Origin of the sequence: Acinetobacter sp. WU_MDCI_Abxb74 (assembly GCF_025513915.1) — a bacterium.
In the GTDB taxonomy this organism is placed as follows: domain Bacteria; phylum Pseudomonadota; class Gammaproteobacteria; order Pseudomonadales; family Moraxellaceae; genus Acinetobacter; species Acinetobacter calcoaceticus_C.
This window is the reverse complement of sequence record NZ_JAHPRP010000001.1, coordinates 57,672-115,342: the sequence shown is the minus strand read 5'-3', so window position 1 is coordinate 115,342 and position 57,671 is coordinate 57,672. Positions and strand designations below refer to the sequence as shown.

Annotated in this window: 44 protein-coding genes and 2 pseudogenes (2 of these 46 cut by a window edge); 10 read left to right on the top strand and 36 right to left on the bottom strand. The window is 36.3% G+C overall.

The annotated features are described in order from the left end of the window. Nucleotides 1–122 carry the final stretch of a DUF1330 domain-containing protein gene (locus KTH84_RS00525; protein WP_133974218.1) on the top strand. It extends 163 nt beyond the left edge of the window, so the window shows 122 of its 285 coding nt (coding positions 164–285); the start codon falls outside the window, past its left edge; it ends in the stop codon at nt 120–122. A gap of 75 nt (nt 123–197) precedes the next feature. Here KTH84_RS00525 and KTH84_RS00520 read toward each other — a convergent pair whose 3' ends face one another. Continuing rightward, nucleotides 198–752 (bottom strand): TetR/AcrR family transcriptional regulator, encoded by a 555-nt coding sequence (locus KTH84_RS00520; RefSeq protein WP_262471603.1) that lies wholly within the window; start codon nt 750–752, stop codon nt 198–200. Between the two features lie 397 nt (nt 753–1,149). Here KTH84_RS00520 and KTH84_RS19035 point away from each other — a divergent pair, with 397 nt between their 5' ends. From KTH84_RS19035 to KTH84_RS00510, 3 genes are all read left to right on the top strand, one after another. Beyond that, nucleotides 1,150–1,659 (top strand): transposase, encoded by a 510-nt coding sequence (locus KTH84_RS19035; RefSeq protein ID WP_324654553.1) that lies wholly within the window; start codon nt 1,150–1,152, stop codon nt 1,657–1,659. A gap of 5 nt (nt 1,660–1,664) precedes the next feature. Then, nucleotides 1,665–2,534, top strand: coding sequence for an IS3 family transposase (locus KTH84_RS19030; protein WP_410374396.1), 870 nt, complete (start codon nt 1,665–1,667; stop codon nt 2,532–2,534). Between the two features lie 376 nt (nt 2,535–2,910). Next, nucleotides 2,911–6,210: an NERD domain-containing protein gene (locus KTH84_RS00510; protein WP_262471601.1), complete on the top strand. Its 3,300-nt coding sequence runs from the start codon at nt 2,911–2,913 to the stop codon at nt 6,208–6,210. On the opposite strand, the pseudogene KTH84_RS00505 reads toward KTH84_RS00510, so the two are convergent. The 5 genes and pseudogenes from KTH84_RS00505 to KTH84_RS00485 all read right to left on the bottom strand — a co-directional run. Continuing rightward, nucleotides 6,204–6,299: pseudogene (locus tag KTH84_RS00505) on the bottom strand (phenylacetic acid degradation protein); the annotation flags it as partial. The gene KTH84_RS00510 and the pseudogene KTH84_RS00505 overlap by 7 nt on opposite strands. Nucleotides 6,300–6,426: 127 nt before the next feature. Continuing rightward, on the bottom strand, nt 6,427–7,806 hold the full coding sequence (locus KTH84_RS00500; protein WP_262471600.1) for an L-serine ammonia-lyase: 1,380 nt from the start codon (nt 7,804–7,806) through the stop codon (nt 6,427–6,429). Between the two features lie 603 nt (nt 7,807–8,409). Then, complete coding sequence (locus KTH84_RS00495) at nt 8,410–8,844, bottom strand: I78 family peptidase inhibitor (protein WP_262471599.1); 435 nt, start codon at nt 8,842–8,844, stop codon at nt 8,410–8,412. A 157-nt stretch (nt 8,845–9,001) separates the two neighbouring features. Beyond that, nucleotides 9,002–9,469 (bottom strand): redox-sensitive transcriptional activator SoxR, encoded by a 468-nt coding sequence (gene soxR / locus KTH84_RS00490; RefSeq protein ID WP_262471598.1) that lies wholly within the window; start codon nt 9,467–9,469, stop codon nt 9,002–9,004. Nucleotides 9,470–9,667: 198 nt separating this feature from the next. Continuing rightward, nucleotides 9,668–9,961: a hypothetical protein gene (locus KTH84_RS00485; protein WP_075431354.1), complete on the bottom strand. Its 294-nt coding sequence runs from the start codon at nt 9,959–9,961 to the stop codon at nt 9,668–9,670. A 451-nt stretch (nt 9,962–10,412) separates the two neighbouring features. Between KTH84_RS00485 and KTH84_RS00480 the strand changes: the two genes are divergently transcribed. Beyond that, a complete protein-coding gene (locus KTH84_RS00480; protein WP_003651086.1) occupies nt 10,413–11,072 on the top strand; it encodes an epoxyqueuosine reductase QueH in 660 nt (219 codons plus the stop codon). Nucleotides 11,073–11,348: 276 nt separating this feature from the next. Here the strand turns inward: KTH84_RS00480 and KTH84_RS00475 are convergent, their stop codons facing one another. Next, nucleotides 11,349–12,827, bottom strand: a complete 1,479-nt coding sequence (locus tag KTH84_RS00475; RefSeq protein ID WP_262471597.1) for a PLP-dependent aminotransferase family protein — start codon at nt 12,825–12,827, stop codon at nt 11,349–11,351. Nucleotides 12,828–12,938: 111 nt separating this feature from the next. On the opposite strand from KTH84_RS00475, the gene KTH84_RS00470 reads away from it, so the two are divergent. Then, the gene (locus tag KTH84_RS00470; RefSeq protein WP_262471596.1) at nt 12,939–13,394 is read left to right on the top strand and encodes a GNAT family N-acetyltransferase; all 456 of its coding nucleotides are present in this window, start codon (nt 12,939–12,941) and stop codon (nt 13,392–13,394) included. A gap of 89 nt (nt 13,395–13,483) precedes the next feature. Here the strand turns inward: KTH84_RS00470 and KTH84_RS00465 are convergent, their stop codons facing one another. From KTH84_RS00465 to KTH84_RS00370, 19 genes are all read right to left on the bottom strand, one after another. After that, nucleotides 13,484–14,632, bottom strand: a complete 1,149-nt coding sequence (locus KTH84_RS00465) for a winged helix-turn-helix domain-containing protein (protein WP_262471595.1) — start codon at nt 14,630–14,632, stop codon at nt 13,484–13,486. Between the two features lie 77 nt (nt 14,633–14,709). After that, nucleotides 14,710–15,663: a M15 family metallopeptidase gene (locus KTH84_RS00460; RefSeq protein WP_197730909.1), complete on the bottom strand. Its 954-nt coding sequence runs from the start codon at nt 15,661–15,663 to the stop codon at nt 14,710–14,712. A gap of 7 nt (nt 15,664–15,670) precedes the next feature. Next, entirely contained in the window at nt 15,671–16,297 is a 627-nt protein-coding gene (locus tag KTH84_RS00455; RefSeq protein WP_262471594.1) for a hypothetical protein, read from the bottom strand. Nucleotides 16,298–16,309: 12 nt separating this feature from the next. Beyond that, on the bottom strand, nt 16,310–17,116 hold the full coding sequence (icmH, locus tag KTH84_RS00450; protein WP_262471593.1) for a type IVB secretion system protein IcmH/DotU: 807 nt from the start codon (nt 17,114–17,116) through the stop codon (nt 16,310–16,312). 17 nt (nt 17,117–17,133) lie between these two features. After that, the gene (tssK, locus tag KTH84_RS00445) at nt 17,134–18,498 is read right to left on the bottom strand and encodes a type VI secretion system baseplate subunit TssK (protein WP_262471592.1); all 1,365 of its coding nucleotides are present in this window, start codon (nt 18,496–18,498) and stop codon (nt 17,134–17,136) included. A gap of 16 nt (nt 18,499–18,514) precedes the next feature. Further along, nucleotides 18,515–19,609, bottom strand: coding sequence for a type VI secretion system protein TssA (gene tssA / locus KTH84_RS00440; RefSeq protein WP_262471591.1), 1,095 nt, complete (start codon nt 19,607–19,609; stop codon nt 18,515–18,517). A gap of 22 nt (nt 19,610–19,631) precedes the next feature. After that, nucleotides 19,632–22,313, bottom strand: coding sequence for a type VI secretion system ATPase TssH (gene tssH / locus KTH84_RS00435; protein ID WP_262471590.1), 2,682 nt, complete (start codon nt 22,311–22,313; stop codon nt 19,632–19,634). A gap of 141 nt (nt 22,314–22,454) precedes the next feature. Then, nucleotides 22,455–22,718: a PAAR domain-containing protein gene (locus KTH84_RS00430; protein ID WP_042897393.1), complete on the bottom strand. Its 264-nt coding sequence runs from the start codon at nt 22,716–22,718 to the stop codon at nt 22,455–22,457. Between the two features lie 16 nt (nt 22,719–22,734). Beyond that, nucleotides 22,735–23,502: an OmpA family protein gene (locus KTH84_RS00420; RefSeq protein ID WP_262471589.1), complete on the bottom strand. Its 768-nt coding sequence runs from the start codon at nt 23,500–23,502 to the stop codon at nt 22,735–22,737. Between the two features lie 2 nt (nt 23,503–23,504). Continuing rightward, nucleotides 23,505–24,464 (bottom strand): type VI secretion system-associated protein TagF, encoded by a 960-nt coding sequence (gene tagF, locus KTH84_RS00415; RefSeq protein ID WP_005047747.1) that lies wholly within the window; start codon nt 24,462–24,464, stop codon nt 23,505–23,507. Between the two features lie 37 nt (nt 24,465–24,501). Beyond that, the gene (gene tssM, locus KTH84_RS00410; RefSeq protein ID WP_262471588.1) at nt 24,502–28,323 is read right to left on the bottom strand and encodes a type VI secretion system membrane subunit TssM; all 3,822 of its coding nucleotides are present in this window, start codon (nt 28,321–28,323) and stop codon (nt 24,502–24,504) included. A 30-nt stretch (nt 28,324–28,353) separates the two neighbouring features. Continuing rightward, nucleotides 28,354–29,763, bottom strand: coding sequence for a hypothetical protein (locus KTH84_RS00405; protein ID WP_262471587.1), 1,410 nt, complete (start codon nt 29,761–29,763; stop codon nt 28,354–28,356). Continuing rightward, nucleotides 29,760–30,758 carry a type VI secretion system baseplate subunit TssG gene (gene tssG / locus KTH84_RS00400; protein WP_262471586.1) on the bottom strand — a complete coding sequence of 333 codons (999 nt, stop codon included), beginning with the start codon at nt 30,756–30,758 and terminating at the stop codon, nt 29,760–29,762. The genes KTH84_RS00405 and tssG overlap by 4 nt, the downstream gene beginning before the upstream one ends. Continuing rightward, on the bottom strand, nt 30,722–32,533 hold the full coding sequence (gene tssF, locus KTH84_RS00395) for a type VI secretion system baseplate subunit TssF (protein ID WP_262471585.1): 1,812 nt from the start codon (nt 32,531–32,533) through the stop codon (nt 30,722–30,724). The genes tssG and tssF overlap by 37 nt, the downstream gene beginning before the upstream one ends. A gap of 16 nt (nt 32,534–32,549) precedes the next feature. Continuing rightward, the gene (tssE, locus tag KTH84_RS00390) at nt 32,550–33,026 is read right to left on the bottom strand and encodes a type VI secretion system baseplate subunit TssE (protein ID WP_002048404.1); all 477 of its coding nucleotides are present in this window, start codon (nt 33,024–33,026) and stop codon (nt 32,550–32,552) included. Nucleotides 33,027–33,104: 78 nt separating this feature from the next. After that, complete coding sequence (locus KTH84_RS00385) at nt 33,105–33,608, bottom strand: Hcp family type VI secretion system effector (RefSeq protein WP_003651052.1); 504 nt, start codon at nt 33,606–33,608, stop codon at nt 33,105–33,107. A gap of 49 nt (nt 33,609–33,657) precedes the next feature. After that, the gene (tssC, locus tag KTH84_RS00380) at nt 33,658–35,139 is read right to left on the bottom strand and encodes a type VI secretion system contractile sheath large subunit (protein WP_133974264.1); all 1,482 of its coding nucleotides are present in this window, start codon (nt 35,137–35,139) and stop codon (nt 33,658–33,660) included. After that, a complete protein-coding gene (gene tssB / locus KTH84_RS00375; protein WP_003651049.1) occupies nt 35,132–35,635 on the bottom strand; it encodes a type VI secretion system contractile sheath small subunit in 504 nt (167 codons plus the stop codon). The genes tssC and tssB overlap by 8 nt, the downstream gene beginning before the upstream one ends. Before the next feature lie 16 nt (nt 35,636–35,651). Then, on the bottom strand, nt 35,652–36,341 hold the full coding sequence (locus KTH84_RS00370) for a hypothetical protein (protein ID WP_262471584.1): 690 nt from the start codon (nt 36,339–36,341) through the stop codon (nt 35,652–35,654). Between the two features lie 823 nt (nt 36,342–37,164). Here KTH84_RS00370 and KTH84_RS00365 point away from each other — a divergent pair. Further along, entirely contained in the window at nt 37,165–38,169 is a 1,005-nt protein-coding gene (locus KTH84_RS00365; RefSeq protein ID WP_262471583.1) for an SUMF1/EgtB/PvdO family nonheme iron enzyme, read from the top strand. A 2-nt stretch (nt 38,170–38,171) separates the two neighbouring features. Here KTH84_RS00365 and KTH84_RS00360 read toward each other — a convergent pair whose 3' ends face one another. The 10 genes and pseudogenes from KTH84_RS00360 to KTH84_RS00320 all read right to left on the bottom strand — a co-directional run bounded on the left by KTH84_RS00360 (nt 38,172) and on the right by KTH84_RS00320 (nt 55,359). Next, nucleotides 38,172–41,138 carry an ATPase gene (locus KTH84_RS00360; protein ID WP_262471582.1) on the bottom strand — a complete coding sequence of 989 codons (2,967 nt, stop codon included), beginning with the start codon at nt 41,136–41,138 and terminating at the stop codon, nt 38,172–38,174. Beyond that, nucleotides 41,139–43,925 carry a DUF2345 domain-containing protein gene (locus KTH84_RS00355; protein WP_262471581.1) on the bottom strand — a complete coding sequence of 929 codons (2,787 nt, stop codon included), beginning with the start codon at nt 43,923–43,925 and terminating at the stop codon, nt 41,139–41,141. 319 nt (nt 43,926–44,244) lie between these two features. Next, complete coding sequence (locus tag KTH84_RS00350) at nt 44,245–44,529, bottom strand: RHS repeat-associated core domain-containing protein (RefSeq protein ID WP_262472462.1); 285 nt, start codon at nt 44,527–44,529, stop codon at nt 44,245–44,247. Between the two features lie 354 nt (nt 44,530–44,883). Continuing rightward, entirely contained in the window at nt 44,884–45,135 is a 252-nt protein-coding gene (locus tag KTH84_RS00345; protein ID WP_262471580.1) for a hypothetical protein, read from the bottom strand. Further along, nucleotides 45,135–45,449: a hypothetical protein gene (locus KTH84_RS00340; RefSeq protein ID WP_262471579.1), complete on the bottom strand. Its 315-nt coding sequence runs from the start codon at nt 45,447–45,449 to the stop codon at nt 45,135–45,137. The genes KTH84_RS00345 and KTH84_RS00340 overlap by 1 nt, the downstream gene beginning before the upstream one ends. A 70-nt stretch (nt 45,450–45,519) precedes the next feature. Beyond that, nucleotides 45,520–45,679: pseudogene (locus tag KTH84_RS19025) on the bottom strand (RHS repeat-associated core domain-containing protein); the annotation flags it as partial. A gap of 259 nt (nt 45,680–45,938) precedes the next feature. Next, entirely contained in the window at nt 45,939–46,328 is a 390-nt protein-coding gene (locus tag KTH84_RS00335; RefSeq protein ID WP_262471578.1) for a hypothetical protein, read from the bottom strand. A gap of 3 nt (nt 46,329–46,331) precedes the next feature. Then, nucleotides 46,332–51,152 carry an RHS repeat-associated core domain-containing protein gene (locus KTH84_RS00330; RefSeq protein WP_262471577.1) on the bottom strand — a complete coding sequence of 1,607 codons (4,821 nt, stop codon included), beginning with the start codon at nt 51,150–51,152 and terminating at the stop codon, nt 46,332–46,334. Between the two features lie 9 nt (nt 51,153–51,161). Beyond that, nucleotides 51,162–54,359 (bottom strand): type VI secretion system Vgr family protein, encoded by a 3,198-nt coding sequence (locus KTH84_RS00325; protein WP_262471576.1) that lies wholly within the window; start codon nt 54,357–54,359, stop codon nt 51,162–51,164. Between the two features lie 103 nt (nt 54,360–54,462). Beyond that, entirely contained in the window at nt 54,463–55,359 is an 897-nt protein-coding gene (locus KTH84_RS00320; RefSeq protein ID WP_035360871.1) for a LysR family transcriptional regulator, read from the bottom strand. A 98-nt stretch (nt 55,360–55,457) separates the two neighbouring features. Here KTH84_RS00320 and KTH84_RS00315 point away from each other — a divergent pair, with 98 nt between their 5' ends. From KTH84_RS00315 to KTH84_RS00305, 3 genes are all read left to right on the top strand, one after another. Further along, the gene (locus KTH84_RS00315; protein WP_262471575.1) at nt 55,458–56,798 is read left to right on the top strand and encodes an MFS transporter; all 1,341 of its coding nucleotides are present in this window, start codon (nt 55,458–55,460) and stop codon (nt 56,796–56,798) included. After that, nucleotides 56,791–57,192 carry a hypothetical protein gene (locus KTH84_RS00310; protein ID WP_262471574.1) on the top strand — a complete coding sequence of 134 codons (402 nt, stop codon included), beginning with the start codon at nt 56,791–56,793 and terminating at the stop codon, nt 57,190–57,192. The genes KTH84_RS00315 and KTH84_RS00310 overlap by 8 nt, the downstream gene beginning before the upstream one ends. 102 nt (nt 57,193–57,294) lie before the next feature. Continuing rightward, on the top strand, nt 57,295–57,671 hold the start of the coding sequence (locus KTH84_RS00305; RefSeq protein WP_262471573.1) for an ABC transporter permease. 568 nt of this gene lie beyond the right edge of the window; only the first 377 of its 945 coding nucleotides appear in the window; the start codon lies at nt 57,295–57,297; its stop codon lies beyond the right edge, outside the window.

Here is a 57,671-nt window from a genome sequence, read left to right as displayed (position 1 = left end):
TGATTGAGTTTCCAGATATGGAAACTGCACGAGAATGCTATTTTTCACCTGAATATCAGCTTGCCAAAAGTAAACGCGAAGGCTGTTGCGATGTGATGGTTAGCTTTGTTGAAGGTATCTAAATTACTGAATGGATTTCTTAACAGAGAAATCCATTTTATTTTAAGTCGTTATATCAGCTAGCTCATTTATATGTCTTAAATGAACCCCACCAAAAAACACTCCAGCACCTTTTCCCTCTCATCCACTTGATTCGAGTCTAAAAGCTGAATGATTCCACCTTCAATCATATATAAAAATAGTTTTGCATCCTGAAAAGTCGCATCAGTTTTAAGTGCTCTAAGCTGGCTATAGATTTCATTGATTAGCCATGTTCTATATTTAATCGCAACTTGATAGGCTTTTGGATAGGTCAGTTTCGTTTCAAAAATGGCTTTAAATAGCAAATAGTAGAGTCCTTCTAAATCGGTGTGTAAAAGATAAATCGCCTTGAGTTTATCCTTCACGCTTGTGCCTTGGTCGTACTCAACAATTGAAACTACTTTTTCTTTTAAACGTTCTTTTTGTACGATCAAACAGATTTCAACAAACCGCTCTTTAGAGTGAAAGTAGTTATAAAAAGTCGCTTTTGGAATTCCGCACTCTTTCACGATTCTGTCGACCCCAACAGTATGAAACCCGTAATGGTGAAATAGATTAATTGACTTATTTATGACTTGTATGGCACGAGTTGGGAGAACTAACTTTGGCATGGTTTTACCGTTATAAATTCTTGTTGTTTCTAAACGAGATACTTTTGGGGAGAAAAAAAGGCATAGCAAAGCCGTAAAGACTGTGCGTGGCACATCTCAAGTTTGTTATTGCTAAGTTTTAAATAAAAAAGACTTAAAGCCTGAGAACCTTAGGGCGTTCAAGCTGCTTTATTTTTTAAGCTGTGTCGTTATAGCTTTTGGCATCGAGAGCCAAGAAATAATGGATGTGCAAAGCCAACTCCTTTTTATTGGGAGTTCTGCCGACATTAAAATTATGGTGGCAGAACGAAGGGGGTTCGCGGACTGGCCTTAAGACTCCAGCACACCCAAGGGTGTCCCCCTCCGTTCTGAACTGCACCCCATAAGTTAGACTCTTTAAACTTATAAGGTGTGTCCTATGCCAGTTCCAAAGCATTCAAAAGAGTTAAAACTAAAAGTAATTCAGGCTTATTTAGATGGGAGTAAAGGCTATAAAATTCTTTCCAAAGAGTTTAATGTAGATCTCCAAACCATCCGTTTATGGATTGAAAACTATAAAGCACATGGTACTGATGGGCTTAATGTTAAAATTAAAAAGACTTATTATTCTCCAGAATTTAAAATCAATGCGATACAAATGCTTCTTGATAAGATACCCGTAAGAGAAGTAAGAAGACGATTAAATCTGAGCGGGACGTCAATTTTAAGAAGATGGTTAGCTCAGTATCATAAAGAAGGGATTGCTGGTTTTAATACTAAACGGACTTATACCAATATGACTAAGCAAGATAAAATCAAAGTAGTTAAGCCAATCAGAGATGATAAAGACAAGTCTCAACAAGAACTCATTGATGAGGTTACAGCTTTGCGCGCAGAGGTCGCTTTCTTAAAAAAGCTAAAAGCCTTAAAACTGAAGCAGCGTACTTAAGTTCAATTTCTACTGCAGACAGTGTTCAAGTTGTTTCAGAATTAAGGCACATCTATCCATTGAAACTATTACTCGGTATCGCGAAGATAGCCCGTAGTACTTATTTCTATCACATGAAAGCTGTACGCTCTAATGATAAATATACTGAGCTAAAACAAAATATTAAGTCGATATATCACAAGCACAAAGGATGTTACGGCTATCGTAGAATTACTCTTGCTTTGAAAAGTGCAGGAATAATGATTAACCATAAATGCGTATATCGCCTCATGAAAACTATGGGACTCAAATCAAGGATCAGAGCACTAAAATATCGCTCATATAAAAGTGGTTGTGTCGGGATGGTGGCTGATAACATTTTACAACGGCAATTTAAAGCAAATCGGCCAAATCAGAAATGGGCAACTGATGTAACGGAATTTAATGTGAATGGTGAAAAACTTTACCTATCCCCAATTATAGATTTATTTAATGGGGAAATTATTACGTTCCGAATCCAACGCAAACTCAATTATGAGTTAGTAAAAGAGATGCTCATTCATGCTTTGGCTAAACTTAAACAACATGAAAAACCAATTCTCCATTCCGATCAAGGATGGCAATATCAAATGGCCCATTACCAGCAGCAATTAAAGCAACATGGTTTAATTCAGAGTATGTCTCGTAAGGGAAATTGTTTGGATAATGCTGTAATAGAAAGCTTCTTTGGAATATTAAAATCGGAATGCTTTCATGGTGAAAAATTTCAATCAATTGATGAATTAGAGAAAACTGTAAAAGAGTACATTCATTATTATAATCATGAGAGAATCAAGGTGAAGCTACAAGGTTTATCCCCTGTACAATATAGAAATCAGTTTTTAAAAACTGCTTAATTAACTGTCCAACTTTATGGGGTCAGATCATTCCCGCCGCAGAGGGGGCACGAGGGTGCACACACTAAAAGTAAAAACCTTTAATGCTCCTAAGGGACGGTCCGCGACGACCGACTGGCAATGTAGGCCAGCAGGCAAAGGATAGTGTCCTGTCCTATTGCAGTCAAGCACACAAAATGCCATTTGCTTTAAATTAAATCATTAGAAAAGTAAGGCTAAATAATGAGTTGGTTATTGTTAAGTGGGGGTTGTAGAGGAATAGTTTTTAGATCTCTATTTCTAATTTTATTTCTTTTCTATATTGCATAGACAGAAGCAATTTTTTATTTATCATATGCTAAATGTAAATTAATTTTATAAAATTATGACTAAAAATATGGATGATCCATTTTCACCTTGTATATATATCGGGGAACCCATTCAGCATAAATCAGAATATGATTGCTTAACAGCTATCTATACAGTATTAAAAAGTTTAAATAGCTGGTCTTATATCTTTGCAAATTTTCATATAGAAGGTCGTCAAATTGACTTTGCTATCTTCACTAGAAACAATATTCTTCTTATTGAAGCAAAAGGCTATACATTACCAGTAAGTGGAGAGATCAATGGTCAATGGATTCAACATGGATCTTATGGTACAACAAAAATTGGAAATGCATATAACCAAGCTTTAAACGCTAAAAATGCTTTACGTGATGGTATCCAAAAAAAAATTCATATTAATGGTTATCCTAATGCTGCCGTAATCATTTCGCCCATTATTCCTCTTGGTTCAAAACTAACCAAAGGAGATTTTAAAGTTAAAATTTCTGAGTTAAATGCACTTTCAGATATAATTTCCCAATCCTCTAGTGCGACTATCAGTCAAATAGAATGCCAATTACTAGCAAACATATTTAATCTTGAAGCTGTATCATCGCTTGAAGCAGCTACAGACCCTAATATCTTTTCTATTGAAAAAAAATATATAACATATATAAATGCTTTTTCAGAATTATACTCTCTAAATATAAAAGAATACATTTCTGATAATTATGAATTCAATAAAAATAATTATAATTTCTCAGATATATTCTTAAAAACCATAAATAATAGTAATAGCATCCTTATTAAAGGCCCTTCAGGATGTGGAAAAACTCTAATCACAACAAAGTATGCATTATCATGTATTGAGCATAACTTTATTCCTATTTTTATCTCAGCTAAAGATTTTATAGGAAAATTTAAAAACATATTGGACAATGAAGTAAATCTTTTATGCAATCTCACTATAGTTGAATTAATTAAAACATCAAAAATTCTTGGAAAAGTTATAATTATATTTTTAGATGGTTATAATGAATGTCCCATCAGCCTCCAGCCTCAGTTAACACGAAGCCTAAAAGCATTCTCATTGCGCTATAATGCAAAAATTATTATTAGTAGTCAAAACCATCTTGCTTATCATGACTTATTAAAAGTAGACGAAATTTATGTAAAATCTCCTACACAAGAATTTAAAATTATTTTATCTAAAACTAATAAAAATACAGATCATTCAACCCACATTTTAAATTTACTCGAAACTGCTAACTCAGGGCTTGAAGCCTCACTTATTGGGAAAATAGGTAATTCTTTACCATTAAATGCTAGTAAATTTATAATTTTTGAAACTTATGCTAGAAAAAAGCTAGATAAGTTTTATCAAAATGGAATTGAAATTCTAAGTTCATTAGCAAACTATTTAGTACAAAGGGCTCGTTTTACTATCTCAATACGGGAATTTGATAGATTATGCAAGATGAACAATATAGATATTGATACGCGCAAAATAGTACTTGAATCCAATTTAATAAAAGAACGTGGAGATATTGTTAGTTTTTCACATGAGCTTTTTTTTCTTACATTTACTGCTGAATCAGTAATAAGAGAGAACTATAATAATATTGAAAAAATAATTTCATTATTAAGCTCGCCCAGATTTAATTCTGCAAAGATATTTATTCTCGGTGCAATTGAAGATGACTTTATGCTAAAAGAAGTACTTGAGTACTGTACTGACCCCCAAATAATTATAGCTTGTGCTGAAGGTGAATGTGGAACCATAGCTCAAAAGATTATTAATGAAAAAATTCAGTCTCAACTAATAAATATGTGTACTGAGGCACAAAATATTCACTTTAAATTAGATGAAACAGGATGGTTAAATATTTCTATAGATAAAAATTCTTGCAATCCTCAGCTTAAAAATTTTGGATCTTATTTAGGAATTATTACAAAGGAGATATTATCTGGAAATTACTTTAAAGAAATACTAAAAGCTTGCGAAAATATGGATCATTCGATTCAGTTTTTCTTAGATAAAAATCTTATTCAAACAAAATCTAAAAAAAAGTCTTTATCTGATGGGGTTTTTGCAAATGCATACCTACATCAGAAAGAAATTTCTTTAACAAAATTAACAAATCATATTCAATTAGGATTTTTATCAAAATACTCAAAAAATAAAGATACATTTAACTCTTCTCTTGAATCTGCTTGGTTATCTGCAAAAACTTTAGGACAATATTATTTTTTAATTAAAATATCAAAATCTATTAAATCTAAAAAAATTATTTCAACAGTTACTAGACTGCTTGATGACTTAATCAATTATCCCTATCACTTCCAACTAGAATTAATAGATTTATGTACTCACTTAAATAATATTGAAGATAAATATCGTTTACAAATTATTAATACATTAGACTCTGCTCTCAATAAGGTTAATTTAATGCTCGATAGTTGCATTATTGAAGCATTAAATTCATTAGGAGCTTTAGAGCAAGATAAAGACAACCATTTGCACATGATACATAGTGAGATTAACTCTATACTTCAGAATGATGATATCCTATCAGATGAATTAGCATGGGGAATTTACTCCAATCAATATGATCATCCTTTTAGTGAATCATATTGGGAAGAAATTCATAATTTAGATATAACTAGTCTGAAGACTCTATTGATAAAAGCTTGTAGAGGCGCAAATAAATTTAATTCTTTTTTCATAGGAAATTTAATAGAAGACTTAGCAGACATTAATGATCAATCTGTTGTTTCGGTCTTAATCCCCTATACCTCACTTCCTCCTAAAGATCATTGTATGCCCCAAGGTGCAATTGAAGCTTTTGTAAATGCTCATGAAGCTCTTGGTAAATTAGAAGCAGATCTTCCCCAACAAAGAGGTGTTATACAAACTGAAGCCGATATCACTCTACTTGCATGGGCAGAATTATTGTATTGGATACAAAGAAAAATTAGTGCTCCACAAAACTCATCATATACTTTAGATGCTAGGAATATACTTTTAAAATATACTAAAAGTGCAAGTGCAGCAGCTTTATACACTATAACTAATCAAAATTTCTCTTCTGAAGAAGTATCTAGAAAGTTATTTTCTGAATATCCTGATCTTATTCTAGAAATATGTAGGCAAGGACTTCTTTTACATGATAAGCAAAAATATTATTTTAATAATATTTTTAGGGAAGATTCATTTAATATTGCGCTTTTTTGTATTCAAACTCTAGGAGCATTAGGATCTAGGGATGATCTATTATTACTAAAAGAGTTTTGTGACCATAAAGTACTAGGTATTTCTGCAATAGAAGCAATAAAAAATATAGAGTTAAAACTATATAATATTCAATAACAAGTAGATGTAAATAAAGCGACTCTATTATTCAAACCGTCTGTTACCACCACCTTATAATGTGCAAATTTTTTACTACTTCCGACCTTGATAATTTGAAGAACTGAAGTCCTTATAAGTAAGGCGATCTTCTGAAATTGCTGTGCAAGTTTAATTCAGGCTCGCCCTACTTAATATTTAAAATGAGATGGGCCATCTCGACCCCATCTCACTTTTTTAGCACTCAATTGCGTTAACGGCGAGTCCACCTTTTGAGGTTTCTTTGTATTTATATGACATGTCCTTGCCTGTTTCTTTCATGGTCTGAATCACTTTGTCTAAAGACACAAAATGTTCATCGTCGTCATGAAGTGCCATTTGTGCTGCATTAATGGCTTTTACAGCCGCAATTGCATTTCGTTCAATACAAGGTACCTGAACCAGCCCACCAATCGGGTCACACGTTAAGCCCAAATTATGTTCAAGGCCAATTTCTGCCGCATGTTCCACTTGTTCAGGTGATGCACCTAAAATTTCAGCTAACCCTGCCGAAGCCATTGCACATGCTGAGCCGACTTCTCCCTGACATCCAACTTCAGCCCCCGAAATAGACGCATTGAGCTTACATAAAATGCCGACTGCTGCCGCACTTAGAAAAAAGCGAACCACTTTATCTTCGGAAAAATCTTTAGAAAAAGTCACGTAGTAATATAAAACTGCCGGAATAATGCCTGCTGCGCCATTTGTCGGCGCAGTCACTACTCGACCACCAGCAGCATTTTCTTCATTTACCGCTAAGGCAAATAAATTAACCCATTCCATTGCATGAAACGTGGTCACAATCAGGTTAGTATTTTTGTTGTCTAATAACTTTTGATGAATTTTTTTAGCTCGACGTTTTACATTTAAACCGCCTGGCAATATTCCTTCATTGATCAGCCCATTATGAATGCATTGCTGCATAACCTTCCAGATATCCATAATCTTGGCGCGAATCTCACTTTCACTACGCCAACTTTTCTCATTTTCAAGCATTAACTCACTGATCGATAAATGATACGTTTTACATAAGCTTAAGAGTTCAGCCGCACTATAAAATGGATATGAAACCTTAACTTCATTGGTTTCAGTTTGGGTGTGTATTAATTGTCTGTGGCTAACAATAAAACCGCCACCAACTGAATAGTAAGTTTCGGCATATAAAATTTCTTCAGCTTCGTTATACGCAATTAGTTCCATTGCATTGGGGTGATAAGGCAGAGATTCATCTAAAAAAAGCACATCAGACTTATAGTCAAAAGAAATACTCTGTTGCTGATTGAGCTTAATTATTTTATTTTCAAGCACATCTTCAATGAAGCTCGTACTTGATTGGGTATCAATATGTTCAGGATCAAAACCCATTAATCCTAAAAGAATGGCCTTGTCTGTTGCATGACCGACACCAGTGGCTGCAAGTGAACCATATAACTTAACCTGAATTCTAAACGTCTTTTGTAGATCATCTTGCTTCAGTAAATCATCCACAAAACTGTATGCCGCACGCATTGGTCCAACTGTATGGGAGCTAGATGGGCCGATGCCAATTTTAAAAAGATCAAATACACTAATAAACACGGGGTCCTACCTTCAATTCATTATTATTCGTATGTTCGTCGTTATTGTGTCCTTTCGGATGACATTAAAATTATCATTAAGTCTGGGACAAATCACGAATAACTACGGGTAGTCGCACAAAAAGACAACGGTTGAACAATCAACTTCGGTTGGTTTAATCAAAATTATAAATTGTGGAGTTTTTATCGCTCCTAATAGGTGTTCTAGAAAGAGTCTTTAAATAAGCGCGCCAATTTGTATAAATAAAAAACCACAAATATTAGCCATTAGTCGCACCTCACTATTTTTATTCATTTTTGCTGGTAAAGTATTTTACATGGTTTGATACAACCTACTTAACTCAGATGCATAATTCACCTGTTACCGCATCTGATGTTTTTCAGCCTCTAGTCCGCTAGGGGCTTTTTTTATTATTGATTTAAAGCCTGATATATTAAATTTATAGAAATAATGAAAGAGAAGAAAAATGAATCACGCTTTACAGCAACTGCCCCAACAAAAAGAATATCCCGTCATTCATTCTTCTAAAAATTAAAGTCGTAAAAAGCCCGCATTTCAGCAGGCTTTGATTTCAAGTTGAACTGGCAAATTTAAATTAAAAAATTAGCCACATGTTGCATTAGTAATCTTTTTAGAAGCTGGATCAATGGTGACTGTAACTCGGTTTGTACGATAATCCATAGTCATTGGTTGACCCGGAGCAACTTTACGCACAATTTCTGATTGAGTCTTTTGTTTAATTTGATCATCAGTAAGGCCAGATTGCCCCACTAATTTTTGAGCTTCTTCTGCTACGCAGTTCGCTTGATTGTCACGGAATAATTTCCATTCTTCAACGACTTGGCCATTTGGTAAATGACAGTAGCCCACCTGACCATTTGCTTCATTTCTAATTTCTAATTGCCCACCTTTTTCAACACAATATTGACTAGCTGGATTTGGTGAACCAATTTTTGGTGGAGTTAGATCTTTATGTTGTACAGACGAGCAAGCCGTTAACGAAACAAGTGCCAAGCCAAGAAAGAGAATTTTTTTCATAATTTTTTGCTTCTTAGTAAAAAAGCTAAAGATATCAAAAAATTTCATATTTCATATCACTTCTTTACAATAAAAAACTTACTTGAATGTTCAAGCAAAATAAATTTAATGTATTGGAAATTAAGATATTCCCAAATAAAAGTCATTTTTTAATATTCTATTCAGGTCTTTCTAAAATTCGGGGGCCAGATCCATCTTGTCCTAAAATATCTTCAGGATTTCTTAAGGGGCATTGCTCTAATGATAAACAGCCACAGCCAATGCACCAGTCTATTTCATCTCTTAAGCGAGTTAATTTTTGAATTCGATCATCCAGACTTTCTCGCCAATGACTTGATAAATCTTTCCATTGCTTAGCTGTTAATTTGCTACCTACCGGATACTGACTTAAAGCTTCTTTAATTTCATTTAAAGGAATACCGACCCTTTGAGCAACTTTAATAATCGCAATATATCTTAAAATAATTAAAGGATACCGACGTTGATTACCATTTGTTCTTATACTTTTTATAAGCCCTTTCGCTTCATAAAAATGAAGGGTTGAAACAGGAACTCCACTCCTTTTTGCAACGTCACCCACGGTCAAAACTCGACTAGGGTCAGCTTTTTTATTTCCATTCATCATGATTGACCTCAACTTTACTCGAGGTTTATAAGAGTACACTTTTATTTTGTCAAATAAATCACAGAGATTTTCTTATAGACTATGAACCACTTTCCTAAAGTTATAGGTCTTATCTATAAAAAATGATAACAAAAATGGATGTGATGATTAACTCAGTTCAATCTATAAAATAGTTTGCTGTCAGTTAAATTTAAGAATTTAGTTTTGTAGAGTACACGGACACCCACAAATCCAAAACATGTTGTAAACAAAAGGCATTGGGGCACCTAATGGATAGACTTTTATCTGCTCGATCTTATACGTTTTTTTACGTGACTCAATGTGTAATATATTATCGTAACGGGCAACTACAACTCCCTTTTTATATAATTTTTTCCTTTCATTCTTTGCGTCAAATTTATATACCAAAAAGTAAACTTTTTCTCCTACATCAATCTTTGAATGATTAACCATAATGTAACCATTACAATACTTACATTGCCAATCTTCCATATCTCAAATTATCACACGCTTAAATTAAAAAAACACACTGAATTTTATAGTATAGATTTATTAAAGATATAAATCTAAAGAAATATTTTAATTGAAAAAATAAGGTTTATTTGTGACACATATCACAATAAAAAATTCAAATTATATTCAGATACATCAATCACTTATCAAAAATATTTAAGGCTTATTATTTTTAAATATATAAAACCCATCCATAATTTATTTAATTATATAGTATATTTGGCAATAACTTTAAATTTAATTACAAATCCAGCCTTAATATATAACATGACATTTATTTAATTATTTGCATTCAACTTAACCTTAAATATAAAAATAGATTTTCTTTAAAATATTAAATTAATTTCACAGTAAAATTGAAAATAATTCATTTCACATTATACAAATAATAAATATATAATTAATGGCATTACAATTTAATTTTTTTATTATGTCAACTCAACGTTTAAAATTAGAACTCCCTTCTGGACACGATCAATTATTACTTCACTCTTGTTGCGCTCCTTGTTCAGGAGAAGTTATGGAAGCATTAATCGACTCAGAAATTAAATTTTCAATATTTTTTTATAATCCTAATATTCATCCAGTAAAAGAATATTTAATCCGCAAAGAAGAAAATATTCGTTTTGCAGAAAAGCATAATATTCCATTTATCGATGCAGACTATGACACTGACAACTGGTTTGCCCGAGCAAAAGGGATGGAAGATGAACCTGAACGTGGCATTCGTTGTACCATGTGTTTTGATATGAGATTTGAACGAACTGCCCTTTACGCACATGAACACGGCTTTAGTCTCATCAGTAGTTCGCTAGGAATTTCACGTTGGAAAAATATGGCGCAAATCAATGACTGCGGAATTCGCGCTGCTGCTCACTATCCTGAAATTCAGTACTGGGACTATAACTGGCGTAAAAATGGTGGCTCAAGCCGTATGATTGAAATCAGTAAACGAGAAGAATTTTATCAGCAAGAATATTGTGGTTGTGTATATTCTTTACGAGATACTAACCGCTGGCGTATGGGTAATGGGCGTGATCGTATTAAACTAGGTGTTAAGTTTTACAGTAATGCCATGGAAGAAGATTAATTTTTACTTCTCTTAAAAAATTAATTAATTTGTTCTTAGCTACATTTATTTTTTATAAAAAAAGAGCCACATCTGGAGAATGTGGCTAAAAGGTGTACTAAATAAGCTTTGATGTAGTTAGATTAATTGTGCTAGCTTAAAATAATATTAATTAAAAATAATTTTTAAAATTTTAATAAAATTTCTATTTTCATATAACCAATTGATCGTCATAAAAATTTGCATTTAAGTATTTGAATAACGATTAAATTTATCTACATAACGTAACTTAGGCTATTATTTAGCTTTTAAATATTGTGCAATTTTTTGAATGTTTTCAATAATTTCATTAGGTGTGTGGGCTGCATAGCCAATAAGTACAGCGGCCTTCTTGCTTGGCGTCTGACAATATCTTGATAACGGCTGAACAGCCAAGTTTAAAAATGAACACTGGTCAATAAATTCTTGCTCTGTCCACGCACCTTTTAACCAGCACACTGCATGGATACCTGAATCGGTTGGTTGGACGTCGAGTACTTCCGAGAGATGCTCATCAATAGCTTTAATCAATGCTTGTTGGCGCTCATAGCATGCTTTTCTAACTTTACGCACGTGCCGAGCATAGTGGCCTTTTTGTATAAATAGAGACAAAGCCACCTGCTCTAAATAAGAACTTCGAACATCCGTATAATATTTGGCCGCACTAAAGGTTTCAATCAATGCTTCAGGCACAACCATGAATCCTAACCGAAACTCAGGGAACATCATTTTGGTAAAAGTACCAGAATAAATAACTCTTTGCTGCTGATCTAAACCTTGTAGAGCTTGAATAGGATGTGTGCCATAGCGAAATTCACTATTATAATCATCTTCAAAAATCCATTTCCCTTGTTGAGATGCCCAATCGAGTAACGCAAAACGGCGAGCTAAACTCAAAGTTCCACCTACAGGAAACTGATGTGAGGGTGCGGTATAAACAAGTTTGCTTTTTGAATAATGATCTGTAATGTCAGAGATTCGCATTCCCTCCTCATCACTCTCGATCAAATTTACCTGAGCACCAAAACTTCGAAAAATATTAAAAGCTGCGTCGTAGCCTGGTTCATCTAGGCACACCTCATCATTTGCTTGAAGTAAGGCGTAGCCAGCTAAATGAATTGCCTGCTGCGTCCCATTTACAATAATGATTTGCTGTTCATTGCAGTTCAGTCCTCGGGTGGAACGGACATACTCACAGATTGCCTGACGCAATGGTAAATAGCCCCGCGGGTCATGAAATTGGCCCAGTTGATAATATGACTGCCGCCAAGCTTGATTTAATAACTTTCCCCAAAGCTGATGAGGAAATAAATCAATACACCCTACTCCCACATGGAACATTTTTTTCTTTGGAGTCGACCATGACTGCTCTCGCCATGAATCTAATAAAGCTCCAATATTCGGATTAATATTTAACGATTGGGGCTTTTTTTCAACACATGAATTTAAGTCTTGCTGAATACCAATTAATTGATCTGGAATCACTTCGGCAACATAAGTACCAGAACTTGGTTTGGTAAATAAGTATCCTTCATCGAGTAACCGTTCAAGCGCAGCTAATACAGAGTTTCGTGAAATCGACATCATCTCTGCCAAGGCCCGACTTGAGGGTAATTTTGTTCCAGCACTCAGTCTTCCATCTAAAATAGCATCACGCAAAGCCGAATATAGTCCATCTTTAATCTGGCCCTTTGGCAAAATCAAATGTGGAAAAGATGCAGAAATCGAAGTTGCCATAACAAACTGGTACTGTGAAAGATATTGAAAGTGTACCTTACAAAAATACCACTAGCAAAACTACACTCTAGTTCTCAACTTTCTAAAACTTTAAAACAGAGTGTAATTATTATGCAAAATCAAGACATTCAGATTATCCCTGTTCAACAGCAGGACTATTCACAGTGGGAGAAATATTGGCTTGCCTATCAAAATTTCTATCAGGTAAATTTACCTTTTCATGTCACAAAAGTGACTTGGGAACGCTTTTTCAATGAAAATGAGCCCGTTTATTGTGCTGTTGCCAAACAAGGCGAGCAAGTTTTAGGAATTGTGCATTATGTTATTCATCGCTCAACATGGGCAAAGAATAATTATTGTTATTTAGAAGACCTCTATGTTTCACCTGAAGTCCGTGGTCAACACATTGGTAAGCAACTCATTGAATATGTACAGAAGCAGGCCATTGAGCAAAACTGTGATCGTTTATATTGGCACACGCAAGAAACTAATCACACGGCTCAAAAACTCTATGACTGGATTGCACAAAAACCAGGAATAATTGAATATCGCATGTCTTTAATGTAGACCAATTGAAAACACCAAAAGTTATGATTCTTTTGGTGTTTTACCTTAAATAAATTTTATTTAAGGTCACATAATTCCCTGCTTACACCTCAGCGAATGAGTTTGATGACTTTGTCATTAATGATAGTGCATTGATTAAACTCTGCAAAACGCTTGAGTTCTTGCTCTAATTCGAAAAAGAAAAGCTCTTTATCTTTGATTGTTTTTTCTAGATGTAGACTAATCACTTCTAGCTCTTTTACAGTCCGATGTGCTTTGCAATCTATGCGTCCCACTAACTCATCTTGATAAAGAATAGGTAAGCAAAAATAACCAAATACTCGTTTGGCTGCTGGTACATAACATTCGATCCGATAATCAAATTCAAATAAAGAGGTTAAGCGATCACGATGAATCAGCGAGTTATCAAACGGTGAAAGTATTTTTAAGCCAAAATCAGTATTCACTTTTTGTTCTATTGCAGCTATATCGACATATAAAGTTTGTCCATCGTCAAGTTTAATTGCTGACACTACACCTACGTCAATCTGCTCTTTCAGCACGACACGCATAGTTTCTTTTAAATCTTTTCCTTTTAAATGAACTAATTGTTTCCATGTAAATGCGCCATGTGCTCGGAGTGTAGTATTAAATAAATACTGCGCATACTCATGAAGCGTAGGCATACTCAAATCAATATTTTCAGGTAAGCAGCGTTCGGTCAAATCATAGACTTTTTCCATTCCGTTACGTTCACAAATCATCAGGTCACCCTGCATGTATAACTGCTCAAAAGCACGGCGACCAGGACCTGTATTCCACCAACCACCCGAATTATTTTTATTATTCTTATCAATATCTCGTAATCGAATTCGACCCTCTGCACGAACGCGGGCTAAGATTTCATTCATGAGATGTTGATCACCTCTATTGAAATAACGGCTTTCTCCCTTTCTAACCGACATCATGGCAGGCAGCGCATAACGGTAATCTTTCATTGGTAGATAAGACGCCGCATGATACCAATATTCAAAAATCTGGCGCTCTCGAACCAAATAGTTTAAATGACTTAAATCATAATCAGGCACTCGATTCCACAATATATGGTGATGAGCGCGCTCAACAACTGATATGGTATCAATCTGTACATAACCCAAATGTTCAATAGCCTGTAAAGTCCCCTCCACACCTTTTGCAAACGGACTAATCTTTCCTAAGCCTTGATTAAATAGAGCCAACCGTTTTAAAGATGAAGTCATAGAAAGCTCAATTGGCTAATCACTGAATCAATTTTAATGTCCTGTATTTTAGGTTCTGTAAACATATTTTTCTCTTTTTAATTTATATCATTCAAACTTTCGGCAATGAGTTTTTCTGCCATTTCTTGAGTTTTTCTTAATCCCGGCATGCGGAACTCAGTATGTCCATAATCTTGGATAGATTTCCAACGTCCGCCCCACGTGAGACCAACCGATTCAGCAACTTGTCCATATAAACGATAACCTTGCATAGCCCAAGGGTCTCTTTCAGAAATAACCACTTTTCCATTTCGCTTAAAGGCTATATCTGCCGCCAAACCAAATTGATGATAACTCTGATACCCTTTTGCTCTGGTCGTATTCGGATTACCCGCCAGCATATTCTGACGAACAGGACTACGATACCCCTCCAATAGAACCAACTCATAGCCATATTGTTCTTTCATAATTTTAAAAACCATGAGTAAACGCTGCTTATAGCGTGGGTTCATTTTGTTCCATTTACGATCTACTAAACTTGTATCTAAAATAGCTCGCCCATCGAAACTCGAATTATCAATAGGTGAAGAATTAATAGCGCCACTACTTTGAGCAGAATATTGTTGCTCTAATTGTGTGGCCTCTACAATCGCAGCTTCAATTAGGCTTTCATCCACTTCTGGTGGTGGTGATAATATTTCACCATTCAAAAGTGCATAAATTTGAGGATCTGTTTTTTTGAGATATTCAGCTTCAATTCGAGTTGAGCTAATAGGTCGAGTGAAAGCAAACACTAAAATACTGGCAAACAAGAAAAAGCCTGCAATGACAATCCACCACTGTTGTAAATGCCAATGGGATTGTAGCTTTTCAGGCGCAGCTGCCTGATTCATGGTTTGAGCAAATTGTCTAACTTGATTAAGCTGCTTACGACCTTGTGGCAGTAATGACAAAACAAAATCTTTGCTTCTACTCCTTAGCTCATAAGACATTAAAAACGCTAAACCAATTGCCAAGCATGTAAAGCAAAAGAAAATGAGAAAAATCATCATCAGTTCATTAATTCACGGCAAAAGGACTTCGTGTAATTTTAATATCTACCGATGCCTTAGGTGGTTCAACCTCAGCTTCTTGTTCGGCTGGAGCTTGATTCTCAACAACAGGTTTAACCTGTGCCACTTGTTGCTGTTGCGGTTTACTCACTGGTTTTTGTTGAGTAGGCTGCACTTTCGCTTGGGCCGTTTTAGGTATTGTCCCGGTTTGTAGTTGAGGCGCAGGCTGAACTTTCTTTTCACCCGTGAGCTGTTCATCGAACGGAGAAACTCGCTGTTCATTAGTAGTAGCGGACTTATGCGGAACAGGTTTAAAGATACTACTTAATTCATTATCTTTAGGTTGTTCAAAACCATCTCGGCTCATTGAATCTGTTTCGTTGTCTTGACTTACGGCAACCTGATTTTGTTCATCAGCAGAATGAGCAGTCTCTTGATTTAAAATCTGTTCTTCTGTTGATTTATTCTCAATTGCAGTTGATTCTGACGAATACGGTTGAGACAAGAACAGGAATAGCGAGATGCTTACGAACACCCCGGCAATAACACCAATGACAATATAAAGTATTGGTGATTTCGGCTTTTTTTTATTCGACTGTAAAACTCGAATAGAAGTTGGTTTTTCCTGAGCCATTTCGTACCATCATCAAGGTAAATAAATTGTAATATGTGCTTGCTCTTGAGGAGCAGAAATCACATTTTGATAATTAGATAATGCTTTATCATTTTGATTATTCAGCATAAATCTTAGCCCTACAAAGGTAAGAAATGCAAAAATCAATAAAAAAATCAAAATCCAGAAGAAAGGTACTTCGCGATGGATAATATTTCGTATCTGATCAGGAATTGCCGAGAACGGCGAAAATGCAACCTTTTTTCCTTTCAAATAGTCAATTTCGTCGCCCACTCGTGATACTAAATGGTTGAGACTTTCCGTAGACTCGATTCGGTACTTGCCCTGAAAACCTAATAAAAGGCAGTAATGAAATACTTCTAAAGCAGCTAGACGTTCTTTTCCACGGCTACGTAATTGCTCCAAAATTTCAAAGAAGCGATAGCCCGCTAATTGAGAACCAAACAAGCTCAATTGTAATGGGCTAATCAACCAAGCATTTTGTAAATTAAAATAGCTTGGGTCTTGTTGCGTTACAATCGTTTCATCAATCAAAGCACAAAATGCATATTTAGAATCATGAATATCATCAGCTGAAAATTGCAACTTTTTGGCTTGTTGTTCAAATTGATTAAGTAAATTTAAGATTTTTTCACGAAACTGCTGCGCATCTGCTGGCACATACTGATTTCGAATTAAGAAAACCAAATAAAAGCCATCATGCAATAAATCAATAAGATTGATTGCCTGTAGTTTTGCTTGAGACTGGCTATTATTGCTCCCACCTGTTCCAATTTGCCCATCATCAAATAAAGAAGGAGCACCTGCGGATTGTGACATTTTTCTCTCCTTTACCGTTAAGCGTTCATAACCGCAATCAATTCAATACTGATATCTTGGAAACCAGCCGGAACATAAATACAAATCGTCTCTGAATCTAACATGCGCTGATATAACTCATGATGTGGTTCAATTTCAAAATAGCTCACACCAGAGCGCACAGGAATAGCAGTTGGAACTTGAATTAAGTGATGCAATGGAATTGCAGGCAATGCAGCAACCACACGTTGCTCTACATCTAAAGTGCTACCAACCTTGAATCGTAAAGGTACAATCTGGATCAACTCATGTGTCTGCATTGCACTACTTGATACTGCAATATAAAGTCGAGTGTCTCGAGTAATCTTATCGGTCTCAAGACTTCCCACCCAATATGAAGGACGGATTTCTTTAAGTGCGATGCTGATGTATCGACTCGAAATAATCGTATCGAGTAAATCACGCAAAATTGTGTCTAACTGCGAAAAACTTTCTTGTAAATTATGGTGTTTATAGGCAGGTAATTGATCGACATCATAGGCCGTCGAGAAAGTTAATAATGAACCTGCTAAACGCAATAATTCAAAGAACAAACGCTCTGGATGGATTTGTGGATATTGCACAAAATGATTAAGCCCCGCATGAGCTGTATTTAATGCATTTACTAACCAGAATGAAACAATATCACCTGAACGAAATTCAATTAATTTCTGTTCATTTTCTCTGTTATTGGTTTGAATCGTCTTAATTTTTGCCTTAATAACGTTCAGTGTTCTTTTTAAATTTGAAATGAGTGTTTCAGATGCATCTACATGCAAAATTGGCGGAATAAACTTTCGGTCAATTTCAAAAGCACCTGAACTTTGACGCTTAATTTTTCCAATAGGCAAATATAAAAAGCCATCTAAATTATGGTCTGGATTACTATGTAGATCTAGTAATTTAAAAACAGCACGGCGGCGTAGCAAACTAATATCTGCTTCGGTAGCATTAGTAAATAAATCATGTGTCTCGACCAGATGAGATTGATATCTGCCCTTTTGCGCTTGGTTTTGATCAATGAGGTTTTGCTTATTTGCCTGTAATAATGGTAATGCTAAATAAATTAACATTTCACCACGTAAATTAAGATCATCCAATAAAATTGGCTCAGGCAATAAATCATATGCAGGAGCCTGATAAATTTCTCCGTCTTGCCAAATCATCTCGACAGACTCTAAAGCAAGAATATGCGTACTCAATTGAGACTCATCAAAACTCAACTTTTGAATACCGTACGAAAAAGGCACAACTGCCCGAACCGTATGATTTAGGCGTTGTTCATGATAGGTATCTTGAATTTGGAAATGTTGAGGTCTTAAAAATAAACCTTCGCCCCAAAGGACTTTTTCAGCTTTAAACATATGTCTTTACCAATCTTTATTCGTATTCATTTTTAGGTTGTACACCTAACATTTCCTGAACCATTTGTAATGGATGCTCATCTTTAATGACTTGTGCTAACCATTCATGTAACGGCATTTGACTCCATTTAATGGTTTTTTGAAGCATATAACTCACAGGGCTATGAGGCTCATTTGCTTGAAAGTAATCCGCGATTTCTTGCAGCACTTTCATTGCTTGCTCACGATTCGCCAAGTGTGTTTGAGCTTGAGGCTGAAAAGCAGGCTGATCTGAAACAACTTGTACAGGCACTTGATTTTCCATAGATGAGCTCGTGATGACTGTCGCCTGCTCTTGGATTGGCGCAAGCCCAGTACCAAAAGCTTCTGCTTTATAAATCTTGCGTAATGTGCTGTGAATGGTTTCAAATGCTGAATCAATTGCACCAAAACTCGGCGAGTCTAGTCCCATTAAATGATCAAGGGTTTGTTTTAGAACATCCCATTCAGTTAAGACTGAACTAAAATCTTGATAATTAGAATATTGAAAAGTTTTAGACGTATTAAAAATAGCTTGATCGAATTGTTCTAACTCCGATGGCCCCGACTGACTATCGTAATCTTCAGTTTGTTTACGGCGAACATTTTCGTGATATAGAAAATTATCGTAATCAAGCAAATTATAATAAGGAGCTGTATTGGTTAAAGAAACTTTCTTTAACAACATCGGAAGTTGATTAATTAAACCCTGTAATAACCCAATGCGCTGATCTAAGTCATCATCTTCGATAACAGGGTGAATTTCCTGCCAATATTGATTCAACATGGTATGACTTAAGGTTAAACCTTTAGCCATACCATCAAAACCATAAAGATGACTCCAAGCCTCTAAGAGCCAAGTTAATAGACGAATATCTTTTGTATTCTCTTTTAGCAAAACACTCGTTTTATTGGATACAAAGTCCCAATCGGCCTGTTTGCGCTCGGCAACCCAATCACCTTGATCTAGCAATAGATCATCTTGTGTCTTCGCTTTTTTTATTTCATGAAATTCATTAGAAAATGAAAAGTCGTCACCACACGGTAAGCTATCACTAATGGGTTCAAGGAGTTCAGAAATATTAATATTCATCTAATTTTAGCTCTATTCAATTTTAAACTTCTGACTTCAACTTTTTACTCGTCCTTTTTTTAGCAGCTTTCGCAACCGGATCTAGTAAATATTGAATTTCGTCATCTTTAGCATCAATCATGATAATTTTTGGCAATTTTTGCTCTGCTAAAGCCACCAAAATTTCTGTAGCCAATGCAGGTAACACCGTAGAATTTAAAATATTATCAACGTTACGAGCACCGCTATCGACTTCTGTGCAACGGCTTAAGAGTAGCTCTACCAAATCATCAGAATATTGGACTTGTGTGCCGTATTGTTTCTCAATTCTGGCTGTGATCTTGCCTAGCTTATGTTTAATGATTCGTACGAGTAAATCGTCGTGCAATGGGAAATACGGCACAACTCTCATTCGGCCTAAAAATGCAGGCTTGAATTGCTTGTACAAACTTGGTTTTAAATGGTCAATCAACTCTTCAGCTGTTGGCCATTCTTCTACAGGCGTATTTAAGCACGCTTGCATAATGGCACTTGAGCCAGCATTTGAAGTCAACAAAATAGTGGTGTTTTTAAAGTCAATAACTCGACCTTCACCATCTTCTAAAGTGCCTTTATCAAATACTTGATAAAACAGTTCCTGAACATCACTATGTGCTTTCTCAATTTCGTCAAGCAACACAACACTATAAGGATTACGGCGAACAGCTTCTGTTAAAACACCACCTTGACCATATCCCACATATCCAGGAGGTGCGCCTTTAAGTGAAGATACCGTATGTGCTTCTTGGTATTCCGACATATTAATCGTGATTAAATGCTGCTCACCACCATATAATTCATTTGCCAAAGTTAATGCAGTTTCAGTTTTCCCCACGCCACTTGGCCCAACCAAAAGAAAGACACCTTGTGGCTTATTAGGATCTTCAAGTTTTGCTTTTGAAGTTTTAATCCCTTGAACTAGTTGTGTGAGTGCATAATCTTGCCCCATTACACGTTCGCCCAATTTATCTTCAAGCGTTAATATCTGTTTAATTTCATCATTGACCATTTTTCCGACAGGAATACCGGTCCAATCAGAAATAATTTCGTTAATGATTTGAGAGTTTACTCTTTCAAAAACTAATGGTTGCTGACCTTGAATTTCAGCAAGATCCTTACGCAGTAGATTGATCTGATCATAAGCCTCAGATTCATTAGAATGATTTTGTGCTTCTAATTTCTGAATTTTATGAACAAGTTCTAATTCTTTTTGCCACTGCTCTTGGGTTTCATCAATTTCTTTTTGCAAAGATTCTAAATTAATTTTTAAATTTTCTAATCGTTCATGATGAATTGGAATCTGACGATGCTCATTTTCTAAAATCTGCTGTTCAAGCTTTAAGTTATGCTCTTGAGCCTTTAACTGATCGAGTTTTACCGGTTGTGCATTTTGGGTTAATGCAACACGTGCTGCTGCTGTATCAAGCACACTCACTGCTTTATCTGGAAGTTGGCGACCACTAATATATCGATGTGAAGAATGAACCGCAGTAACGATCGCTTCATCATCAATTTGTAGATTAAAGTGCTGCTGCATCACAGGAATCATTGCACGTAACATATCAACGGCAACTTCTTCGGTTGGCTCTTCTACTTTTACCACTTGAAAACGTCGGCTCAAGGCAGCATCTTTTTCAAAGTATTGCTTGTATTCCGCCCATGTTGTTGCAGCAATGGTACGCAATTCACCACGTGCAAGTGCTGGTTTTAAAAGATTTGCAGCGTCATTTTGCCCTGCTTGCCCACCTGCACCAATTAAGGTATGTGCTTCATCAATAAATAAAATAATAGGATGGGCAGAAGCTTGAACTTCTTGAATCACTTGTTTTAAACGGTTCTCAAACTCGCCTTTAACACTTGCGCCAGCCTGTAACAGCCCCATATCAAGCACATGTAAATGGACATTTTTTAAGGCGCTAGGCACTAAACCTTGAGCAATTTTTAAAGCCAAACCTTCGACCACTGCTGTTTTACCAACCCCCGGTTCTCCAGTTAAGATCGGGTTATTTTGGCGTCGACGCATTAAAATATCGAGCATTAAGCGAATTTCATATTCACGCCCAATAACTGGATCTATACCGCCTTGTTTAGCTTTTTCAGTTAGATTAATCGTGTACTGATCAAGCGCAGGAGTTTTAACTACTTTTGTATTTGTTGTAGCGACTTCTTCTGGCTCATCTTCTTTCGAAAGTGTTTTTGTTTCATCTTGTTGTTCAACACTCTTCTCACAAATTTCAAGAAACTTATGTTTCATTGAGTCGATTGGTAAAAGGTCGAATAAACTCGAAGCTCGAGTGGCAATTTGATATAAATCAGGTGCAGTTAATAACGCAACTAATAAGTGACCACTACGAATAACTGGATTTTGCTCAGCGGAAGCCAATAACCAAGCTTGTTCAAACAAACGAACGATAGATTTAGCAAAAATAGGAGTTCGAGAATTACCTTTCGGTAATTGCGAAATTGTTTCTTTTAAATCATCAGCCAAAGCTTCAGGTGAAATTTTATATTTCTTTAATAAAATTTTTAAATCATTTTCTAGAGATTGATTAAGTAACTCTAAAAATAAATGTTCAATTTCAATTTCGTAATTCTGTTGAATAACACAAGCATTAGCCGATTTTTCTAAAGCAGTACGCGCAACTGTAGAAAGTTTTGTAATTAAAATTTTTAAATTACTCATCATTACTCTCAATATTTTTAAATAATTTAATGCTTAAAATCATAATGCCTGTATATTAACAAAATTCAGCTTTATCAGACAAACTACTCATCATTTCAAGCGTTAATATGTTCTAGTAGATATTTATATAAAATATCTCTACCCTTATCCTTGATTAACTAAACTCTGTTTTGGCAATAATTTACAGCCGCATGATAATGAATCATTTACACGCGCTCCAGATTTTCCCATAACAAGCATATTCGGATCACCCGATACAATCGTAGAAACCGTTTTATGTAACGGACAAGTGGCCTTGTCTCCTACACACGCAATTGCAATTCCTTCAATTAAAAACGTACTGTTCCCTGAAATGACTTGCCCTCCACCAGTGGTTGGGCATCCAATCGTAATGTAAGGGCTAGCCATGTTCTTCTCCTTATATTTATAGAACAGTAAACTCAATTCGACGGTTTTTCTTTCTTCCTTCTGGAGACGTATTATCTGCAACTGGCTTAGAGGAACCTAAACCTTCTGTAGATAAATGGTCTGCCGGAATACTTTTACTAATTAAATAGTTTTTCACTGCCAATGCTCGATCTTGGCTAAGTTTTAAGTTTTTAGTCGCATCGCCAGAACTATCTGTATGTCCAATAATTTTGACTTTCTTACCGCCTACTTTGTTTAAAGCAATAGCCATCTCATCTAGAATTTTTTGACCCGCATCAGTTAACACTGCACTACCAGATTCAAACTCAATAATTCGATTTTTCAGTGCATCATCAATAATTTTCTGTTCAGCCTGATTGACTGATAACTGTGAATACAGTTGATATGGTGGCTGAACTAACCCTTGAAAAGACTGAATAGTCGGCTGGATCTCTGCTGGATTCAGCATTTTTCCACTCAACTCAAATCGAGTACCGTTTACACTTAATTTACCTTGCGAGACTTTTTTTAGGTCAGGGGTAATCACTCGTGTAACCGAATCACTCCATCCATTTGGAGCAGCTACTGGTCTCACTTGTATTTTATCTACGACTTGATCTGCGCCATAAACAGACTGCATTTTTAATAAGATAGCCTGCTTACTGGCTTCGTTAGGAACTACGCCTTCTACAACAATGGGCTGAGCCAAAGCATAATTAGCTACGGCATAAATAAGACAGCCTTTTATGAGCTGTGAAAGTTTAGTTTGATATCGTTTATTCATTATTATTCACCCAAAAAAGTCTGTCTAAATAGTTTTAAGCCTTGATTTAAACTTAATTGGCGTTGGCATAATGATTGTTCTAGCGTAGCTAAACCAGCATTCTGCTCCAAGTAAGTATCAATCCACTGAGCTTCTATTAAAGAAACCCAATGTTTACTATCCATATTCTGAGTAAAAATATCGCTAAGGGCTAAAATATCAGCTCCCTGAAAACCAAAGAATAATACGGGCTGCTCTCGATGTAACAAACCTATCAGCACCTCAGTATTATGCTCCTTTAAAAAGCGGCAAATAATACTGACCCAAAAAGCAGCTATTTCATAACTGTAAGCAGGATTATTAATAGGCAAAATTAATACTTTATTTAACCGACTAGTTCCATTTTGTAAAATTGGCTGGAGTAATAATCCCAGCCCAATCATACTTTGCGCTAATTCATAAATACTTAACTTCATTAACTGAGCAAATGAGTGCATCGTATGATTTTCATAAAAGCCTACACATTCTCGTTCAGTTAAAACCTGAATTTGATTTTGTAAGTGACCTAATTTTCCAAGTAACAAATCTGAATCTTTAATGCCTTTTAAAGCGCGATTGTTTTGAAATAAATCAACAAGTACATGTTTATAGCTATATGGTGCATATAACAAATTATCATACGGCAAATCAATTTCTAATAAATGGCTCAGCACCATTGGAAAAGATCGACCTGAACTATCTTCACTTGCGAGTAAGTTCGCAACCAAAAACATATTTTCTTTCGGATTGGCAATAAAGAAATCCAGTGAAGGCAACGTGCTATAAGCTTCTTTAAAGCTGCCCGATTGCATTGCATACTCCAATGCTTCAGTAATCCACTGATCAAGCAACTGTATTAGAGCATTCTGACCTTTTGTTTTTAAAAAGTCGCCTCGTGCAGGACTTTTGCCGTAATACAAAGGAGTGGTTTTTAATGTTTGCATTATTGTTCCTCCTTTCGCATAGAGGTTATTTTCCATGTCATGGTTTAACTCCCGCAGAAGGCTGAGCGAGTGCTGCAACAGGATTTTCAGTTCTTGCTGGAGCGGCAGCTTGAGCTGGCGCTTGCTGAGCAGACACCACTCGAGCGGCTTTATCGGCAGTGACTTTATCAACCAGTTGCATGCCAGCATAACCACGGCTTGAACCAATACTTCCTGAATTACTGCTGATTAGGCGGAAATTCATTTTTACAACTAATGATGGGTCGGTCTTACTACGCCAAAGCATTTCAAATCCGCCATTTTGTTCTTTACGTTGAGCACTATCAATTAAACGGTTAATACCGTATTCACCCGGCTCATCAAAAATCGTATGTGTTTGACCTTGTAAATCTACTGCGGTAATACGAGCACCCGGAATACTGCCTTGATTTGGCCAAATAAAGTTAACCCACTGTTGAACACCATTTTCATAAGTCATACGCTGACCATCAATATCCACGGTATATGAAAGTAACTGTGGATTTGGAATTGGGTAGAACTGGAAGTTAGATTGGTTGGTTGCTGGTGCCGCCGGAGCTTGAGCATTCAACTCACCTGTTGCCATACCATTCGCTGGAGTAACGTATCTTTGGAAATTCATGACGAATTGAGGATTTAAACTAATTCCTAAATCTTTCCATGTCTTAGACGTTAAGGTATAGCCACGACGGATCACAAATGGATCAAGGCTTTCTTTTACAAAGCGTGAAATACTACCGTTCTCGCCCAATATTTGACCAATTTCACTACTTGTAGCTTGCAAAGAAGCTGATGAGTTAAATGGATATTTCTTAGCAAGATTTGCTGTAAATGGCTGATAAGCTTGCATTACCCACAATTTATTAATTTCATCTTGTGTCGGTGTAATTAAGCTCTCAAAAGATTGTGTAAGTGGACTAACTACTAATTTTTGTAGTAATCGCTGATCAATTTCATTGAAACCAACCGCCATTTTTTCATCTACAATTTTTTGTGTCTGGTTAAATACAGAAGTCTGCTCATTTAGGGTTTGCTTGACTAATGTCATCGCATTCGGCCCAACTTCACCTGCATTCTTAAGCTCGTTAAACTTGCTACGAACTAGGGCTAAATTTGTCATATATTCATCAAGTAATGATTTACCTTGTTGATCATCACGTTTGCGAACCAACTGATAGAACATTTGGTACTCTTGAGAAATAGCGCCCTGAGCATTTGTTGCCACTTGATTAGCAACCTTATCGTCATGATTTAAAACTTTACGTTTAAACCACGCAACAAATCCTTTTTGTGGAGCTGCGAGCTCTGCTTGCACAACTGGATTATCCCAGTTTGTTTCGATTGCAACTCGTTCAATTAAGGTACGAATCGGAGAATTTTGCGGCTCACCCAAAACATCAATATTTTTTACTTGCTGAGCAAATTGGCCAGCTTTAGCATAATGAATACCACTTAAGAACTTTCTCCATTCCGCAATATATTCTTGCTTATAGAGTGCTGTCAGTTGTTTTCTAATTTGTTCAGGACTGCCTGAGAAAGTTAAATCATCAGATTGACGGCTATTTAGCACCCAGTCTTTACTATCTGTTGGCTTATCCGCGGCTTCTTCAATCGCTTTTTCTACATAGTCATTCCATGCTTTTTGGGTAAATACACCAGGCAATGCATAACTGCCCAATACAACATTTTTATTTGCTTCCCCTACAATTTGACTTACGGTCAGCGCAGGGAAACGTACCGCAGCACGCATTTTTATTTCATTATAAACACGATCACGGGCAGGCATTCCTCTCACAACAGAAAGCAATACTTGGCGTGTTTGATCAACAATTTGCGAATCTGCATCTAAAATTGGGAATTCTTTATCATTCGCTAAAGTCATTGCATATGACAAGATCTGTTCAGCTTCCTGAATCATATCTGCACGTGGCATTGGGCCTTTATTTGCATCTAACCAAGAGCGCCAGAAACGCGTAACCTGATCGCTTAGATGACTTGCATCCATATATTGTGGATTACTCATCATCAAATATGCTTTTAATGCGTTATACGCATCTTGAGGATTTGTGTCTGAAGGTTCTAAATATTGTTGAGTTTGAGCGGTTTGCTTAATTTCAACATTCGTATGATTGGCTTTTAATGTTGCTTCATTATTTTTTACACGTTGCAAATATTGAGCAATATTTTGCTGTGTCGGGGTTAAAACAATTTGCTTAACACCTTTTAAATATTCAGCTTTTAACTTTTCACGAAGCTCATTGCCCTGATATAAACCAAAACTAAACTTAAGTGGTCTATTTTCATCAAACTCATCTAATTGCTGTAGACGTCTTTGAAGAATAAGTAAAGCTTCTAACTGGGTTGACAATTGCTGGCCCGAAGCTTTTTCTAACTGAACGACTTTATTTAAATCAGCTTGGACTTCGGCAATCAATTGCTGGTTATTGCGATATGACCAAACCCAAACACCCAGAATAATTGAAACACCTGCCAAAGCACCAATAAATGCAATGTAGCGTTGACGTTTTCTGCCAGCATTTACATGCTGCTTCACAAGGTCTTTATCTTTTAAAATAACATCTGAAAACAGACCATTTAAGAAATAACCATGGTTAGGGGTAATTTTTGAATGATCTTTTAAATCAGTTTGAGCAATCTGAGTCAGTTGGAATTCTTGGGCAATTTGCTCAGTCATTGGACTTTCAATTACACCTTCTTGCAAAGCACTAGTGAAGTAGAACCCACGGAAAACAGGTTGAAATTGATATGGATTATCTTCAAAAAGTGTCGCAATAAAGCTCTTTAAAGCTGGTTTTAATGTTTTAAATTCTAATGGGAAAGTCATTACACTTGGTGAGATGTTTTGCGAATGGCGGCGACTTAAATGAGTCGAGCTTACCCCTTTTAGACCATCGTAAAGAATATTGTAATGTTTCTCGAATAAATCTACGGCATTGTGCGAAGAACTCTGGTCATACGGAAGCGTCGCTCCCCAAGCTTGGTTATATTCCTGAGCTTCATAAAATTCAAAAAACTCAGTAAAACCCGCAATTAAGTCCATCTTTGAAAAGACTAAATAGACAGGCACTACCACTTCTAAACGCTCAGTTAAATCTTGAATACGAGCACGTAAATTTTTAGCAAGCTTTAACGAATTTTCAGGACTTTGACTAATCAGCTCAGCAATACTGACAATTAAAATTAAACCATTGACCGGAGCTTTAGAACGGTTCTTTTTTAAAATATTTAAGAAACCTAACCACTCAGAATGATCTTCGCTATACACAGAATAACGACCAGCTGTATCGAGTAAAATACCTTCTGTAGAGAAAAACCAGTCACAATTTCGAGTACCGCTTAACCCAGCCGATACCATTTTTTGATGCGTTTCTTCGAATGGAAACTTTAAACCAGAATTATAGATAGCTGAACTTTTACCTGCAGCGGGGTTACCAATAACCATATACCAAGGAAGCTCATAGAGTGCCGCATTCCCTTTTTTATCACCCAACTTAGACTTACGAATCAGTTGAATTGATTCTTTCATTTGTTGATTAACAAGCTGAAGCTCTTCTTTATCTTTATTTTTGCCATATTCAGCTTGATTATCTTTTTCAATCGCTTCAGCTAACTCTTCACCTTGAGCAGCATGTTTTCTTCGTTGAATAAGCCAATAGATACCATAAACAATAAGACCCAAAGCATAGGCAGTCGCTAAAGCCCAGAATATATGACGGGGAATTGAAGTATATGAAGACATCAATGCCACGAACAATGACAAGGCGATAATTGCTTTAGGATTCGTGATGTACTGCCACAAGTAGCCTAAAATTGTATGCATTCTATTCTCGTTCTAAGTCCAAAGTTTAAATTAGTTATTCAACACCATCACATCATCTTCTGAATTTTCGGTGACACTCTGCACAAATGTATGTGCTGACACCATATTTTCACCAAAGACAAAAGGAATGATATGTTCAGGAAAATGCATACTCAGCATAAAGCCATAAATATCAGCTAAATGTTGGGTATGCCCTAATGAAGATTTCACATAAATATAGTGATGTGGTTCTACAGGTGTTTGAAGAAAGTGTTGCTGCAATTTCTTCGAAACTTTTATATCCGTCTGATCTGACAATATCAGCACATAAGGCTCTTCACCTTCATGCTGAGGTAAATCATGAAATTCAAAATGAGTAAAAATTTTCGCTGTATCTTGTTGACCTACAACAACTTTCAGATTTTTAGTAGGTTCTAATTCTTGAATTTTTACTAAAGGATCTGCAAGTAAACAGCTTGCTGCAAATTCAGCAGGAATATAATCTTTAATCATCCAAGATTTTTCATCGACTAGATCTTGATCAATTTCTGAATCAGCCACGACTAAAAAGAACATCTCATGCTTTCTTTTATGAATACCTTTTAATAAATGTATTAACTCTTGGTAAGCTAATTGCTCTCCAAAAAAATGATATTCAATGTGAATTTTTTGTGGAGCAATCCCAATCTCAGCAAAGAACTCTAAAATTAGTTCATTACTTTGATCATCATTCCAGATATGTAGTAAATCCTCCGAAAGAAGGATGTGTAGATTTAAACGATTTAAACGGTAAACTTCGACTACAGGCATTTGAGCATCGTCATATTCAGACTCAGGATCAACCCATGCCGGATGCATATGATATTCACGAGCTTGCTGCGACTCATAAAATAAAGTTGAACGTTTTAAATGCTCTGCGACAGGATATAAGTTTTCTATATTTTGTTCTAATTGCTGTTGTATTAATGACATCATACGAACTTGTCTTGGAGATGAGTAATCACTCTCCTCATGATTATCTTCATCCAAATCTTTAATACGATAAGATAAAAGAGGTAATCCGTAAGAGTTTAACAGTTGATCATCTAGCTCTGGACTTTTAAAGTTTTGTAGCTGCTCAATAATTGATTCATTCTCACCCAACGCATGTACGGCAAAAGCAGAGTAAATATTAAAATCTAACTTTTCGAGTGGTGCTTCACTTACAGTAGTTTGTTTTTGATTAGCATCATCTTTATTTTGACTTATAGCTTGTTCTTTCTTGTCTTTGTAAGCTTTATAGGCACTATAAATTAACCAAGGCGATAAGATCACCAAGGTAATAATTGCAGGTAACATTAAGAAATAAAGGAAAAAATCACCTTTATCAGGATTATATTGAACGTCACGCCAGTAGAAAATAATAATTCCACTAACTACTGTAAAAATAGCAATAAATGAGAGTAATATTTTTTTAATCATATTTTCTCTCCAATAAGGCTATAGCAAGTTTCATGACTATGCACTTTAGGTTGTTGTGATATAAGAAAAGAACCCTGCCCCAAACCATTCTGATTATGATGGGTTAGACAAATAGGTTGTATTTCAGACTCATCTAATACGAGTCGAAGATCTATCGACAAAGTTGGACTACACCAAGTTTCTACAATTTTTTTTAGTTTTAAGCTTAACTCTTGATTTGGAAGAAAATTTAAATATTGCTGACGTTTTAATGGTCCAATCTGAATTTCGATTTTTCCATCAATTTGCTGAATGGTTTCCCCACAAAATGTATTAACACCAAGTAGGCTCGGCAGAGCTCCACCTAAAGTGGTTAATTGGTCACTCGCCAACTTAAAAGATTCTTGTATAAACTCTTTAATCGTAATTTCATGCTTAAAAATACACGACAGCATCGTTTTTAATGCATGAACTGTATTATTCTGGCCCTGCATTAATCCAGAAAACTCTGCAAAATAGTCATCAAGCTCTGTTTGCTGATGTTGCGATCGCACATAGCCATTCAACGCATGCAGAATATCTAGATAATCATTTTTATGCTCAGTCTCATATCGAATTGGCAAATTATATGTAATGCTGGACTCTACATATTGAGCAGTAAGCTTATGATTAAATAAGCTCAGAAATTCTTTAGTTTCAGCTCTTTGCTGACGTGGGGCCTGTTTAATCTTGTTCGTATAGGTATAAGGTAGAGCACCTTGTATGCCTGTAAGGCCAACAATCAAATTAGTGATATAAACCCGGTCATTCGTTAATTCTAAATTTTCAATTTCAGTAGCAGGGAAATTTAAATTAAAGGATGTCTCAAACTTGAAATAATCACTCCAAGATGAACCAACTGCGCGACTAGAATCGTGCCTTAAGAGACGTGTTGCCTGAATAAATTCAAAAGACTTTGGCTTTGTAAACAACTCAGCTGTTATAGAAGAGTCTTGCCACCAACGTTCTGACTGCATTGGTATAACTCCTGCTGAGATGAATAATCCTTAACAACCAAATCAACAAAACTATTAATTTGAACCTTTAAATTAAAAACACGACTTAACAATTGACTAAAAATGTATAGGCTATGACCTCTAAATACAGATGAATCAATTTGCAACTCGGCCTTCACGCCCCTTACAAACATTGGAAATGGTTTACCATCTACCAGTTTATGAGTAAGTGAAAATTCAAGATGTTTAATTGATTCAATAATTAGATAATTTTCTTTTGATAATGGTAAGTTATATAAAGCAAGTAACTCTTTAATATGAGATACGGCATCACCTTTCATTAAAGCCAAACTATTTAATGAAAGGTGTGAAATGACACGCCACTGCTCAGTCTGGCTCTGGCCAAATTGATAAGGTTTAGTGGGCCTTTTTAAAACAATGGCACGTCTAGCCAAACTACTATCATTTAAGTTCAATATATTATTAGACTGCCCTAATGCTTCATGTGGCAAGTCACGATTTGAACACAATAATTTTGTACTAATAAAATCTGAACGTGTTGAAGAAGGATTTAAATTTTTAGAAATAATTGAATATCCCATTTCAACGAAATTCGGTTGTAGTTTTTGATAGTTGACCGAATAGAAAAAGCGAGCCTTGTCTGCATGGTAATGACTCATCGCAAAAAAAGGCAGCACAGGAACATAGCTTTCTTCGTGACTGGTTTTTTCACGCACCATATTCATTTCAGTAATTGAATAGACTTGATAAAACTCAGGATGATGCGCATCTGTAATTAATGGATATTCTAATTGCTTGTGTACGATTTTTTGAGGTTCAGCATATTTTTCAAATAAATTAATGACTGGTGTAGTAAATAATTTAAAATTAGCAACATTCAACTCAGAATAATTTCGAACCACGGCTTGATCATTTAAATTTAATTTAAAATGAATCAGGAGTTCAAACTCACTACCTTCTAGAGATAGATTCTTTAAAAAGTCTAAATCCAGCTTAAGATAATTAAATTTTTCAGGAAAACAAAAATACTCCATGAGTAAACGATACGCATGATGAGTATGCTGATCGAGAGGCAACAAACTCTCTTGTTCTGAAAAACCAGTTAACTCAAATGGATTTTTATCCAGCGCTATAACTTTCTGCCCTATTTTGATAGCAAAAGTTGTTCCCTTCTTAAAAATACTATCTAGTACTTGAAGCGGAAAATTAGAAATTGCATCTAAATAAATAGGAAGTTTTTCATTTATTAAACATAAATGAGCATGATTAAAAATTTCGAATTTAAAATTTAAAGTCGCATTTTGGCTCAAATGCATATGTGCACTTGGTGTACTTTTAAACTCTAACGTTTGCAACGTTATTGGGAGTAATTTGACTTCTTGCGTAGTATTAAACTCACATTGAACCCCCTTAAAACTACGAGACTTCAAAACCGTATGTGCAGGCACAACATGAGCTTGTGTAAGCTGTTTAATTTTATTTATATCTTCGAAACTTACTACCGAACAAGCTGGAAAGTGCCTTAGGTATTGAGGAAACATCACCTCAAATAAAGAACGTGTAAATACGTCATAACTATCAGCAAGTTTTTTATCAATGCGGGCAGCAATTAATGAAAACGCCTGTATAAGACGCTCAATATGCGGGTCATCAATCTGCTCTTGATTTAAAGATAAACGTTGAGCAATTTTCGGATATTTTTGGGCAAATTCTCGAGATTGCTGACCAAATTCTTGTAGTTGTTTTTCGTAAAACGGTAAAAGCTCTTCTATCACAACACACCCACTACGCTTAGGTTCTCGCCGAAATTACATATTGTTGCGTTGTCGGTTTTAGCAATGCATCAAAAACGACAGGTTCATACAGTGGATGAATATTTAGATAAGCCTGAATACTTAAACACAATGCCCCCATATTATGTCCATCCAACAACATCTCGACCCGTATTTGTCTTAATCTAGGCTCATGAGCTGCTATTGATTGTTCAATTGATTGGCAAATCTTGTCTCGATCTAGCGGATTGGCTGTAGAAAGCCCCACAAAATCAATAATCCCGAACTGAAGTATAGATTTTTTAACTAGCGGATAATCATCAACCACATGGTCCAATTTAGCGACCCGACTATTCAGCAAGTCTTCTAAATCTTTTGCTACCGATTCTCTTAATTGCTGAATAGAAAGACCTTTTGCATAATCTTCACTTTCAGGAATTAAACGATCAAACAAAGTTGAACGAAATCCGTATGGATAAAGCCGATCTAAATTCATTCGAGTTCACAACAAGCATGCTTAAAGACAGCAGAGGCTAACTTTATGTCAGCCTCCACCAAATATTCACTTAAATAATTATGCTGCGTAAGAAGCAGTATTATTAGAAAGTGACCATTTCTTAGTAACAGCACCTTTAGCAGTACCGTTAATATCTTGTTGGTTATATGTCCACTCAACAGCTGCGTATTTCAAACCAAACGCTTCAGTTGGAACACCTTCTTCGTTAACTGTTGGAGTTACACTAGAAACTAGAACATGCTTCAATTTAATTTGTAAGTACTTGATGCGTTTGTCACCATTCGCACGATAAAAATCAATTTGTACTTCATCAAATGTATAACCAGCTGAACATGCTTCCCATAATTTCGGGCTAGTTGCATCTAAGTCTTTAATAAAAAGCATATCTGAATGTTCAACACGTTCAGCAGTATGACCACCAACACTACTTGAAGTAGCAGATTTAGGTTGACGAATGTTGTGAGACCAAGAGTTAACTTCTAACCAGCCTTTGTGCTCAGAATCACGAGATTCACCATCAACTTTATACTTACCGCGAAACTCAACGTATATATCTTTCATTTAGAACTTTCCTATTTTTAATTTAAAGTTATTCTTTCGCTGACCTTTATTAATTTGAGGACTGAGGTAACTCAGTGACAAGTCGTAAAGAAACCGACAACTCATCCAGCTGGAAGTGTGGTCGCAAGAAAACCACAGACTTGTAGTGACCTGGTTGAGCAGGATCTTCTACAACTTTTACAGACGCTTCACGTAAAGGGTATTGAGCTTTTGCTTCTTGAGAAGCGCCATCATCAAGTAATACATACTGTGACAACCACTCATTTAAAAATGCTTCAACATTTCCAGCAGAAGCAAAACTACCCACCTTATCTCTCATCATTGCTTTTAAATAATGAGCAATACGTGAAACAGCCATGATGTACTGAATTTGACTTGATAAAGCAGAGTTTGCATTTGCTGTATCATTGTCATATTTTTTAGGTTTTTGAGTTGATTGCGCGCCAAAGAAAGCAGCGTAATCGGTATTTTTACAATGTACTAAAGGAATAAAGCCCAAATCGCTTAATTCTTTTTCACGACGATCAGTAATAGCAATTTCTGTTGGACACTTGAATACCACTTCGCCATCTTGTGTTTTAAAAGTATGAACTGGTAAGCCTTCTACCAAACCACCACCCTCAACACCGCGAATTGCAGCACACCAACCATGCATATCAAATGCATTTGTTAAACGAGTACCGAAAGCATAAGCAGCATTCATCCACAAATATTCATTGTGGTTTGCACCAGAAACATCCTCAGCAAAGTTAAACCCTTCTGTCGCTGTTCCTTCTTTTGGATGATAAGGAAGACGACCAAGCACGTGTGGCAAGGTTAAAGCGACATAACGAGAATCTTCACTGTCACGGAATGAACGCCATTGAACATATTCAGCCGTTTCAAAGATTTTTGAAACATCTCTAGGACGATCAATATCTGTAAATGACTCAAGACCAAGAATGCTTGGGCTAGCAGCAGAAACGAAAGGCGCATGAGCTGCAGCAGCAACATGAGAGATTTGCTCAAGCAAATACATATCAGAAGGCGTACGGTCAAACTCAAAATCACCAATGAGTGCTGAATATGGTGCACCACCAAAAGACCCATACTCTTCTTCATAGATTTTTTTGAATAAAGTACTTTGATCAAAATCTGTAGCACCTTGAAAATCTTTGACCAACTCTTTTTTAGTCGTATTTAACATACGAATTTTAATGAGAGGATTAGAAGGTGTTTCCTGACAGAAGTAGTAAAGACCACGCCAAGTTGACTCAATTTTTTGGAATTGTTCATTGTGCATGATCTGACTTAATTGATTTGAAATCAGTGCATCAATTTCTGCAATACGCTTATCAATTGATAAAGTCATATTTTCAGAAACTGTAATTGTCCCTGCCATTACTTCCTTGGCAAGTTCACCGATTAAGCTTTTTGCACGCGAATGTTCTTCTTCATTTCGGGCAATACGGCTTTCTTCAACAATCGAGTCTAAAAGATTAACTTGTTCATTTTCAACAAGTGGCATTGCTGCCGATTGAGCATTATTCATGATCAGCCTCCGCACTTAATTTACGGATCTGATCAGTACTTTTAAGAACTTCATCAAGTAAGTCTTCTAGACGCTCACTGTTAGAAATCTTATTTCTTAAATCTGTTAAACGCTCACGGGCTTCAACCAGTTTCTTTAATGGGTCAACTTGTTGAACAACATTTTCCGGGCGAAAATCTTCCATTGACTTAAATGTTAAATCAACTGCAATTCTTCCACCCTCTTCAGTCAGCGTATTATCTACTTGAAAAGCTGCTCTTGGAGACAATGACTCCATAACTTCATCAATATTATCTAAATCGACATTAATGAACTTTTTATCTTTTAATTTTGTACGTTCAAGCTCAGATGCTGCCGAAAAATCACCCATCACACCGACAACAAATGGTAATTCCTTCGCTTCTTTTGCATCACCAATTTCAACATCATATGTGAGCTGAACACGTGGAGGTCGAATTCGCTGAAGCTTCTTTTGTACGCTTTCTCTCTTAGCCATAAGATTCTATTCCTGATTATTTAATTAAAGGGTCAAAAGGCGAACTTTTTGATTTATTAACGTTGGCTACAGGGGCAGTTTTTGGTTTAACCGCAGTTGCTTTTGCTGGAGTTGCTACTCGTTTAGTTACTGCTCTGGAAGTAGTAACTCTGTTACGTGTTACAGCTTGTTTTTTATAACTTCTTCTTTCGTTATCAACTAAGCCACCTTCTGTAGCTGCCTTAACGTTTGAAGGATCAGGCGCAGGCATTGAAGTATGAATATTTTCAATTAACTGTTTAGCAGGTGGATAAGTTACATCGTTGCTTAAATAACGCATTTCCTGACTTCGCATTTGCTGCAACGAGTTATTTGCAATGCTTACGCCAGATAAAAATAGAACATCTGTTATTAATGAACCGCGTATATTTTGACTTTGCAATTGGCTTGCCAAATTCAATGCTTTAACTGGTTGATTGGTTTGGTAAAACCGCATAGCAGCTTTAGCTAATAAATCATTTTTTTGAGTCGTATTATCGCTATCACAAACTTGTTTAAAAATATTCAATAGCTCAGGATCATTTTGACCTTCTGCTAACGGATTCTTTTTAATACAACTTTTTTTAAGTTTTACAGGCTCTAGTTCTGCTGCTTGAGCACCTGATAGACCGATAATGTTTCCAGTCAGCAAAAGTATCAAAATACTTCGTTTCAACACAACTTTCATTCCTCTGTTTTCTTATTTATTCAAGGCTTTACTGAAAAGTTAATATTGATAAAACATTAAAAAATCAGCCTAAAAACCTTATATTCAAAAAATTTATGCGCAGTTTATCATATAAACAAACATATTTTATATAAAAATCATATCAACTTAAACTAAAAGTAAATAGTTAAGATGGTTATAAAATATAGCTTAATAAAGTTATTCTTATAAAAATATAATATTGTTATTTTTTGTAATTAAAAATAAATTATTGATTTTTATTAAAAAAATTAAAATAAAAACTAAATAAAAAATTGATTTAAATATCATTCATTTAGTTTTTATGAAACATTTGCTTAACAATATTTAATTTTATATTACTAGATAGTAATTCCATTTGGTTATGAACAAGCCATCAAAACTTATAGTAGAAGATTGCAGTACAAAAAATATAAAACTTGTCAAGACTAATCTGTCTATCGATTATACTTTTTTAAATAAATTTAGTTTTCTGAATAAGGATTAAAAAGTACCATCTTTAGCCTCAAGTATGATTTTTCAAATATTTTCTTTAAAAATCTATAAGCAAAAAATTAAGTTTGTTTTTGTAAAAATATCATGATGAATTATAGATTTCTCTTTTAAATAGCCAATTGACTCACACGAAATCCCCCAACAAAGGCATCTAATCTATATTTCAATTATAAACTATCTGAGCTCATTCTAATTTTTCATAAACTATAATGATTATTCACCGAGTTGAATAACAAAACCGCTATTTATATCTTTCACATCTCTTATTAAAATAGCTTCATCAATATTCAACCCAATGATTTCCAACAAAATGATGAAACGGAATATAGCTGTTGTTTTATTTTCAAGTCTTGCTTTAAGTGCTTGTGCTAAATCTAGTGAGACAAATCATAAATCTTCAAAGCTCTCACCAGAACTTCAACAAAAAATTCAGCAATTGGTTAAAAAAACCAAAAAGAATATGATATTCGTTGAAGGTGGTAGCTACCTGATGGGTGATTTTGGACTAGTGACCCCAGAATTAGAAAAAATGGTTCCAAATAGTATGGCGGTGAAGAATCCCAAGGGTAATACTGAAAAACCTGCTAACCAACCTTTTTCGCCAGGGGATAATAATAAGATACTGCATAAAGTCACACTTAGCAGTTTTAATATGAATGCTTATAAAACAACGTTAGAAGACTTTAATATTTTTACAGAAGCCACCGGACAAAATGAGAGTGCAGATAATAAGCGATATAATCAAAAAATCGCTCATGAAATAGCCACTGGTATGGTGTGGCAACAAGCCAAAGACTACTGCCAATGGTTGGGACAGCAAGTCGGAACACCTATGGATTTACCTAGTGAAGCACAATGGGAATATGTAGCTCGAAATAAAGGACAATATACTCTATTTGCAACTAATACAGGCCATATTGAAGAGGGAAAAAACTTATGGAGTATGGAACAATACGATCAATATATTGAGAAAAACAGCCCCTCTACTGCCGTAAACATTCCTGTTCTAGGGAAAACACCATCGAATCCTCTAGGTTTTTACGACCTTGTTACGAATAATTATGAATGGATGAATGATTGGTACGATAAATATTATTATAAACATTCACCTATTGATAACCCAACAGGACCTAAAACAGGGACTGAAAAGGTATTACGTAGTACATCGCCAATGGGAGCCGATAATTTGATGATGGCTGATGGAATAAACATAGCTAGAACTAAAGCTTTACCAACTCCAAATGAGGAAAGTAAAACTAAGTATCGTTTATATTCTGCGCGTTGTGTCGCTAATGTTCCACAGCCTATAAAATAACTTTAAACCACATATGAATCATCTGAGTTCTGTTCATAATTTGCTGCAATAAACAGTTCCGCATCAGTACCATCTATCTCAACAGATGGTACTAGTTCAGTATTTAATGCAATTAAAGTATCAGAATTGATAATACTTGGTTGTTCAGCCATTTTTTCTCTTAATTTTTCTAATTCTCTAGGATTATTCATTGGCGCTTTTTCATGTAATGGAATAGTTTTTACGATTTTAGAACGTAATTTTTCGTATTGCTCCACATATTCACTACCACGTCCAATAGTATCTGAATTAAGAGCATATTTTTTAACAAAATCACTAGCCCTTGACCAGAATCCATCATGAAAATATACCAATAATTGTTTTTCCAAGCTTTGAATACTCTGTTGCGATTTCGCCCCTCTCAATGACATCCTCTGGAGCACATTAAACCACTCATCTTCAGTTACAATAGTTTCAAAAATTGCAAGTACCGCTTCTTTATGTGTAGGTAAAAAAGGGCTAATTCCTGTTTTAGGCATATCGGCAGCATGAGTATATTCACTATGCCTTGTCATCTGATAAATTAACATTCCTTTAGCATTGGGTGTTGCCATTTTTAACCAATCTGGTTGACGTTTAATTTTATTTGCTAAATCGACAGATGTTTTTGCAATAGAGTATTTAGCGTTAAATGTTTCAAACTCCCCTGCGATATCACTTAAAACTTTTGCTGTTAATGAATCATTGCCTAATGCAATTACAGCCAATTGGCTTAAATTAGCAAATGCGTCTTTTGCAATAAAACCCAACACGGTAAATTGAGCTCGTAAAAGTTGATAATGTACCCATCGTAATACTTCAAGAACCTGACTAAAATCAATAACGAAATCTAGCGCACCTTTTGCCCCCAACCCAACACATAAAGCTGCTTTCGCCCTAAAACGAAATTGGTTGCGTTCTAACCAGTAAAATAATTTAAAATTAACACCCGCCCCTAAGCCTGCACTTACAGCAAAATCGACAGCTAAGCTCGCTAAAGGTTTAAAATCTTTAGCTTCAGGTGAAAGCCACTGGAACTCTCCAGATGGTTTGATTCCCGCCTCTGCACCAGCAAAAGCTTCAATTTGCCCCTCTGAACTTGCACCACTACCAGGAATGATGGTTTCATCTCGATCCATTGGCACAAATCTTGGACGGTTTTCTCCCATATTATTGGCTAGTGAAGGATTTCGATTTCTTCTACCATTAGCAGCCAATTGTTGCTGTCCATTTTTACTATAGCTTATCTCTAGGCCAATTCCAGCAGCCACTTTTGCACCTGCAAAACCATAGAGTTCCATACCAATAACAAATCGAAATGCACCTAGATCAATGTCATCAAAGTTCAGCATCCAACCTTTATCACATGGAATTACATAGGTGGTTTTTGCCTTCCCTTCAAATAGCACTAGTTTACCTTGAGCATTAACATTCGCCTTAGCATTCACCTCACCACTTTCGGGTTTCCAGCTTGCACTTGTCGATAAGCCAGCGCCACCAACACATCTTAACCATTGTGATTGAATATCAACCGTTAAGTTGTCTGAGAGCTTAATTTGTTCAACAAAACCCGCACTAAAAGCAGAGAAATCCCAAACCTTAGTTCCTGTTTGCTTGGAATATTTCGCAAGATCTAAACTAACTTTTTTAAATTCATTATGAATAGTCTCTTGGTTAATTTTCTTAAAGTCTTGTTTTATATCCTTAAGTTTCTTTAACTCCGTCCCTAAAACCGTTACCTTAAAACTTTCTTTGTTCTTTTTCTTTTGTTGCAACTGCATATATCTGTCAGTACGCAGATAGCGACGTCTGAAATCAAACTCCTGCGTGTTACCATTTGGATTTTTCTTTTGACGCGCTTCAAAAGTAATGACTTCTGTTAGATCAGCCGCTTTTTTAAAGTTTTTATTGAGTTCTTCTTCGATCTTTTTCTCTGCTTCTTTTATTTCTTCTTCTGCTTTTTTAACATTAGAAACACTGCCAGATTTTATTGCTTCTGCTAATTTATTTTTAGCATCAAAAGAGTTTCCAAATAATTTGTCTAGTTTTGAACTTTCCTTTTCAAATTCAGCATAATCCTCAGCTGAAAGAACTATCATTTCCTCTCGATGCATATTTAAAATAACAGGTGGTTTTCCATTGCCCTGCAAAGTTACTGTCGTATTCTTATCTTGCTTTGTTATTTTCGCAACAGACTTCAACTGTACAGTGACATAATTCTTCTTACTCATAGTTGCAAAATGCTGTATGTCTTTTTTCTCTGGTTGAGCAGACATATTTACGAATTTAAATTTTACAAATATAACCTCACCTTTTGGCGAATATAAAGGTGGAGTAAAACCATTTTTATCTACAACAGTCATTTTGACATTAGGTAAACTAATTTTCTTTTCCTTACCCTCTTTGTCAAAAGTAAAAGTTTCAAATGGAATATTATCAGCTAGTTTAGTACCCCTAAACCCTTCTATTTTATAGCGATAATATTGTTTGATTTGATATTCTATAGTAGTGATTCCTTGCTTTTCTTCTTTTATATGGAGACCTGAACTACCATTAATATTAATGGCTTTCTCCCACTCCGAATCCTTTCTTTTAATCCAAAGATCATACTCACCAACTGGCAGATACATTTCTTTAGTAAAACCTTTCATGTCAGTTTTAGCTTCTCGGTTCTGACTCAAGCTTGGACCTTCGTGCACATCTTTATACTTCGCCATATTTTGGGCAATCGTCTGAGCTGGAATAGGTCTATTTTTATAAATGGAGTTTAAATCCAACGGCTGCACAAGAGGCTTAGAATTCTTAGCACTTCCTATGGCTATTGCTAGTTTATTAACCTGTCCCGGCCGTTTCCCCTTTTCAGTTACAGAATAATCCATTCCATGGCAAGCAATCGTATCGTTATCAGGCAATACATTAATAAATAGCTTTAATTTAATCTTATTCATCATTTATTCTTCTTCAAAAGTTACAAAACCATCGTGAACATGATCTTCTAAACTAATTTGGATTTGCTGAGGACCCTTGGTTGTGATCTTCTGTGTTTTACCTTGACCATCTGTCACACCACTGACCATTTCCCCATTCGGCAAAATCATTAAATATTTTTTATTTTTCAATGCATTTCCATCCATATCTTTTGCAATATATGTTAAATGGTAATCTGGTAACATTGCCAACTCTGGGTTTTTCGTTGCCACCTTGGCTCCGCCCATAAATAAATGCTGCCCAGCCTTCACCTCAAGCTTCCCTCCTGTGACAGGGAAAATGCCTGAACCATTCAACTTAACTTGAGACCCATTTGCAGTCAGATTAATTTCAGTTGGGCTAGTAATATAAACCGTGTCTTCAGTTGAAGTAATTTGCACGCCCTTTCGAGCAATAACATCTAAGCCATCACCTTGAGCCTGAATTTCAACTTTACCTTGACCAGCAAAAAGTCGAGCGCCTTCTTGGGCTGCAAATAGACTAATTTTTTGGCTTGCATGAGCCACTATATTTTTTTGTGTACTGATATTAATGCTATCTCCAGCACTTTGAGTAAGCTGACCATTTGCACTGAGGTGTATATCCTCATTACTACTTACAGCAATACTTTTTGGAGATGCCAACAGCATCACAGCTGTTTGAAACTCAGCAGCTTTTTTTGGGTCTTCGTGTTTAAGAGCCTCAATAAATGACTGAATATTCTCAAGCATATCTAATGGATCAGTTTGCTGGTTTTTAACAACTTCACTCAGTGCTTTGGCATTGTTGAGGCTGCCTTCTATTTGCTGTTTGGCATCGGCTGCATCGAGGTGTCCGCCTTGAGCCTGATCCTGTTTGTGAGTACTAACGAGTAAGCCACTACCAGCTCGAACCGCACCCCATTGGTCTGTTCTGAGTTCGAAGCCTTCACCACGGCCTTCACTTGTCGCGCTGTCTTTTGGATGGCTTAAGTTACCGAGGTTGAGCTGACTGACAGCATGACTACTTTGTAGCTGGGCGCTGATTTGCACTGTGGTGTCATCAAAACGTAGTTGGTTAAAACCTTTACCATCGACCTCTTCGGAGCGGATACCACTTAGTTTTTTGGTATCGGGTAACTGGCCTTTCTGGTCAAATTGGGTCGGATGACGTTCAGCTTCATGAATACGCCCCACTACAAACGGACGGTCTATGTTGCCGTCAAAGAAATCGATAACAACAATCTCACCTACACGAGGCAAGAACCGCGCGCCGTAACCAACGCCTGCCCACGGGGTGAGTACATCTACCCAAGCTGAGTCGGTATCATTGTCATTACTTCCCGCTCCACCGTCATGATTATGGTCATCAGTTCGGGTAAATAGGAAGCGAACTTTAATACGCCCCCACTGGTCGACATGAATGCTTTCGCCTTCCAAGCCCACCACTTTAGCGCGCTGTGGGTAAGCTGATGGTCGGTGCTCTAGCGGGTTATATTCAGGAACAGTTTTAATATTTCTGCGTGACAAGATAAGCTCATTACCCTGACGCTCTGCTTGATTATTTAGTCCTGATTGATCGTTTTGCCATTGGCTTTGACTAATAAGCTGGTTAACTTGTTGCTGCAAATCTTTTGGTAAGTTATTTTGCTGGTAGAAGCTTTTACCAATAATCAGAAATTCTTTGTCTGATCCATTATGTGTATTTATTTCTGGATGTTCATTCAATTCAAACCAATAACCGACTTGCGCATCACGTACTGTGGTTTGTGCACGAAAATATTTTGATTGAAATGCATAATAATCGGATAGATTTTGATTGAGTTTTTCTAGCTGCTGGTGACCCGATGCAGTGGCTTGGTCTTCCCCATTTAAGTCTTGCATCCAAGCAGGACTGACATGCCATGCCTGCTCCAGACTTAAACTTGCATTATCCTGATTAACACTATGGCTATGCTTTGACTGAACACTACCCATGCCTTCTTCTTGACTTAAGGTATCAGCTTGCCAACGTTGCACATGCACGGCTGTAGATTGCAAGTTTCGGGTTGCCACAAGGCTCGTCATACTGTCTTGTTGTTCAACTGCGCTACTACGGTGATAACGGATATTTCTTCGGTCTAATGCTAAATATGATTCATTATTATCAATTAAACGTAATTTTTGTGGTTGGATCTCATCTGAGCTATCTGCGACACACAACTGCGCTTCATCAATTAACCAGTTAATGCCTTCACTACGCCAAAGTCTGGTTAAAAAAGTATAATCCGTTTCATTACTTTGCATAACAAAAGGTCGAACATCGTAGTCTTGTGTCAGACCTTTTAAGTCCAAAGTTAAGCTAGACGCAAACAACGAACTTTTGTTTTGCCATTCTGTAAATAGAATTTCACTAATGTCCCGTACACTTTTATTCATAAACACACGGCTATTGCGGCGTTTATGCCACAGCACGGTCGGGTCTTGTAATCTCAATTTATACAATGTTAATGAACCATCACTCTGCCCCTGACTGGCTTCTGTAATAATTCCTGTAGTTCTACATAGCTGCCCCTGATCAGTTACTTGATCGACTGCAACCTGACAACCAATAAATTGTTTTAATGAAATATGGGCATTGGTAGAAAGACAAAATAAACCGGCAGTCACACCTTCATTTAGCTGATGCTGCCCTTCAATACTTTGTAAAAAGACTTGAGTATTCAACGATGGATTAGAAAACTGAATATGAAGCACACGTTTTTGCGAACTGATACCTAAATCTTCTAAAATTCTATGTATATGAGATAACATCTTTTTTATGAAAACTTTGTCAGGATTGGCGTTATTTTATAAAATACAGAAACATCTGTCTATTTTGTAAAGAGAAACTTAACCATATGAATACACGAATGAATGAGAATACTATCCGTGATAAATATAAAAAAGTGAATTAAACGCCAACAAGTATAAACACCTTTATTGTTAGAATTATCTTCATCTAATAATTTTTGTCGAACTTTAGATTGACCACTTCGAGTTCCTCCACCAATTTTACTATCTGCTAATTCTTGAGCAGTAGCATTATGACTATCTTTTAAGGCATATTTAGATGGTTTTTTCTTTACTAATCCTACTGGATTCGGTAAATAAGCATAAATATATATCCACCTAACACCCCACTCGGGTCTTTACTAATAAACCGAGCTAAATACGGCGAATAATAATGATAACGGTTGTAATGAAGCCCTGTTTCGCCATTAAAATACTGACCTTGGAAATGGATATTGTTTGAAATAATTTCACTATTTTTGAAGAAATTAGATTTTGCTCTTTCTCCTTTGCCATTTCGAGCATAGTTCTCCGTGTAAAGCCTTGCTTTGTTGAAACGAACTCCCCCAATCTTATTACAGATCATTTGACATGGGGAATCACTCACTTCCTGAGACGTATCCAAATGAAAAATATATTAGAGAAAAACTATTACATAATGATCTATCTAATTTAATAATATTTAGATATTGATATATCTAAAATTCTCAGACAATAGAGAATTCCAGATATATTTTAATGACTTTCTAATCTTTTTTATCAAAATAAACAGAAATATCTTGAAATATCAAACTATTCAATTCCACAGAAAAATTAAAATCACCATTTATTGATTTTATAAAAATACTATTCATTTAATCAACAATTAAAGATGATTTCTAACTTTTTCGACTACTCTATTAGATGATTAAAAATAACTTTCACAAGAGTTCTAATAATTTTACCCCACATCTTCAATAGAATCTATTTTTGCTATAATCTCATCTTTAGTAAGTGAAAACTCCCCCTCTTCGCTTGCATCCATTCCAATCATTTCATCAAGCAAATTTTGTAAATCCTCATTGAGTTCTAAATAATCCATATCAAGACGAATTAAATATGCTTCTCTAGCAACTATCCGATAATCAAATATTTCATTTTCTAAAATTAAATGAAGTTTATCTAATACTATTTTATCAATATTGCGTAACATTATAGAGGACACCCTTTTTTGATAGCTCGCGCTGATGGAGTTGCTTTACCTTGATCTATATCTGCTTTTGTTGGTGGATAATGTGGAATATCCATAACCTCACCGTTTATCATCTTAGGATGTACCCTATTTACATTACCATTATGATCATATGTTTCCTCCCATACTCTAACGGTACCAGTTTTAGGATTAATTTCTGTAACATGGGATCTTCCTCGAGTTGGACCTTGAGTCTTAGCTAAAGCCTCTTTTTCATAATATCTTATTCTACCATCACTTAGCTCTCGTGTTTTAACAGCTTTATTTTGAGACACTCCAGAGCCGATAATTTTCTTTTTAATTTTTTTTGGTTTGTCTCATTGCTTACCCCCAAAGAATCAATCAACCCAACAACCCAATCGAGTCTTTACTAATAAACCGACCTACATACGGCGAATAATAACGATAACGGAGTGTAATGAAGCCCTGTTTCGCCATCAAAATACTGACCTTGGAAATGGATATTGTTTGAAATAATTTCACTATTTTTGAAGAAATTAGATTTTGCTCTTTCTCCTTTGCCATTTCGAGCATAGTTCTCCGTGCAAAGCCTTGCTTTGTTGAAACGAACTCTCCCAATCTTATAGTAAGTTTTACAGATCATTTGACATGGGGAATCACTCACTTCCTGAGACGTATCCAAATGAAAAATATATTAGAGAAAAACTATTACATAATGATTTATCTAATTTAATAATATTTAGACATTGATATATCTAAAATTCTCAGATAATAAAGAATTTTAGATATATTTTAATAAATTTCTAATCTTTTCCATCAAAATAAACAGAAATACCTTGAAATATTAATCCATTCACTTCCACAGAAAAATTAAAATTACCATTTGTTGATTTTATAAAAATACCATTATGAGTCTTTTTAACAGTTAATTCTTTATAATCATTAAGCAACCACCCATTGATTAAAACATCCCCGGATATTCTACCTTTAGTTTTAATAACAACAGTATTATAATCAACCCCCCATACCCCATATTTTTCAACAAGAATATCTGGTTCCTTATTCACATGAAAATCTATATCACAGTAACCCGACAAGTCAATACTAAATCGCCCTATTAATATAGATGAAGTTATATCATCTGAATAAAGTTTCTTTAAAAAAACATTATTACTTATTTCATTAATAAACATAAGTTAACTACCACCTTTAGGTTTAATATTGTAATGCCCATATGTACCAGGAACATAACCAGTCTTAGTGTTTTCAATCGGTCTAGCATTAATATGTGGTTCTAAACCTTTATTTTTTTCTGCCTTCGTATGGCCATAAGTATGTTCTTGAATAACAATTTGTTTACCATCAGTATTTGTATAATGATAGTTTCTTGTAGTAACTGGCTGTCCATCTTTCATGACTTTATTTCCATACCCATCATCCAAATCTTCTCTCGTTATTTTAGGCTGTTGACTTTGAGGAATCTTTGCATCTTGTTTAGCTTTTCTTAAAGCCTCTCTCCTAGATGAAGCATCATAATGATCCTTTTTCGTAGGTTGATTAGGGCATGATTTATTCAACCCCAAAGGATCAACCCAGTCCACTGGATTAGGTGCATAAGCATAAACATTAAAACCACCCAATAATCCAATCGGATCTTTACTAATAAACCGTCCTACATACGGCGAATAATAACGATAACGGTTGTAATGAAGTCCTGTTTCCCCATCAAAATACTGACCTTGGAAACGGATGTTGTTGCTTATAATCTCTGAATTTTCAAAGAAATCTGACTTAGCTTGTTCAACCTTACATTCGCCCCAAGCTTTATATTGAGCTTTCCAAACAATGGCACCTGTCTGGTTACTCATTTCTTGCGGTGTTCCTAAATGGTCACAGTGATAGAACCATACATCATCAAAGCCTTGGCTTTGTTTTACGGTATTCCAAAGAGAGTCTTTATAAATGCTATATGTTTTTTCTGCCCAGTCTTGGATTTGATGTAACTCAATTGAGTGATGATACGCCGCTTGCAACAAAGGCACGAAACTATCTTTTTCGTAGAAATAGTGTTTAGTTATATCAGCGTTAGATTCATACGCTAAAGTATCACCATCCCAACCATAAATAATGTTCTGTTCTTGTCCAGTATGGTGATGCTTACTTCTTTTTTGAATACGTCGGCCTAAAGCATCGTAACGATACTCTGCCGTATATTGATTGTTTCGGCTACGAACAAGACGCCCCAATACATCCCACTTAAGATTTAAATCACCTTGTGATGACTTTTGTCGAATCAGTTGCCCAAAAGCATCATATTGATATTGTTGGTCAAGATATTCCTGTACGATATTATTGACTAAACGATTATAGCCATAACCTTTTTCATCAGAAATATGCTGTGAAGATTGCTCTTTGGTACTGTTATATCGCTCTAAAATATTACTTGCTGGATCAAAATTAAAAGTCTCTTTCCCAAGTTTACTAGTTGCCTCTAATAAACGCCCAACAGGATCATATTTATAATGAATAGCCCCACGACGAGTATCCTTAATAAGCGTTAACTCACCTGTTTTGTCGTAGTGATATAATCGTTCAATCAATTGGTTGGTATGCTGAAGGGCATTATTTTGAGTTTGGGCCTGATAACCTTTGTCATGTCCATTCAACATTAATTGCTGAGTTAAACGTCCGACTTCATCATAACGTTGTTGTTGACTAAGACCATTTGCATAGTGTCGTAATGTCTCTCTATGTAAATCATCACGCTCAAAACTAACAACATCTTCACCATTTAAAGCCATGCCATAGACATGTCCACTTCCATAAGTGAGCCAATCTATTTTCTGTCCATCTGGTCGGATAGTTGTAGTTCGATTATTTAATTCATCATAGACATGTTTCCATACAGCAGTTTTCTGTGTTACAACGTCTTGATGATGCTCTTTTATTAAATTGCCTGCGGCATCATAAAACCACTGTAAGTTAGTTTCAGCATTTTTAGCTTGAACTAAATGACCTAGGCCATCATAAGAAAATTCTTCTATTTGCTTTTCTTCAAGCTCTTGCCCTTGATAACCATATCCTGCTGTACGTTGTTCTAAACGCCCCATGCTGTCAAAAATAAATTGCTGAATACGGTCTTTAGGCGCAGCGCGATCTTTGAAATCTTGACCATAGGCAGAAGCTACTTCAATACTACTAGTTAAACGACCATTATATTCATCGTACGTATAAACAGTTTCTTTGCCATCAAAATCAATTTCTTTTACTAATCGACCCGCAACATCATAAATAAATTCATAACTTGCGCCATTTTCATTAGTTAAACGTTTTAAGCGACTCAAGCGGTCCCATTGATATTTTAAGGTTTGATTTAATGGGTCAATACGCTTAGTAATTAAACCAGCAGCATCATATTCATAACGTGTCTGCTGGCCTTTAGGGTCAATATGAACTAATAATCGACCTTCTTCATCATGAATAAAATGCTCTTCAGCTCCATCAGCGTGTTTAATTTTCTCGAGTTGTCCAAAAGCATTCAGCGGTAAGCCTTTTGCTAGAGGTTTTCTTGGTTCAGCAGTTAATTCCGTATAGAAGTATTCAACTTTTTGCTTTAAAGCATTTTCAATAAATTTGACACGCCCGCGATCATCATAATGCCAGTGCGTTTCTTTACCGGAACAATCCGTATAAGTAACCAAGTTACCTTGATCATCATATTTGAGCGTCTTCTTACCGCCTTTAGCATCTTTAATGGAGGTTACCAATCCCATCGCATTATAGGTATAGGCTGTTTCATGCTTCAGCGGATCAATTTCTTTAATTATATTCCCTGAAGCATCGTATTCTTTAAACCAACGCCCCTGTTCAGCATCAACAAAACCAGTCAGATTATCTTTTTCGTCGTATTCATAATAAAAGGTTGAGCCATCGGCCTGAACCATACTTAAGACATTACCGCGTTCGTCGTAGGTATACGATGTTTCTGTTCCATCTGTAGCAATATGCGATGTTATATTTTTTGCTTGGTCTCTAAAGAACCATTCTTGCAAATTGTCTGGATAAATAATTCGATAGGTATAACCAGTAATACCATAATAGTATTCAGTCACGTTACCATCGATATCCATGGCTGAAGTTACGCGAATGTTTTCATCCCAATCTAATTTAGTAGCGGAACTATAGTCATCGGCCCATTCTTCAATCGCTTTTGAGCTAGGTAAAACGCCATCCCACTTTAAGTTCATTCCTCTTTGAGTAAGATCAGTATAACGAGTCAATAAGTGAGCTTGGTATTGATATTCATAAGAAGCAGCAAACTCATTGGTTGCCTTAATTAAATCACCTTGCTCATTATATTGATATGCTGACAGTTGTCTAATGAGTTGACCATCTTCAACTAACCAAGCTGCAATAACTTTTTGCACATCATTAATTTGTAATGCTACATGCGCCAAAGTTTGTTGTTGCTGTTTAAATATAATGTCGGATAAATAGCTATCCCCATTTTCTAATTCATAGTCATAACGTAGTCCGATACTAAATGCATTTTGACGTTCTATGGAGACTAAACGAAACTCATTTTTATATTTTTGATAGAAGCGAGTTTCTGAAACACCATATGAAATTGCTCTAATTTCAGGTGTGACAACCGTATAAGTAAAAGTTTCTACTTCATCATAGTAACTCTGCCCAACTTTTAGCTCTGGTAAGTGAACAGGACGGCCATCGCTGCCAATATACTCCCAACCCTCTTGCTCAATAGGTTCTTTAGGTTCATTTATGTTGTAACTAGAACAACGAGCAATCTTGGTTGTAAAAGGTGTAATCCACCGCGCTCCGAAAATCGATTGATCATACTGATATAAGTTTGATACATACGTTCTCGAAAATTGCTCTACCAATAATGGATGAATTTGTGCATCAGTATGGTTTAAAAACTCAGTACCCATGGCAAAAGTAATCGATCGTTTAGTCGCACCACCTTTACAGTTTTTACCTGCATTCGCATTATGAGTCGCAGCATGTTCAGTATTAGCCTTTTCTAACTTATCATTCTTCTTGTCATGTCTGACTTGTGTGGTTTGGGTTGGCTTAACTTGGCCGGAGGCTTTTTTTCTAAATCTGGCATTACTTAAACGTAATATTTCAAATAACCAGCCAATTGTTTGCGGCTGCGCTGTATTTCCCAAGCCCTTAATTTTAGTATTGGCAGTGATACCAATTTTATTAATTGTTGCACCTACATTTAATATCGGCTGCTTTAGATGTGCAGGAACTAAAGAGGTAACAACTTTAGCATTGGAGTTTGCTCCTGTTTTAATAAGAGCTTTTCCCAAGTTTTCGGTCATGTAAACCAAGTTTTTTCCAGCTCGTGTTAAGTCACCACTTTTTATTCCTTTAATAACACCAGAAGCTTGCTGTTGAGCTCGATTTGTATTTGACCCCGCATTTGTAAATACTTGGCCTTTTGTTACAACTCGAACAATACCACCATTAATTTGTGTTGTGGCATTTTGAACGGTTCCACCACAAGTGGCTAAAATTGAATTTAACTGTTGTAGGCCTGTTTTACAGAATTTATCAATTTGTCCAGCAACCTGATCATTTAAATGATTGGAGATCACTACGATAACTGCTTCTCCCAAAGCAGCTTTACCCACACGTTTAACTTCTTGACGGACTAGAAACAGGGCTGGACGAGCAGACATACGAATTGCTGATGTTCCTGGTACAGGTGCAATCCCAATAAGGTCAATACCCATTGTGGACCAATCCATAATATCGGCATTTTGAAAACCTTTATCGTAGATATAGCAAATGTCGGAAACCACATCGATAGCAGCCATCACATTTCCAATAATTGGAATTGTTCCCATTACACTGGCTAGCAAGTCTAATGTCACAATTTTATGCGTATGACTTTTTAACCAATCATCTATTTTTTGTTTTGAATGACTAACATCTTTAATAGCAACTTCTGATAATGGTTTAACAACTTCTGTTTTTCCAGACATTTTATTTCTCTACGAATTCTTTTTAAAAGGGCTTTGCAAATATTGAGGAAGAGCATTAGTTACCAAGCTACCGCCATCAACAGAACTTAATTTGCTGAAGTCATTTATTTTTTGAATTGATCCAAGATCAATGTTGTTCCCTATTTTTTGGCCTACTTCTGAAATGGGTAAAAAGCTTTTCACTTGATCAGTCACTAATCCCTGCGCCTCTGTTTTTAACATTGGCATTAAAGCCTTTGCCCCTTCAGATTTTATGCTTTGTGCAGTTTGAATATTTTTCATAATATTCGCAGGATTGGTTAATTGTTTAGATAATTCACCAAGTTTAGACTGAGCTGTTTTACTCATTTGTGCAATTAATGACTCTGATTGCTCAATATCAGCATCATTCTCATTTGGCCACTCAACTGGACGCTTAAAGTCACTTGCTGCATCCCAAGGATCACGATGATCAGGCTCAAAGAAGACCTTCACGGCCCCTGTTGCTAAGCCAGAAACTCTTGCAAATCCCTTATCATCCAACTTGCCTGTAACTTCTTTTCCTAAGGTATCGACAACTGTATAACTTCCACTTTTAACAAACTCACCATGCGCATAATCATGGATGAGCTCTAAAGTACCAGGACTACGTTTTGGTGGAGGCGGCAATGAAGAACTGAAATTCGCACTTCCTCCCCCCATAAACAAATGCTGCCCTGCCTTCACCTCAAACTTGCCACCAGTGACAGGGAAAATTCCCGAGCCATTAATCTTGAGTTGAGATCCACCCGCCGTAATCACAATTTCTTTAGAAGCACTAATTTCAATTTTGTCTTCTGTTGAAATAATCTGAACAGCTTTACGGGCAATCAAATCTGCTCCGTCACCTTGCGCTTGTATCTCAACTTTACCTTTGCCTGCATAGAGTCTCGCCCCTTCTTGCGCTGCAAAAAGACTAATCTTGTTTTGAGCATGTGCAATCAAGTTCTTTTGAGTAGACAGGTTAATACTATCGCCCGCAGTTTGGCTTAACTGAGCATCTGCGCTGAGGTGAATGTCTTCATTACTGGCTAAAGCGATACTGTTAGGTGCGGTTAATATCATCAAGGCTTGCTTAAAAGCAGCAGCTTTGTCTTGATCTTTTTCTTCAATTTGCTCTATGAAGGTTTTTAAGTTCTCAAGCACTTCCAATGGATCAGTTTGTTGATTTTTAGCAACTTCGCTGAGTGCCTTGGCATTGTTCAGGCCGCCTTCGATTTGTTGTTTGGCCTCAATTGCATCGAGGTGTACGCCTTGAGCTTGGTCCTGTTTATGGGTGCTAACGAGTAAACCACTGCCAGCTCTTACCGCACCCCACTGATCTGTTCTTAGCTCAAAACCTTCACCACGGCCATCACTTTCCGCTTTGTCTTTTGGATGGCTTAAGTTACCCAAGTTTAGCTGGCTTGCCGCATGGCTGCTTTGTAGCTGGGTACTGATTTGCCCTGTAGTGTCATCAAAGCGTAGCTGGTTAAAGCCTTTACCGTCGACTTCTTCTGAGCGAATGCCGCTGAGCTTTTTGGTGTCGGGTAGCTGGCCTTTCTGGTCGAACTGGGTTGGGTGACGTTCAGCTTCGTGAATGCGTCCGACCACAAATGGACGGTCAACGTTGCCGTCAAAGAAGTCGATCACAACAATCTCACCGACACGTGGCAAGAAACGGGCACCATAACCTGCGCCCGCCCATGGAGTAAGTACATCCACCCAAGCCGAGTCAGTGTCATTGTCGTTACTTCCCGCTCCTCCGTCATGACTATGGTCATCAGTTCGAGTAAACAAGAAACGGACTTTAATACGTCCCCATTGATCAACATGGATGCTTTCGCCTTCCAGTCCCACCACTCTAGCGCGCTGCGGGTAAGCGGCTGGTCGGTGTTCTAGCGGGCTATATTCAGGCACAGCTTGAATGTTGCGTCGAACGACATTCAGCTCAGCAAAGTGGCGCTGCTCAAGGTTTTGGCTGTCGAGTTGGGCTGCCTTAAGCTTGTCTTTTGGTAATAGACGTTCAAGTTGCTGTTGTAATTCTTTCGGTAAATTATTCTGGTTGTAGTAGTGTTTGCTTAAGATTAAGAACTCTTTATCAGCGCTGTTATGCTGGTCGAGTTCAGGATGGTCATTGAGTGCAAACCAGTAACCCACCTGTGCATCACGGACATTGCCTGAAACGGTAAACTGTTTAGAGCCAAGGTGGTGGTAAGCATTGATGTGCTGGTTTAACTGTTCAATCTGGCTATTGCCTGAAGCGGTGGCTTGGTCTTCACCATTTAAGTCTTGCATCCACGCGGGGCTGACGTGCCATGCGTCTTCAAGGTTTAAGCTGGCATTGTCATAGTGTTCGCTGTGCTTTTGTGTGCCTTGTACGCTGCCACTACCTTCTTCTTGTTGCAGCGCATCAGCTTGCCAGCGTTGCACATGAACCGAGGTTGGTTGTAAGCGGCGCTCTGCCTTGACTTGAGTAATGGTATCGAACTGTTCTGTGGCACTGCTGCGTTGATAACGTAGGCTCCGACGTTCAAGTGCCTGATAATTTTGGTTATCGTCAATTAAACGCAGTACTTGTGGCTGGATGGCAACATTCGGGTCAGCGACTAAAAGCTGCGATTCGTCGACTAGCCAGTTAATGCCTTCACTACGCCACAAACGGGTTAAAAAGTCATAATCACTTTCGTTTGACTGCATCACAAATGGACGCACATCGTAGTCTTTGGTTAAGCCAGATGTATCGAGTGTTAGGCTTGAGGCAAATAACGGGCTTTTACCCTGCCATTCTTTAAATAGAATTTCACTAATATCTCGCACGCTTTTGTTCATAAACACGCGGCTATTACGGCGTTTATGCCAGAGTGCAGTTGGATCTTTTAAGGTGAGGTTATAAATGGTGAGTGAGCCGTCACTTTGTCCTTGACTCGCTTCAGTAATAATGCCTGTCGTTCTAAAAAACTGGCCCATGTCAGTGACCTGATCAACGGCAACCTGACAGCCAATAAATTGTTTTAATGCAATATGTGCGTTCGTCGACAGACACAGTAGCTCAGCAACACTACCCTGATTGAGCGTATGTTCGCCTTCAATACGTTGTAAGAAGACTTGATTGTTTAATGATGGGTTGGAAAATTGCACATGAAGTACACGATTCTGTGCAACCAAACCTAAACTATCTAAAATTTGAAATATTTTATTGGACATCATTATTATAAAACTGAGTCATAATCAGCGCTATTTTATAAAAAACAGACAGAATTGTCTATTTATATAAAATAGCTTATCGTTCATAAGTTACATATTTTTTAGTTTATCTAAAAGAAAGACGGGCCACCAAAAAATCTATAAATGCCCGAGTTTTGGCCGGTAAATTAGAAGTACTAGGGTAAAGTAATTGAATATTTTGTAACGGTAATGAGAAATCAGGAAATAACCGAATTAAGCGGTTTTGTTGAATATCTTCATCAACTAACCATGCTGGGCAAATCGCAATACCTAAGGATGACAGCGCCATTTGATGAATTGCGGTTACCGAGTTTGATTCATACTGACTTCGAATAAAAGGTAATGAATATTGCTCCCCTAAACTATTTTGCAAAATATATTGTGAATCTTGCCAATTTAATAAGGTGTGTCCAATCCACGGAACATCTGCCAAATCGGATATATTTTCTACAGGATGGTTTTGTATAAATTGCGGTGTAGCCACAAGATAAATTGGATATTCCCCAATTTTTCGAGTTTTTAGAGATGAGTTTTTTAAATTTCCTAGCCGTATAACAAGATCTAATTTTTCAGTGACTAAATCATCGAGGGAAGAATTAAATGAATACTGTAAGCGTAAATGTGGATAAAGCCGACAAAATTCAGGAAGTAAAGGCAGAATAAAACGTTGACCAAATTCATTGGTTGATGAAAAACGTAAAGTGCCTGTAATGCTTGTGCCTAAATGCTGGCTTCGCTCAAAAGCCTCATCAATCTGAAGCTGGATTTGTTTAAAATCTTGATAAAAATGCTGGCCTATTTCAGTTAATGCAATATTACGGGTATTCCGAATTAAGAGACTTGTATTTAACTGCTTTTCTAATTGTTTTATATCAATACTAACCATTGATCGGCTCAGTCCCAAAATTTCGGCAGCCTTAGTAAAAGACCCGGAATCGACAACTTGTAAAAAACTAGTAATTTGCTTGAGATTTTTTTGCACAATTCAGCCGATTGTTTGAAATTATTAAACAATGATTTTACTTCGCTTGCATCGACAATAAAAGAGCCGAATCTTACCCTGCCTGCACGGAGGTAGGTATGTCTTATCGATATAAAATAGCAACGGTGTTTTTACTTGGGTTCTTTATTGATTGCATTAACATTTTTATGTCAGCAATTGCTTTACCTAATATTGCATCATCATTTTCAGTCAGCCAATCCATGGTCGCTTGGGTAACCAATGCCTATATTCTCGGCTTGATTTTAATCATGCCCATGAGTTTATGGTTAGCCACCAAGTTAGGAAACCAAAAGTTATTGTGTTATTCGATGCTGTTATTTTCTATCAGCATTTGCTTTATTGGATTTAGTGAATCGATTTATAGCTTAATTTTTTGGCGATTTATTCAAGGTATAGCTGGAGGTTTATTAATTCCCGTAGGCCAAGCATTGGTATATGCCTTATTTCCCAATCAAGAACGCCAACGTATTTCTACAATGATTATGGCAATTGCTTTAATTGCGCCCGCATTTTCACCCGCCCTTGGTGGTGTGATTATTGATTCATTGAGTTGGCGTTGGGTATTTTTTTCTAATCTTCCTTTTTCTTTACTTGCCTCATTTCTAGCCTGGCTATGGGTTAAAAAAACAGAGAATGTATCTAGTGAAAGACCAGACATAAAAGGCTTGGTTATTTTTAATATAAGCCTGTTATGTTTGTTACTCTCATTTTCATTCTATGGGGATTATCACAATCTCATGTTGGCTATAAGCAGTTTCCTAATTTCGGTGGGAATGCTTATTTTTTACATTCAATATTCTAAAAAAATCGATCATCCTATTCTCAATCTACAGTTATTAAAAAATAAAAATTTACGCAATGCATTTATTATTTATTACGCTGTCCCTGGTATTTTTACAGGTGTTAATTTACTCAATATTTTTAATTTACAGGTTAACCTTGGCTTTAATGCAAAACAAACTGGCTCATTCATGTTGCTCTATGCAGTAGGTGCGCTGGTGGCAATGATCAGCGGTGGCCTGCTCTATCAAAAAATAGGAAAGAAATATTTACTTATTATTGGCATTACCCTTCATAGCCTTGGAATCTTTTTATTATTTTTTATTTCAAACACTAGCCCCATAAGCTTTTTAGTATTCGCCTATTTATTGATGGGCATGGGAGGCGGCTTAAGCGCTAATATTGCCCAAATTAGTTCGTTAATTGATTTTTCAGGCCAAGATTTATTACAAGGAAGTGTGCTCTGGAACATCAATCGACAAGTTTCATTTAGCATCGGTACGGTTGTTCTCATTTCAATCTATAACCTGATGTCTGGCTCAACTGATCTGCTTCGCTATCAACATACTTTTTTAATTGCAGCTTTACTCTGCTTACTTTCACTCATTCCCATTTTAAAGGAGAAAACTCATGTCTAACCAAATGAATAAAGCCGTTCAAAGCGTAATTGACCTACACGTTTTGATCGAAAATGTATTTACAGGCCAAAATGCAGAACAGAGTCTTAGCCCGCTTTTAGATAGTTTTGATCAAAATTTTAAGATGGTCACGGTTCAAGGCCACTGCATTGGTTTAGCCGAAGTGAATAGTTTATTTAGCCAAAATATCGGGAAAAAACCCTCTTTAAAAATCACTATTCTTAAAAGCACAGCTTTATACGAATTTGAAAATTATTGTTGGGTCCAATATCAGGAGCATCAGCAAACTGATGAGACCGAAACATTACGCACTTCCACAGCCTGCATTAAAGTAGAAGACGAAAAATGTTATTGGGTTTATTTACATGAAACTTTAGCCCCACTCGGAAAATAAGAATTAAGTCATATCACTCGCCTTAAAGATGGCACCTATTTTGCTTAACAATATTACGTTTTATGAAAATCGTAATACTGATCAAAATGGGGAGCTGTCGATATGGGTTATGTTGCAAAGGAATCTACGCGAAAGAACAAGCTGATTCTCAGTATTTGTTCTTTCGTTATTCCAATATGTCTTTGGTGCGCAATCAGTTACTTACCTTTTGTTTGGCATCCTCAAGTACAAATCACGAGTTCGGGAAGTGTTTCTTACTTACAAGTGGGAAGTCGCATTGATAAAAATGTGTTCTATCTCGAAGCACAAAATGCAGTCAATCGAAATTCTGCACCACCACAAGGTATTTTAGTCAATCCGATTTATTTACCTGCTCCTCATGAAGTCGCTAAGGCTTTGGTCACCGCCTTTACCACACCACCAGAGCAACCCGATTCGCCGTGGTTTCATCAAAGTTTATGGCACAGTATTAAACTGGT

Excerpts from the sequence above, each read along its gene's own strand:
- KTH84_RS00520 (WP_262471603.1), bottom strand. The coding sequence starts at position 752 with ATGCCAAAGTTAGTTCTCCCAACTCGTGCCATACAAGTCATAAATAAG.
- KTH84_RS19035 (WP_324654553.1), top strand. The coding sequence starts at position 1,150 with ATGCCAGTTCCAAAGCATTCAAAAGAGTTAAAACTAAAAGTAATTCAG.
- KTH84_RS00510 (WP_262471601.1), top strand. The coding sequence starts at position 2,911 with ATGGATGATCCATTTTCACCTTGTATATATATCGGGGAACCCATTCAG.
- KTH84_RS00495 (WP_262471599.1), bottom strand. The coding sequence starts at position 8,844 with ATGAAAAAAATTCTCTTTCTTGGCTTGGCACTTGTTTCGTTAACGGCT.
- soxR (WP_262471598.1), bottom strand. The coding sequence starts at position 9,469 with ATGATGAATGGAAATAAAAAAGCTGACCCTAGTCGAGTTTTGACCGTG.
- KTH84_RS00485 (WP_075431354.1), bottom strand. The coding sequence starts at position 9,961 with ATGGAAGATTGGCAATGTAAGTATTGTAATGGTTACATTATGGTTAAT.
- KTH84_RS00480 (WP_003651086.1), top strand. The coding sequence starts at position 10,413 with ATGTCAACTCAACGTTTAAAATTAGAACTCCCTTCTGGACACGATCAA.
- KTH84_RS00475 (WP_262471597.1), bottom strand. The coding sequence starts at position 12,827 with ATGGCAACTTCGATTTCTGCATCTTTTCCACATTTGATTTTGCCAAAG.
- KTH84_RS00470 (WP_262471596.1), top strand. The coding sequence starts at position 12,939 with ATGCAAAATCAAGACATTCAGATTATCCCTGTTCAACAGCAGGACTAT.
- KTH84_RS00465 (WP_262471595.1), bottom strand. The coding sequence starts at position 14,632 with ATGACTTCATCTTTAAAACGGTTGGCTCTATTTAATCAAGGCTTAGGA.
- KTH84_RS00460 (WP_197730909.1), bottom strand. The coding sequence starts at position 15,663 with ATGATGATTTTTCTCATTTTCTTTTGCTTTACATGCTTGGCAATTGGT.
- KTH84_RS00455 (WP_262471594.1), bottom strand. The coding sequence starts at position 16,297 with ATGGCTCAGGAAAAACCAACTTCTATTCGAGTTTTACAGTCGAATAAA.
- icmH (WP_262471593.1), bottom strand. The coding sequence starts at position 17,116 with ATGTCACAATCCGCAGGTGCTCCTTCTTTATTTGATGATGGGCAAATT.
- tssK (WP_262471592.1), bottom strand. The coding sequence starts at position 18,498 with ATGTTTAAAGCTGAAAAAGTCCTTTGGGGCGAAGGTTTATTTTTAAGA.
- tssA (WP_262471591.1), bottom strand. The coding sequence starts at position 19,609 with ATGAATATTAATATTTCTGAACTCCTTGAACCCATTAGTGATAGCTTA.
- tssH (WP_262471590.1), bottom strand. The coding sequence starts at position 22,313 with ATGATGAGTAATTTAAAAATTTTAATTACAAAACTTTCTACAGTTGCG.
- KTH84_RS00430 (WP_042897393.1), bottom strand. The coding sequence starts at position 22,718 with ATGGCTAGCCCTTACATTACGATTGGATGCCCAACCACTGGTGGAGGG.
- KTH84_RS00420 (WP_262471589.1), bottom strand. The coding sequence starts at position 23,502 with ATGAATAAACGATATCAAACTAAACTTTCACAGCTCATAAAAGGCTGT.
- tagF (WP_005047747.1), bottom strand. The coding sequence starts at position 24,464 with ATGCAAACATTAAAAACCACTCCTTTGTATTACGGCAAAAGTCCTGCA.
- tssM (WP_262471588.1), bottom strand. The coding sequence starts at position 28,323 with ATGCATACAATTTTAGGCTACTTGTGGCAGTACATCACGAATCCTAAA.
- KTH84_RS00405 (WP_262471587.1), bottom strand. The coding sequence starts at position 29,763 with ATGATTAAAAAAATATTACTCTCATTTATTGCTATTTTTACAGTAGTT.
- tssG (WP_262471586.1), bottom strand. The coding sequence starts at position 30,758 with ATGCAGTCAGAACGTTGGTGGCAAGACTCTTCTATAACAGCTGAGTTG.
- tssE (WP_002048404.1), bottom strand. The coding sequence starts at position 33,026 with ATGAATTTAGATCGGCTTTATCCATACGGATTTCGTTCAACTTTGTTT.
- KTH84_RS00385 (WP_003651052.1), bottom strand. The coding sequence starts at position 33,608 with ATGAAAGATATATACGTTGAGTTTCGCGGTAAGTATAAAGTTGATGGT.
- tssC (WP_133974264.1), bottom strand. The coding sequence starts at position 35,139 with ATGAATAATGCTCAATCGGCAGCAATGCCACTTGTTGAAAATGAACAA.
- tssB (WP_003651049.1), bottom strand. The coding sequence starts at position 35,635 with ATGGCTAAGAGAGAAAGCGTACAAAAGAAGCTTCAGCGAATTCGACCT.
- KTH84_RS00370 (WP_262471584.1), bottom strand. The coding sequence starts at position 36,341 with ATGAAAGTTGTGTTGAAACGAAGTATTTTGATACTTTTGCTGACTGGA.
- KTH84_RS00365 (WP_262471583.1), top strand. The coding sequence starts at position 37,165 with ATGATGAAACGGAATATAGCTGTTGTTTTATTTTCAAGTCTTGCTTTA.
- KTH84_RS00360 (WP_262471582.1), bottom strand. The coding sequence starts at position 41,138 with ATGATGAATAAGATTAAATTAAAGCTATTTATTAATGTATTGCCTGAT.
- KTH84_RS00355 (WP_262471581.1), bottom strand. The coding sequence starts at position 43,925 with ATGTTATCTCATATACATAGAATTTTAGAAGATTTAGGTATCAGTTCG.
- KTH84_RS00350 (WP_262472462.1), bottom strand. The coding sequence starts at position 44,529 with ATGATCTGTAATAAGATTGGGGGAGTTCGTTTCAACAAAGCAAGGCTT.
- KTH84_RS00345 (WP_262471580.1), bottom strand. The coding sequence starts at position 45,135 with ATGTTACGCAATATTGATAAAATAGTATTAGATAAACTTCATTTAATT.
- KTH84_RS00335 (WP_262471578.1), bottom strand. The coding sequence starts at position 46,328 with ATGTTTATTAATGAAATAAGTAATAATGTTTTTTTAAAGAAACTTTAT.
- KTH84_RS00330 (WP_262471577.1), bottom strand. The coding sequence starts at position 51,152 with ATGTCTGGAAAAACAGAAGTTGTTAAACCATTATCAGAAGTTGCTATT.
- KTH84_RS00325 (WP_262471576.1), bottom strand. The coding sequence starts at position 54,359 with ATGATGTCCAATAAAATATTTCAAATTTTAGATAGTTTAGGTTTGGTT.
- KTH84_RS00315 (WP_262471575.1), top strand. The coding sequence starts at position 55,458 with ATGTCTTATCGATATAAAATAGCAACGGTGTTTTTACTTGGGTTCTTT.
- KTH84_RS00310 (WP_262471574.1), top strand. The coding sequence starts at position 56,791 with ATGTCTAACCAAATGAATAAAGCCGTTCAAAGCGTAATTGACCTACAC.